This window comes from Brevundimonas sp. GW821-FHT10E09, assembly GCF_058809375.1.
Genome location: NZ_JBXASO010000014.1, coordinates 1 through 56498, shown reverse-complemented (window position 1 = coordinate 56498; position 56498 = coordinate 1). Strand labels below are relative to the sequence as shown.

The 56498-nt window shown below is 66.9% G+C and carries 50 protein-coding genes (1 of these 50 running past the window's edge); 33 read left to right on the top strand and 17 right to left on the bottom strand.

Annotated elements, in window-relative coordinates:
• On the top strand, positions 1 to 136 hold the 3' portion of the coding sequence (locus AC1RSI_RS13650) for a DMT family transporter (RefSeq protein WP_154725773.1). 824 nt of this gene lie to the left of the window's left edge; 136 of the gene's 960 nt are visible here — the last part of the coding sequence; its start codon lies off the left edge, out of view; its stop codon occupies positions 134 to 136.
• A 19-nt stretch (positions 137 to 155) separates the two neighbouring features.
• Here the strand turns inward: AC1RSI_RS13650 and AC1RSI_RS13645 are convergent, their stop codons facing one another.
• Together AC1RSI_RS13645 and AC1RSI_RS13640 are read right to left on the bottom strand one after the other, a co-directional pair.
• Positions 156 to 1442 carry an NAD(P)/FAD-dependent oxidoreductase gene (locus AC1RSI_RS13645; protein ID WP_154725774.1) on the bottom strand — a complete coding sequence of 429 codons (1287 nt, stop codon included), beginning with the start codon at positions 1440 to 1442 and terminating at the stop codon, positions 156 to 158.
• Positions 1443 to 1474: 32 nt separating this feature from the next.
• Positions 1475 to 2125, bottom strand: coding sequence for an alpha/beta hydrolase (locus tag AC1RSI_RS13640; protein ID WP_008262115.1), 651 nt, complete (start codon positions 2123 to 2125; stop codon positions 1475 to 1477).
• A gap of 158 nt (positions 2126 to 2283) precedes the next feature.
• Here AC1RSI_RS13640 and AC1RSI_RS13635 point away from each other — a divergent pair, with 158 nt between their 5' ends.
• The 12 genes from AC1RSI_RS13635 (at position 2284) to AC1RSI_RS13580 (ending at position 10290) form a co-directional block, all read left to right on the top strand.
• Positions 2284 to 2766, top strand: coding sequence for an Rrf2 family transcriptional regulator (locus AC1RSI_RS13635; RefSeq protein ID WP_008264270.1), 483 nt, complete (start codon positions 2284 to 2286; stop codon positions 2764 to 2766).
• Complete coding sequence (locus tag AC1RSI_RS13630) at positions 2763 to 3902, top strand: cysteine desulfurase family protein (RefSeq protein ID WP_154725775.1); 1140 nt, start codon at positions 2763 to 2765, stop codon at positions 3900 to 3902. The genes AC1RSI_RS13635 and AC1RSI_RS13630 overlap by 4 nt, the downstream gene beginning before the upstream one ends.
• On the top strand, positions 3902 to 5368 hold the full coding sequence (gene sufB, locus AC1RSI_RS13625; RefSeq protein ID WP_154725776.1) for a Fe-S cluster assembly protein SufB: 1467 nt from the start codon (positions 3902 to 3904) through the stop codon (positions 5366 to 5368). Before AC1RSI_RS13630 ends, sufB begins: the two co-directional genes overlap by 1 nt.
• Positions 5365 to 5526: a hypothetical protein gene (locus tag AC1RSI_RS13620; RefSeq protein ID WP_154725777.1), complete on the top strand. Its 162-nt coding sequence runs from the start codon at positions 5365 to 5367 to the stop codon at positions 5524 to 5526. The genes sufB and AC1RSI_RS13620 overlap by 4 nt, the downstream gene beginning before the upstream one ends.
• Positions 5526 to 5786, top strand: coding sequence for a hypothetical protein (locus tag AC1RSI_RS13615; protein ID WP_154725778.1), 261 nt, complete (start codon positions 5526 to 5528; stop codon positions 5784 to 5786). Before AC1RSI_RS13620 ends, AC1RSI_RS13615 begins: the two co-directional genes overlap by 1 nt.
• Positions 5783 to 6085, top strand: a complete 303-nt coding sequence (locus AC1RSI_RS13610; RefSeq protein WP_008260743.1) for a type II toxin-antitoxin system RelE/ParE family toxin — start codon at positions 5783 to 5785, stop codon at positions 6083 to 6085. The genes AC1RSI_RS13615 and AC1RSI_RS13610 overlap by 4 nt, the downstream gene beginning before the upstream one ends.
• 6 nt (positions 6086 to 6091) lie before the next feature.
• Positions 6092 to 6841, top strand: a complete 750-nt coding sequence (gene sufC, locus AC1RSI_RS13605; RefSeq protein ID WP_154725780.1) for a Fe-S cluster assembly ATPase SufC — start codon at positions 6092 to 6094, stop codon at positions 6839 to 6841.
• Complete coding sequence (gene sufD, locus AC1RSI_RS13600) at positions 6838 to 7860, top strand: Fe-S cluster assembly protein SufD (protein WP_447941464.1); 1023 nt, start codon at positions 6838 to 6840, stop codon at positions 7858 to 7860. Before sufC ends, sufD begins: the two co-directional genes overlap by 4 nt.
• A gap of 77 nt (positions 7861 to 7937) precedes the next feature.
• Positions 7938 to 9149 carry an aminotransferase class V-fold PLP-dependent enzyme gene (locus AC1RSI_RS13595; RefSeq protein WP_154725795.1) on the top strand — a complete coding sequence of 404 codons (1212 nt, stop codon included), beginning with the start codon at positions 7938 to 7940 and terminating at the stop codon, positions 9147 to 9149.
• 4 nt (positions 9150 to 9153) lie between these two features.
• On the top strand, positions 9154 to 9543 hold the full coding sequence (locus AC1RSI_RS13590; protein ID WP_154725782.1) for an SUF system Fe-S cluster assembly protein: 390 nt from the start codon (positions 9154 to 9156) through the stop codon (positions 9541 to 9543).
• On the top strand, positions 9543 to 9932 hold the full coding sequence (locus tag AC1RSI_RS13585; protein WP_154725783.1) for a HesB/IscA family protein: 390 nt from the start codon (positions 9543 to 9545) through the stop codon (positions 9930 to 9932). The genes AC1RSI_RS13590 and AC1RSI_RS13585 overlap by 1 nt, the downstream gene beginning before the upstream one ends.
• 1 nt (position 9933) lies before the next feature.
• The gene (locus tag AC1RSI_RS13580) at positions 9934 to 10290 is read left to right on the top strand and encodes a TfoX/Sxy family protein (RefSeq protein WP_154725784.1); all 357 of its coding nucleotides are present in this window, start codon (positions 9934 to 9936) and stop codon (positions 10288 to 10290) included.
• Here the strand turns inward: AC1RSI_RS13580 and AC1RSI_RS13575 are convergent.
• The 5 genes from AC1RSI_RS13575 to AC1RSI_RS13555 all read right to left on the bottom strand — a co-directional run bounded on the left by AC1RSI_RS13575 (position 10283) and on the right by AC1RSI_RS13555 (position 15443).
• Positions 10283 to 11032, bottom strand: a complete 750-nt coding sequence (locus tag AC1RSI_RS13575; protein ID WP_154725785.1) for a lysophospholipid acyltransferase family protein — start codon at positions 11030 to 11032, stop codon at positions 10283 to 10285. The genes AC1RSI_RS13580 and AC1RSI_RS13575 overlap by 8 nt on opposite strands.
• A 38-nt stretch (positions 11033 to 11070) precedes the next feature.
• Positions 11071 to 12120, bottom strand: a complete 1050-nt coding sequence (locus AC1RSI_RS13570; RefSeq protein WP_154725786.1) for a GGDEF domain-containing protein — start codon at positions 12118 to 12120, stop codon at positions 11071 to 11073.
• Positions 12121 to 12201: 81 nt separating this feature from the next.
• Positions 12202 to 13863 (bottom strand): DEAD/DEAH box helicase, encoded by a 1662-nt coding sequence (locus tag AC1RSI_RS13565; protein ID WP_154725787.1) that lies wholly within the window; start codon positions 13861 to 13863, stop codon positions 12202 to 12204.
• Between the two features lie 219 nt (positions 13864 to 14082).
• A complete protein-coding gene (locus tag AC1RSI_RS13560) occupies positions 14083 to 15252 on the bottom strand; it encodes an MFS transporter (RefSeq protein ID WP_154725788.1) in 1170 nt (389 codons plus the stop codon).
• Between the two features lie 23 nt (positions 15253 to 15275).
• Positions 15276 to 15443, bottom strand: a complete 168-nt coding sequence (locus tag AC1RSI_RS13555; protein ID WP_154725789.1) for a hypothetical protein — start codon at positions 15441 to 15443, stop codon at positions 15276 to 15278.
• A 97-nt stretch (positions 15444 to 15540) separates the two neighbouring features.
• Between AC1RSI_RS13555 and AC1RSI_RS13550 the strand changes: the two genes are divergently transcribed.
• Positions 15541 to 16437 (top strand): LysR family transcriptional regulator, encoded by an 897-nt coding sequence (locus AC1RSI_RS13550; RefSeq protein ID WP_196066346.1) that lies wholly within the window; start codon positions 15541 to 15543, stop codon positions 16435 to 16437.
• A 61-nt stretch (positions 16438 to 16498) separates the two neighbouring features.
• Here AC1RSI_RS13550 and AC1RSI_RS13545 read toward each other — a convergent pair whose 3' ends face one another.
• Positions 16499 to 17119 (bottom strand): hypothetical protein, encoded by a 621-nt coding sequence (locus AC1RSI_RS13545; RefSeq protein ID WP_154725790.1) that lies wholly within the window; start codon positions 17117 to 17119, stop codon positions 16499 to 16501.
• A gap of 97 nt (positions 17120 to 17216) precedes the next feature.
• On the opposite strand from AC1RSI_RS13545, the gene AC1RSI_RS13540 reads away from it, so the two are divergent.
• The 4 genes from AC1RSI_RS13540 to AC1RSI_RS13525 are packed head-to-tail and all read left to right on the top strand — an operon-like array spanning position 17217 to position 20982.
• Positions 17217 to 18083: a 50S ribosomal protein L11 methyltransferase gene (locus AC1RSI_RS13540; protein WP_035310799.1), complete on the top strand. Its 867-nt coding sequence runs from the start codon at positions 17217 to 17219 to the stop codon at positions 18081 to 18083.
• Positions 18084 to 18101: 18 nt separating this feature from the next.
• Positions 18102 to 19907: an aminopeptidase P family protein gene (locus AC1RSI_RS13535; RefSeq protein WP_154725791.1), complete on the top strand. Its 1806-nt coding sequence runs from the start codon at positions 18102 to 18104 to the stop codon at positions 19905 to 19907.
• 2 nt (positions 19908 to 19909) lie between these two features.
• Positions 19910 to 20293: a CidA/LrgA family protein gene (locus AC1RSI_RS13530; protein ID WP_035310803.1), complete on the top strand. Its 384-nt coding sequence runs from the start codon at positions 19910 to 19912 to the stop codon at positions 20291 to 20293.
• The gene (locus tag AC1RSI_RS13525; RefSeq protein WP_008258778.1) at positions 20290 to 20982 is read left to right on the top strand and encodes an LrgB family protein; all 693 of its coding nucleotides are present in this window, start codon (positions 20290 to 20292) and stop codon (positions 20980 to 20982) included. The genes AC1RSI_RS13530 and AC1RSI_RS13525 overlap by 4 nt, the downstream gene beginning before the upstream one ends.
• Here AC1RSI_RS13525 and AC1RSI_RS13520 read toward each other — a convergent pair.
• The 3 genes from AC1RSI_RS13520 to AC1RSI_RS13510 form a co-directional block, all read right to left on the bottom strand.
• The gene (locus tag AC1RSI_RS13520) at positions 20948 to 22711 is read right to left on the bottom strand and encodes a patatin-like phospholipase family protein (protein ID WP_154725792.1); all 1764 of its coding nucleotides are present in this window, start codon (positions 22709 to 22711) and stop codon (positions 20948 to 20950) included. The genes AC1RSI_RS13525 and AC1RSI_RS13520 overlap by 35 nt on opposite strands.
• Before the next feature lie 15 nt (positions 22712 to 22726).
• Positions 22727 to 23281: an FKBP-type peptidyl-prolyl cis-trans isomerase gene (locus AC1RSI_RS13515; RefSeq protein ID WP_008259539.1), complete on the bottom strand. Its 555-nt coding sequence runs from the start codon at positions 23279 to 23281 to the stop codon at positions 22727 to 22729.
• 194 nt (positions 23282 to 23475) lie between these two features.
• Positions 23476 to 24312, bottom strand: a complete 837-nt coding sequence (locus AC1RSI_RS13510; RefSeq protein ID WP_008261104.1) for an alpha/beta hydrolase — start codon at positions 24310 to 24312, stop codon at positions 23476 to 23478.
• 383 nt (positions 24313 to 24695) lie between these two features.
• On the opposite strand from AC1RSI_RS13510, the gene rpoB reads away from it, so the two are divergent.
• Positions 24696 to 28811, top strand: a complete 4116-nt coding sequence (gene rpoB, locus AC1RSI_RS13505; protein ID WP_008260904.1) for a DNA-directed RNA polymerase subunit beta — start codon at positions 24696 to 24698, stop codon at positions 28809 to 28811.
• Between the two features lie 117 nt (positions 28812 to 28928).
• Positions 28929 to 33125 (top strand): DNA-directed RNA polymerase subunit beta', encoded by a 4197-nt coding sequence (gene rpoC / locus AC1RSI_RS13500; RefSeq protein WP_008263311.1) that lies wholly within the window; start codon positions 28929 to 28931, stop codon positions 33123 to 33125.
• Positions 33126 to 33187: 62 nt separating this feature from the next.
• Here the strand turns inward: rpoC and AC1RSI_RS13495 are convergent, their stop codons facing one another.
• Together AC1RSI_RS13495 and AC1RSI_RS13490 are read right to left on the bottom strand one after the other, a co-directional pair.
• The gene (locus tag AC1RSI_RS13495) at positions 33188 to 34015 is read right to left on the bottom strand and encodes a hypothetical protein (protein WP_008263034.1); all 828 of its coding nucleotides are present in this window, start codon (positions 34013 to 34015) and stop codon (positions 33188 to 33190) included.
• Positions 34012 to 34632 (bottom strand): hypothetical protein, encoded by a 621-nt coding sequence (locus tag AC1RSI_RS13490; RefSeq protein WP_008263485.1) that lies wholly within the window; start codon positions 34630 to 34632, stop codon positions 34012 to 34014. Before AC1RSI_RS13490 ends, AC1RSI_RS13495 begins: the two co-directional genes overlap by 4 nt.
• Positions 34633 to 35103: 471 nt before the next feature.
• On the opposite strand from AC1RSI_RS13490, the gene rpsL reads away from it, so the two are divergent.
• The 4 genes from rpsL (at position 35104) to tuf (ending at position 39575) form a co-directional block, all read left to right on the top strand.
• On the top strand, positions 35104 to 35478 hold the full coding sequence (gene rpsL / locus AC1RSI_RS13485) for a 30S ribosomal protein S12 (RefSeq protein ID WP_008260482.1): 375 nt from the start codon (positions 35104 to 35106) through the stop codon (positions 35476 to 35478).
• A gap of 81 nt (positions 35479 to 35559) precedes the next feature.
• A complete protein-coding gene (gene rpsG / locus AC1RSI_RS13480) occupies positions 35560 to 36033 on the top strand; it encodes a 30S ribosomal protein S7 (RefSeq protein ID WP_008260172.1) in 474 nt (157 codons plus the stop codon).
• A gap of 166 nt (positions 36034 to 36199) precedes the next feature.
• Positions 36200 to 38278 carry an elongation factor G gene (gene fusA, locus AC1RSI_RS13475; RefSeq protein WP_008258868.1) on the top strand — a complete coding sequence of 693 codons (2079 nt, stop codon included), beginning with the start codon at positions 36200 to 36202 and terminating at the stop codon, positions 38276 to 38278.
• Between the two features lie 106 nt (positions 38279 to 38384).
• Positions 38385 to 39575, top strand: coding sequence for an elongation factor Tu (tuf, locus tag AC1RSI_RS13470; protein ID WP_040349698.1), 1191 nt, complete (start codon positions 38385 to 38387; stop codon positions 39573 to 39575).
• A gap of 136 nt (positions 39576 to 39711) precedes the next feature.
• On the opposite strand, the gene AC1RSI_RS13465 is transcribed toward tuf, so the two are convergent.
• Genes AC1RSI_RS13465 through AC1RSI_RS13455 form a run of 3 tightly spaced genes read right to left on the bottom strand, consistent with a single transcriptional unit; the run spans position 39712 to position 44785 of the window.
• On the bottom strand, positions 39712 to 40500 hold the full coding sequence (locus AC1RSI_RS13465; protein ID WP_447941465.1) for a DsbA family protein: 789 nt from the start codon (positions 40498 to 40500) through the stop codon (positions 39712 to 39714).
• 33 nt (positions 40501 to 40533) lie between these two features.
• The gene (locus tag AC1RSI_RS13460) at positions 40534 to 41934 is read right to left on the bottom strand and encodes a M48 family metalloprotease (protein WP_035311293.1); all 1401 of its coding nucleotides are present in this window, start codon (positions 41932 to 41934) and stop codon (positions 40534 to 40536) included.
• A 58-nt stretch (positions 41935 to 41992) separates the two neighbouring features.
• The gene (locus AC1RSI_RS13455; RefSeq protein ID WP_196066378.1) at positions 41993 to 44785 is read right to left on the bottom strand and encodes an Rne/Rng family ribonuclease; all 2793 of its coding nucleotides are present in this window, start codon (positions 44783 to 44785) and stop codon (positions 41993 to 41995) included.
• A 517-nt stretch (positions 44786 to 45302) separates the two neighbouring features.
• On the opposite strand from AC1RSI_RS13455, the gene AC1RSI_RS13450 reads away from it, so the two are divergent.
• Together AC1RSI_RS13450 and AC1RSI_RS13445 are read left to right on the top strand one after the other, a co-directional pair.
• Positions 45303 to 46472, top strand: coding sequence for an N-acetylmuramoyl-L-alanine amidase family protein (locus AC1RSI_RS13450; protein ID WP_008258855.1), 1170 nt, complete (start codon positions 45303 to 45305; stop codon positions 46470 to 46472).
• A gap of 42 nt (positions 46473 to 46514) precedes the next feature.
• Positions 46515 to 47195 (top strand): SDR family oxidoreductase, encoded by a 681-nt coding sequence (locus tag AC1RSI_RS13445; RefSeq protein WP_035306188.1) that lies wholly within the window; start codon positions 46515 to 46517, stop codon positions 47193 to 47195.
• 23 nt (positions 47196 to 47218) lie between these two features.
• Here AC1RSI_RS13445 and AC1RSI_RS13440 read toward each other — a convergent pair whose 3' ends face one another.
• Positions 47219 to 47887 (bottom strand): J domain-containing protein, encoded by a 669-nt coding sequence (locus AC1RSI_RS13440; protein WP_008261316.1) that lies wholly within the window; start codon positions 47885 to 47887, stop codon positions 47219 to 47221.
• Positions 47888 to 47932: 45 nt separating this feature from the next.
• On the opposite strand from AC1RSI_RS13440, the gene AC1RSI_RS13435 reads away from it, so the two are divergent.
• From AC1RSI_RS13435 to AC1RSI_RS13405, 7 genes are all read left to right on the top strand, one after another.
• Positions 47933 to 48238: a BolA family protein gene (locus AC1RSI_RS13435; protein WP_035306246.1), complete on the top strand. Its 306-nt coding sequence runs from the start codon at positions 47933 to 47935 to the stop codon at positions 48236 to 48238.
• A gap of 85 nt (positions 48239 to 48323) precedes the next feature.
• The gene (locus AC1RSI_RS13430; protein WP_008263581.1) at positions 48324 to 50141 is read left to right on the top strand and encodes a response regulator; all 1818 of its coding nucleotides are present in this window, start codon (positions 48324 to 48326) and stop codon (positions 50139 to 50141) included.
• A 121-nt stretch (positions 50142 to 50262) separates the two neighbouring features.
• Entirely contained in the window at positions 50263 to 50775 is a 513-nt protein-coding gene (locus AC1RSI_RS13425) for an RcnB family protein (RefSeq protein WP_008262246.1), read from the top strand.
• Between the two features lie 97 nt (positions 50776 to 50872).
• A complete protein-coding gene (locus AC1RSI_RS13420; RefSeq protein WP_447941466.1) occupies positions 50873 to 52561 on the top strand; it encodes a cisplatin damage response ATP-dependent DNA ligase in 1689 nt (562 codons plus the stop codon).
• A 322-nt stretch (positions 52562 to 52883) separates the two neighbouring features.
• The gene (locus AC1RSI_RS13415) at positions 52884 to 53228 is read left to right on the top strand and encodes a hypothetical protein (protein WP_230307641.1); all 345 of its coding nucleotides are present in this window, start codon (positions 52884 to 52886) and stop codon (positions 53226 to 53228) included.
• A 49-nt stretch (positions 53229 to 53277) separates the two neighbouring features.
• A complete protein-coding gene (locus AC1RSI_RS13410; protein WP_035306196.1) occupies positions 53278 to 53925 on the top strand; it encodes a hypothetical protein in 648 nt (215 codons plus the stop codon).
• Positions 53926 to 54358: 433 nt separating this feature from the next.
• On the top strand, positions 54359 to 55870 hold the full coding sequence (locus AC1RSI_RS13405) for an integrase arm-type DNA-binding domain-containing protein (protein ID WP_196066377.1): 1512 nt from the start codon (positions 54359 to 54361) through the stop codon (positions 55868 to 55870).
• The last annotated feature ends 628 nt before the right edge of the window (positions 55871 to 56498 follow it).

Genomic DNA, 56498 nt, shown 5'->3' with positions numbered 1-56498 from the left:
CGTCTACGGCTACATCTGGGAGGGACGGGGACCGGCTGTGATCGAGATCCTGGCCATACTGATGATGATCGTCAGCGTGGTCTGGTGCGTGCGCGCCCACGGTCCGGCCCCAATCGCCGAGGAACCGCTGCACTGAGCCACGGGCCGCGCGCGCCTCAGTGCAGCTTCAGCCGTCCGGAGACACGGCGGTGCAGCAGGCGCGACAAGGCCAGGATGGCGGTGCGGCGGACGCCCAGGATGGCGCGGTGATGGTCCAGGTGCAGGGCCATATAGGCCCATTTGGCGATCAGGCCCTCGATCAGGAAGTTCGGGCCGCCCAGATTGCCCATCAGGGAGCCGACGCCCCGGTCGCCGCCCAGGGACACCAGCGAACCCTTGTCATGATAGACGTAGGGGCCGGGTTCGCGCGACGGGTCGGATCGAGCCATGGCCAGGGCCTTGGCCAGATAGGCGGCCTGCTGGGCCGCCGCCTGGGCGCGGGCGGGGACCGGACGCCCCTCGGGCCCCGGCGCCTCGGCGCAGTCCCCCATGGCGTAGATGTCAGGGGCCGAGGTGCGCAGGTGGTCGTCCACCACGAACTGATTGAGGCGGCCGGTGGTCAGGCCCAGGTCGCGGTTGGTCTCGGCCGCCTTCACCCCGGCCGCCCAGACGATCAGGTCGGCGGGCACCTCGCCCCTGGAGGTGTCCAGCCGGCCGGCGTGGACGGCCTTGACCTTGGCGTCGGTCAGCAGGCGCACGCCCTTTTCTTCCAGGGCATGGGCGGCCTTGGCCGAGACCCGTTCGGGCAGGCCGCCCAGGATGCGGGGCGCGGCCTCGACGAGGGTGACCGCGAGGTCGAACTTCTGACCCTCGGTCAGGCCGGCCGACAGTTCGTCATGCCCCTCGATCAGTTCGGTGGACAGTTCGACCCCGGTGGCGCCGGCCCCGACGATGGCGATGTTCATCGTCTGCCCGTCGGAATAGGCGGTCGCCAGGAAGGCGGCGGTCAGCCGTTTGTTGAACGCCTCGGCGTCCGCCACGTCTTCCAGCAGATGGGCGTGTTCGGCGGCGCCGGGCGTGCCGAACAGGTTCGAGCCGCTGCCGATGGCCAGGACGAGGGTGCGGAACTTCACCGTGCGGGGGCGAACCAGGACGGCGTCGTCCTGATCCCGGATTTCGCCCAGGGTCAGGGTCTTGTTCGTCGGATCGAGGCCGGTCAGATCGCCGAAGGCGAAGCTGAAATGATTGCGCCGCGCCAGCACCGGGTAGGACAGACCCTCCTGGTGGCTGTCCAGAGACCCCGCAGCGACCTCGTGCAGGCTGGGCTTCCACAGGTGGAAGATGGAGTGATCGATCAGCAGGACGCGACGGCGGCCCTCGCGCGGGCCGAACCGACGGCCCAGGCGGGCGGCGAGCTCAAGCCCGCCCGCGCCGCCGCCGATAATGACGATGTCATGTTCCATTCGGGTCTCCAACGCGCGACCCGAGGATCGGATCAGGCCGGCTTTTCTTCCAGTCGCTTGTCCAGATAGGCGCCGACACGGCGTTCGACGGCGCTGATGTGGTCCTGCCAGAAGTGGCTGGCGCCCTCTTCCAGCTCATAGTCGATGATGATGCCCTTCTGGGTGCGCAGCTTGTTGACCACGCGCTCCACCTCGGCCGGGGGCACGACGGTGTCCGCGGTGCCGTGCAGGAACAGGCCCGAGGCCGGGCAGGGGGCCAGGAAGCTGAAATCGTACATGTTGGACGGGGGCGAGACCGAGATGAAGCCGTCCGTCTCGGGGCGGCGCATCAGAAGCTGCATGCCGATATAGGCGCCGAACTGATAGCCGCCGACCCAGGTCTGGCTGGCGCCGGGGTTGTTCGATTGGAGCCAGTCCAGGGCCGTGGCCGCATCGGCCAGTTCGCCGATGCCCGAATCGAATTCCCCCTGCGACTTGCCGACGCCGCGCGAATTATAGCGCAGGGTGGCGAAGCCGCGCTGCTGGAACAGCTGGTGCAGGGTGACGGTCACCGGGTTGTTCATATGTCCGCCCGCCTTGGGGTGCGGATGCAGAATCAACGCGATGGGGGCGTTCGGGCGCTTGCCCGGGGAATAGCGGCCTTCGATGCGACCGGAGGCGCCGGGCAGGATGACTTCAGGCATAGGGGCTCTGGAATCCGTTCAACTGTCGTTTCGCGTGTGCGTAATACTTGACCGCTGAGGTGGGACTTTCTAAGTCCCTCCGCAAGCGAGGCGCCTTTGCGAAGGCGCGGGTTCTAGCACAAGAGCCCCGAAAAGCGCGCAATTTTTGAGGCTGCAATATGCGTCTGTCGACCAAGGGACGATACGCCGTGATGGCGATGGCCGATCTGGCGAAGAACGGACGCGGCGAAAGCGGCGAGATCCGGGCGGTTTCGCTGGCTGAAATCGCCGCGCGCCAGGAGATTTCGCTGAGCTATCTGGAGCAGTTGTTCGCCCGTCTGCGCAAGAGCGATTTGGTCAAGAGCGTGCGCGGACCCGGCGGCGGCTATCGGCTGGCCAAGGGGGCGCATGAGACGGTGGTGGCCGAGATCGTGCTGGCGGTGGACGAACCGATCCGGGCGACGCGCTGCGTGGCTCACGGCTCGCCCAAGGGCTGCATGATGGCCGGCGAACGCTGCATCACCCACGATCTGTGGGAAGACCTGGGCGACGAGATCCATCGCTATCTGGCCGGGGTGTCGCTGGAAGACGTGGTGATGAACCGCACAGGCCAGCGTCGGCGCAATGTCGAACCGCCCCAAGCTGTGGGGGTGGCGGCATGAGCGCGATCTATCTGGATTACAACGCTTCGGGCCTGGTGCGGCCCGAGGTCCTCGAGATCATGACGCGGGCCCTGGCCGACAACGGTAATCCGTCGGCGGTCCATGCGGCCGGACGGCGGGCGAGGGCGCGGGTCGAGACGGCGCGGGCCCAGGTCGGCGAACTGGTCGGCGCAGATCCGACGGCCGTGGTGTTCAACAGCGGCGGGACCGAGGCGAATGCCCAAGCCATCGCCAGCGCGCTGGCGGCCGGATGCGAGCGGCTGATCGTTTCGGCGACGGAACATCCGTGCGTGGCCGAGGCGGCCGCGAACGCCGGTGCGCCTGTCGAGGTGCTGCCGGTGGATGCGAACGGCGTCGTCGATCTGGACTGGTTGGCGCAGGCCTTGGCGCGTCCGGGCCGGGCCGTGGTCGCCATCCATCATGCGAACAACGAGAGCGGCGTGATCCAGCCGGTGGTCGAAGCCGCAGCCTTGGTGCGCGCGGCCGGGGGGTGGCTGCACGTCGATGCGATCCAGTCGGCGGGCAAGATCCCGGTCGATATGCGGGTTCTGGACGCGGACAGCCTGACCCTGTCGGCGCACAAGCTGGGCGGGCCGCAGGGCGTCGGGGCCTTGATCCTGAAGGAAGGCGTGGCGGGCGTTCGCATCCTGCACGGGGCCGGGCAGGAGCGGGGTCTGCGCGCCGGGACCGAGAATGTGCCGGGCATCGCCGGGTTCGGCGTGGCCGCCGACTGTGCGGCGCGGGATCTGGAGACGATGGCCTCGCATGTGGGCTGGCGCGACGCCGCCGAGGCGAAGGTGAAGGCCGTCGGGGCGACCGTGATCGGCGCTGACGTGGCGCGCCTGCCCAACACCCTGTTCATGGCGGTCGAGGGTTGGGACAGTCCTCAACAACTTATCATTCTTGATATGGCCGGCGTCATGGTGTCGGCGGGCTCGGCCTGTTCGTCCGGCAAGGTGAAGCCGTCCAAGACCATCAGCGCCATGGGATTGAACGCTCTGGCGACCGGGGGCGTGCGCGTTTCCGGCGGCTGGGCCACGACCGAGAGCGACTGGGTGCGGTTCGCCGACGCCTGGATCGCCGCCTACGACAAGCACAAGACACGCGCCGCCGCGCGCGTGAGAGAGGTCGCCTGATGGCCGCCGTCAAGGAAACCATCGACGCCGTCGCCGCGCTGGAGAAATACGCGCACGGCTTTACGTCGGACATCGAGCAGGAGTTTGCACCGCGTGGGCTGAACGCCGACATCGTGCGCTTCATCTCCGAGAAGAAGGGCGAGCCGGAATGGATGCTGGAATGGCGTCTGGCCGCCTATGAGCGCTGGCTGGCGATGGAGGAGCCGACCTGGGCGGCGGTGAAGTATGAGCCGGTCGACTATCAGGACCTGTTCTACTATGCCGCGCCCAAGCAGAAGGAGGGGCCGAAGTCTCTGGACGAGGTCGATCCCGAAATTCTGGAAATCTACAAGAAGCTGGGCATCCCGCTGAAGGAGCAGGAGGTGCTGGCGGGGGTGCAGGGCGCGCCGCGCGTGGCCGTGGACGCCGTGTTCGACAGCGTCTCGGTGGTCACGACCTTCAAGGAGGAACTGGCCAAGGTCGGCGTGATCTTCATGCCCATTTCCGAGGCCTTGCGCGAATATCCTGAGCTGGTGCGGCAATATCTGGGGTCGGTGGTGCCGGTCTCCGACAACTATTTCGCGGCCCTGAACAGCGCGGTCTTTTCGGACGGGTCGTTCGTCTACATTCCGCCGGGCGTGCGCTGCCCGATGGAGCTGTCGACCTATTTCCGCATCAATGCGTCCCAGACGGGGCAGTTCGAACGCACCCTGATCATCGCCGATAAGGGCAGCTATTGCTCCTATCTGGAAGGCTGCACCGCGCCGATGCGCGACGAGAACCAGCTGCACGCGGCCGTGGTCGAGATCGTGGCCCTGGACGACGCCGAGGTGAAATATTCGACCGTCCAGAACTGGTATCCGGGCGACGCCGAGGGCAAAGGCGGCATCTACAACTTCGTCACCAAGCGTGCGGATTGCCGGGGCGACCGGTCCAAGGTGTCGTGGACCCAGGTCGAGACCGGGTCGGCCGTGACCTGGAAATATCCGTCCTGCATCCTGAAGGGCGACGACAGCTCGGGCGAGTTCTATTCCATCGCCATCACCAACGGACATCAACAGGCCGACACCGGCACCAAGATGATCCACCTGGGCAAGAACACCAAGTCGCGGATCATCGCCAAGGCGGTGTCGGCGGGGAAATCGGACTCGACCTATCGCGGCCTGGTCTCGGTGCATCCGAAGGCGACGGGGGTGCGCAACTTCACCCAGTGCGACAGCCTGCTGATCGGCAAGGAATGCGGCTCGCACACCATCCCCTATATCGAGGCCCGCAACGGCTCGGCCCAGCTGGAGCACGAGGCGACGACGACGCGGTTGAGCGACGACCAGATGTTCTACGCCCAGCAGCGCGGGCTGTCGCAGGAGGAGGCGGTGGCCCTGCTGGTCAACGGCTTCGTCCGCGACGTCATGCAGAAGCTGCCGATGGAGTTCGCCGTCGAGGCGCAGAAGCTGGTGGCGATCAGCCTGGAAGGGAGTGTGGGGTGAGCATCGCCATCGACAATCTCCACGTCTCCGTCGGTGAAAAGCCGATTCTAAATGGCCTGACGCTCGATGTTCTGGCGGCCGGGGCGGCCGCCATCTTGGGGCTGGATCGTGGTATCATCGACAAATCTGGTCTGATCCGAACGTTGAGGACATTATGATGGAAACGATTGCCGTTCCTTTCCGAGAAGATGCCGCTGACCGCCTGAAGCGTGCGGCGGCCGAGATCGGGATGCCGGTCGACGAATTTATCGCCTCGGCGGCCGAAGGTTTCATCATGGACAATGAGGCTCATCGTGGCTCGCCGTTGTCGGCGGACCAGATCGCGCAGATCGAAGCGGGACTGGCCGCGGAGCGTGAGGGGCGGATTATTTCGAACGAGGAAGCGGAGGCCCGGCTTGCGGCGCGGCGTACGCGGTGAAGGATTTCGAATGGTCTGAGCCCGCGCTGACGGCGTTCTCCGACTTTCTGGATCACCTTGACGCGCACAGTCTTGCAACTGCGGACAAGGCGGAAACGGAGATCAAAGCCACGCTCTGGCGTCTGGCCGAGCATCCTCATCAAGGTCATCTGTCCCGCTGGCCTGGGCTTCTCGAATGGAGCGCAGCCGACTGGAAGAAGATCATCGTCTATCGCGAACGCCCGGACGGCATTCGTGTCATCGCCTTCTACGACGCTCGACAGGATTTGAGCGTCGTTCATCCCACTCCGAACGACTGATTGAACATGCTCTCCATCTCCAACCTCCACGTCTCCGTCGGCGACAAGCCGATCCTCAAGGGCCTGACGCTCGACGTTCCCGCCGGCGAGGTGCACGCCATCATGGGGCCGAACGGGGCCGGGAAGTCGACCTTGGGTTACGCCCTGTCGGGCCGGCCGGGCTATGAGGCGACGGAAGGATCGGTCGAATGGGCGGGCGAGGACCTGCTGGCGCTGGACCCGGCCGAACGGGCGGCCAGGGGCGTTTTCCTGTCCTTCCAGTATCCGATCGAAATCCCCGGCGTCCCGGCCCTGACCTTCGTGCGGACGGCGCTGAACGCCCAGAAGCGCGCGCGGGGCGAGGAGGAGGTGGCGGCGCCGGCCTTCCTGAAGCTGGTCCGCGAGGCGTCCAAGGCGCTGAAGATGGACTTCGACATGCTGAAGCGGCCGCTGAACGTCGGCTTCTCCGGCGGCGAGAAGAAGCGGATGGAGATTCTGCAGATGGCCCTGCTGGAGCCGTCGCTGCTGATTCTGGACGAGACGGATTCGGGCCTGGACATCGACGCCTTGCGGATCGTGTCGGAAGGGGTGAACGCCCTGCGTCGCCCGGACCGGGCCATGCTGGTCATCACCCACTATCAGCGCCTGCTGGACTACATCAAACCGGACCGCGTCCATGTGCTGGCCGGCGGCCGGATCGTGGCCTCGGGCGGGCCGGAGCTGGCGCATCAGCTGGAGGCGGAAGGATATGACAAATATCTTCCGGAACCCGCATGAGCGCGACCTTCGCCATCGACCTGACCGACGCGGCCACCTTCCCGTCGCGGCGGGATGAGGCGTGGAAGTACAGCGACCTGAAGCGTCATCTGCGCGAGGCGCCGACGCCGTCGGGCACGGCCGCCGTGGGCGCGCCGGGGCCGTTCTACGCCCTGGGTGGAGAGGCCATCGTCTTCGCCAATGGGCGGCCGGTGGGCGTGACCGACTTCATCGCCTCGGGCGAGCAGACGCTGCGGCTGCGCTATATCTCGAACGCCGTCGGGACGGGGCATACGGCCAGGGCGCGGGTCGCCGTGCGGGCGGGCGCCAAGCTGCTGCTGCTGGAGACGCACGAGGGCGCCGGCTCGGCCTATGTGGCCCACAATACGCTGGAGCTGGATGTGGCGGCCGGGGCCGAGGTGACGCGCGTCGTCCTGGTCGAGGAGCCGGAGGACGCCATTTCCATCGCCGAAGCCCATGTGAAGGTCGAGGCGGGCGGCGTCTATCGCCAGACTATCATCGCCACCGGCGCCAAGCTGCAGCGGATCGAGACCCGCATCGCTCACTTCGCCCAGGAGGCGCAGGTTCAGGCCGACGGCCTGTATTTGTTGAATGGATCGCGGCAGGCCGACCTGACCAGCGTGGTGCGGCACATGGAGCGCGACGGCGCGACGTCGCAATTGATCAAGGGCGTGGCGCGCGATACGGCGCGGGGCGTCTTCCAGGGCAAGATCGTGGTCGAGCGCGGGGCCGACGGCACCGATGCGCGCATGGGGCACCACGCCCTGATCGCCTCCGAGCGGGCCGAGATCGACGCCAAGCCCGAACTGATCATCTATGCCGACGATGTGCAGTGCGCGCACGGAAATACGGTGGGGGCGCTGGACGAGAGCGCCCTGTTCTACATGCAGCAGCGCGGCATTCCGGCCGAGGAGGCCCGCGCCCTGTTGACCCAGGCCTTCCTGATCGAGGTCATCGACCGGATCGAACATGAGGGCGCGAGAGAGGTGGCGCGGGAATGGCTGACGGCTCGGTTGTGACTGATCTTGCCCCCTCCGTCGCGGCGCAGGAGCGTCCCGCCACCTCCCCCAGGGGGAGAGGCTTTGATCCCTATGCTGTGCGGGCGCAGTTCCCGATCCTGTCGCGACAGGTGAACGGCAAGCCGCTGGTCTATCTGGACAATGCGGCCTCGGCCCAGAAGCCGCGCGCGGTGATCGACGCCCTGGTGGCGACGATGGAGGGCGGATACGCCAACGTCCATCGCGGGCTGCACACCCTGTCGAACGAGGCGACCGAGGCCTTCGAGAAGGCCCGCGAGATCGTGGCTCGCTTCCTGAACGCCGAGAGCGCCGAACAGGTGGTCTGGACCAAGGGCGGGACCGAGGCGATCAATCTGGTGGCCAATGGGCTGGGCCTGTCCATCCAGCCGGGCGACGAGATCCTGGTCTCGGAGATGGAGCACCATTCCAACATCGTACCCTGGCATTTCCTGCGGGAGCGGCGCGGCGCGGTGCTGAAATGGATCCCGGTGCTGGACGACGGTTCGCTGGACATGGCGGCCTATGCGGACCTGCTGTCGCCGAAGACGCGGATGGTCGCGGTCACCCATATGTCGAACGTGCTGGGGACCATCAATCCGGTCGCCGAGATCACGCGACTGGCGCATGCGGCCGGCGCCCCCGACTCCCGGATCAAGGTGCTGATCGACGGGTGCCAGGGGGCGGTCCATGCGACGCCGGACGTCCAGGCCATCGGTTGCGACTTCTATGTCCTGACCGGTCACAAGCTGTTCGGGCCGACCGGCATCGGCGCCCTGTACGGCAAGGCCGAGGCGCTGGAGGCCCTGCCGCCCTATCAGGGCGGCGGCGAAATGATCGAGACGGTCGAGATGGATCGCGTGACATACGCCAGGCCGCCCCATCGGTTCGAGGCGGGAACGCCGCCGATCCTGGAGGCCATCGGCCTGGGCGTGGCGCTGGAGTGGCTGGCGCAATACGATCGGGCGTCGGTTCAGACGCATGAGCATTCGCTTTACCAGCACGCTGTCGATCGGCTGCAGGGGCAGAACTGGCTGCGGATTCTGGGGCAGGCGGAGGGGAAGGGCGCGATCCTGACCTTCGCCGTCGAGGGCGCCCACGCCCATGACGTGGCCCAGATCATGGATCGTTACGGCGTGGCCGTGCGGGCCGGACAGCACTGCGCCGAGCCGCTGGCGAAAAGAATGGGCGTGACGTCGAGCACACGCGCCTCCTTCGCCCTATATAACACCATGGAGGATGCCGACGCCTTCGTGGACGCGCTGATCAAGGCGCGGAACTTCTTCGTGTAAGCCCATGACAGACGACACCATTCAAGACACCGACGCCTTCAAGAACGCCTGGGACGAACCCCAGAAGAGCGCCTTGTCCCAGGTCGAGCTGGACAAGCTGACCGAGGAGCTGATCGCGGCGCTGAAGTCGGTCTATGACCCGGAAATCCCGGTCGACATCTATGAACTGGGCCTGATCTACCGGGTCGATGTGTCGGACGACCGTGACGTGGTGGTCGACATGACCCTGACGGCGCCCGGCTGCCCGGTGGCGGGCGAGATGCCGGGCTGGGTCGAGACGGCGGTCGAGAAGGTGCCGGGCGTGCGCAGCGCCAAGGCCAATCTGGTGTTCGATCCGCCGTGGGATTCCTCCAAGATGAGCGACGAGGCCAAGCTGGCCCTGAACATGTTCTGATGACCGAACTTCAAGCCACATCCCGTCCGCGCCGCCCGCGTCCGAAGGCCGTGACCCTGACGGACGCCGCCGCCGAACGCGTGCGCGAGATCCTGGACAATGCGGAGAACGACCACATCGGTCTGCGGATCGGGGTCAAAAACGGCGGTTGCGCCGGGCAGGAGTACACCTTCGCCTATGCCGACGAGATCGGCCCGCTGGACGAGGTGGTCGAGGACAAGGGCGTCACCATCCTGATCGAACCCAAGGCCGTGCTGTTCCTGATCGGCACCGAGATCGATTACGAGACGACCCGGCTGTCGTCCAAGTTCGTGTTCAACAATCCGAACCAGACCGACGCCTGCGGCTGCGGCGAGAGCGTCACCATCGTCCCGGCCGCCGCCGTCTGAGATGGCCTACGACGCGGACTTCGGCGAATGGGTGCGCGAGCATTTCGCGGGCCTGGGGCGGCTGGAGATCAAGCGGATGTTCGGCGGGGCCGGGGTTTACGCCTCGGGCGTGATGTTCGCCTTGCTGGATGACGGCTTGGTCTGGCTGAAGGGTGACGAGGCGCTGGGCGAGGCCTTCGTCGAGGCCGGGTGTAGGCAATTCAGATATCCGACCAAGGACGGGCGGACGATGTCCATGGGATACTGGACCCTGCCGGAGACGGCGCTGGACGACCCCGACGAGGCCGTCGTCTGGGCGCGTCGGTCGCTGGAGGTGGCGGTGCGCAAGGCGTCCGGGAAGAAACCGAAGCCTATTTAGGCGTATCCATCAGAACCGCTGGCGTCACCGGCTGGCCCGTGGCCTCGGCGATCAGTTCGGCCGTGCGGGTCTCGACCACCGCCTCCAGGCGCGCCAGGAATTCGTCCTTGGGCAGGCCCACGGGGATGGGGTCCAGGAACTCCAGCGTCGCTGTGCCCGCGTGCTTCTCGTACTTCTCCTCGGGCCAGAACAGGCCGAGGTTGGTGGCCAGGGGCACGACCGGCATGTCGAAGTCGCGGTACATGTGCCAGACGCCCGAACGGTAGCGGAACTTCTGACCGACCGGCGCCAGATGACCCTCGGGGTATATCAGGATCTTGCGGTTCTCGGCCTTGGCCTCGGCGGCGCGGGTGGCCAGGGCCTGGCGGGCTTCGTGGCCGCCGCAGCTGTTGACGACGATGGCGCCCAGCTTCTTCAACACCCCGCCCAGCAGGGGAAACTTCTCCAGGTGATCGCCGGTGACGAAGGCCAGGTCGTCGAACTGGTCGTAGGTGGCGAAGCCGTCGCCCCAGCTTTGGTGCTTGGAGGCGATGATGAAGGCGCCGTCGGGCAGACGATCCTTGCCGCGCACGTCCAACCTGATCCCGGCGAAGACGGCCATGGCCTGGACCATGCGTCGGACATAGGCGCGGATGACCCGACTGGTCGGCCCGCGACCGGGCGCGAGGGCGGCGAAGGCCGCGGTCAGGCCGTAGCCGATCGACAGGATCCAGTAGGCGATATTGAAGGCGAGGCTGCGCATAGCCCGACTATGGCAGAATGCTTGACCTTGTCAGGTGTTTAGGCGGCGGTCTCGAGCGCAATCGCGCTGGTGACGCGATTGCGGCCGGCATGCTTGGAGGCATAGAGGGCCGCGTCGGCGCGTTCCAGCAGGCTGGAGGCGGTCTCGCCCGAAAGATGTTCGGCGAAGCCTGCGGAAAGCGTCACGGCGCCCAGGTCGTCGTTGGTCGAGCGGCGACGCAGCGAACGTGAGGAAACCTCTTCGAGGATGGTTTCCAGCGCCATGGTGACGGCGCCGGCGCTCTCTCCGGGGAAGATGATCGCGAACTCTTCACCGCCGAACCGCGCGACGAAGCGATTGCCGCTGCAGACCCGCGACAGGATCGTGGAGACATAGCGCAGCACCTGATCGCCGGTCTGGTGCCCCCAAGTGTCGTTGAAGCGTTTGAAATGGTCGATATCGAGGATGGCCAGGGTCAGGGGGGCGTGGTCGTCGCCGTCGCAGACCCTTTCCAGTCGTTCGTCGAAGGCCTTGCGGTTGGCCAGATTGGTCAGGGCGTCCGTCATGGCGTCGCGGCGGACCTGTTCCAGGTGTTCGCGCAGCCGGGCTACCTCCTTGTTGGAGCTCTCCAGACGTTTCTCCAGAATGGCGGTCTCGCGCCGGACGCGTTTCGTCGCGATGGTCAGGCCGCCGACCAGGGTCTTCAGCGGCGCGCCGTCTTCGGCCGCCTCCATGGTCTGGGATGCGGCCACCAGGGTTTCGCCGTAGTCGGCTTGAGTCTTGTGGGCCTTGGCGATGGCGCCGGCCACATTGGCCAGTTCACGATCCAGCACGGCGCCGGCGTCGCGGATGTCTTCCGACAGGCGGCTGCGCGGCAGGAATTCGGCAGCCAGCAGTTCCGCAGTCTCGTCGTTGATCACGACCTTCTCGGCCAGGAGGCGTTTGATCTCGCGGCCCAGGGGGGCGTCAGGATCGCCCATATAGTGAAGCCAGAGTTCGAAATTCAGAGGCGTCGGCCAGACGCCGACCTTCTCCATGTCGGTGATGACGTCCCGCGCAAGAGAATAGGCTTCCGGTCCCCGAACCGCCATTTCGATCTGCGCCGTCATTCATCTCTCCCAAAGCTCCGTTCTGGAGCTCGGGGAAAAGATTACAGGCCTATCCGTAATAGCGAGTAAACGCGCCGGGGCTTAGGCGCGGATGACGACCGGACGGCGCAGGAAGGCCGGGATGTCGTCGCCGAAGCCCTTGACGCCGGAACGTTCACGCTCTTCCGGACGACGTTCGCCACGACGATCCGACTGACGCAGATGGGGCTCGCGGTCGGTGCGGGCGGCGCGGGTCTCTTCGACGGGCGCGGCCTCGGCCTCGACCTTGGCCTCGGCCTCGGTCCGAGGTTCGATCTTCGCTTCGATCTTCGGTTCTGACCGGGGCTCGGACTTGGTGCGGTTGCGGCCGCGACCGGCAGGCTTGTCAACGACGGGGGCGATTTCGATTTCGGTCGCGGTTACGGCCGAAACCTCGGGCTTGGCCTTGCGGCGGCTGCGTGACCGGGTCGTCGCTTCGACGGCGTCGGTTTCGGCCACGGCGGTCGCCGGGACGGCGGCTGAAGCCTGAGCCGGCTCGGCGGCGCGTGAACGGCCGCGACCGCCCGAGCGAGACTCGCTCGAACGGGGCGAGCGCTTGTCGTCCCGTCCACCGTCCTTGATCGCGTCGAAATCGACGTCGTCGAGAACCAGCTCCTTCGGGTCCATCTTGATCAGCTTCAGCACCTTATCCAGCGACTTGTCGTCGCCGGGGGTCACGATCATGAAGGCCTGACCCAGCTTGCCGGCGCGGCCGGTGCGGCCGATGCGGTGGACGTAGTCGTCGGCATGGTGCGAGACGTCGTAGTTGAAGACGTGGCTGACATCCGGGATGTCCAGGCCGCGTGCGGCGACATCGGAGGCCACCAGGATCTTCAGCGCGCCGGATCGGAAGTCCGCCAGGGTCTTCATCCGGTGCGACTGGTCCAGGTCGCCATGGATCGGCGCCGCGTCGAAGCCGTGGGTCTTCAGCGACTTGGCGACGATGTCGACTTCTGACTTGCGGTTGCAGAAGACGATGCCGTTGCGCACGTCGGTGCGGCTCATCAGGGCGCGCAGGGCGGCGCGCTTGGCCTTGGGGTCCGAGGTCGGGATGCGGACGATGTACTGGGTGATGGTATCGGCGGTCATCGCCGGACGCGAGGCCTCGATCCGGGTCGGATCCTTGAGGAAGGCGGTCGTCAGGCGGGTGATCTCGGGCGGCATGGTGGCCGAGAAGAACAGGGTCTGGCGACGCGGCGGCGTCAGTTTGAAGATGCGCTCGATGTCGGGAATGAAGCCCATGTCGAGCATGCGGTCGGCCTCGTCGACGACCATGATCTCGACGCCCGTCAGCAGCATCTTGCCGCGTTCGAACAGGTCAAGCAGGCGGCCCGGGGTGGCGATCAGGACATCGACGCCCTTGTTCAGCGCGGCGACCTGGTCGCCCATGGAGACGCCGCCGATCAGCAGCACCCAGGTCAGTTTGGTGCCCTTGGCGTATTTGGCGAAGCTCTCGGCGACCTGGTCGGCCAGTTCGCGGGTCGGGGCCAGGACGATGGCGCGCGGCATGCGGGCGCGGGCTCGGCCCGACGCCAGGCGTTCGACCAAGGGCAGGGTGAAGGCGGCGGTCTTGCCGGTGCCGGTCTGGGCGATGCCCAGGACGTCGCGGCCGGCCAGGGCCACAGGGATCGCCTGTTCCTGAATCGGAGTGGCGGTCGTGTAGCCGGTGTCGGCGACGGCCTGCAGGGTCGTGGGCGAGAGGCCCAGTTGGGAAAATTCGGTCATGAATCCTTGGGAGAGAAAGCGTCTGCGTGCGTAACAGCAACGGAACCGCCCCTCTTTGGGCGAGCGGGCGGCGCGTATCGCAGACCTGTCCCGAGGCTGGACGCGATATAGAAGTCCCCTCGCAAAAGTCAACTATTATCGATATTCCGCCGTCGCCACGCGATGGAGGATGCGACCCCGGCGTCGGCCGAGGTCGCGTCTTTTCCAGTGCCTGAGCCGTCAGCCGATGGCCGGAGCCGTGGCGGGGGCGCGCTTGCGGGTCAGAAAGAGGACCAGAACCAGACCCAGGGCCGCAGAGGCGGCGCCGGCCAGGGCGACCGCCGGATAGCCCAGCCCCCCGGCGATCACCGCCCCGCCCACGGCCGCGCCGACGGCGTTGCCCAGATTGAACGCGCCGATATTGACCGACGAGGCCAGGTTGGGCGCATCCGAGGCGGCGGCCATCACCCGCACCTGCAGCGGCGGCACCAGGGCGAAGCTGGCCACGCCCCAGATGAAGATCACGAACGGGGCGGGAACGGCGAACGGCATGGTGAAGGCGAACATAACCAGGATGGCCGCCAGAGACGCCAGGGTGATGATCAGGGTGCGATCCACCGACCGGTCGGCGAACTTGCCGCCCAGCCAGTTCCCGACCGTCAGGCCCAGGCCGTAGACGACCAGCATGGCGGTGACGAAGCCGATGGAGGCGTGGGCCTCTTCATGCAGGATCGGGGCGATATAGGTGAAGACGGTGAACATGGCGCTGGAGCCGATCACGGTCAGGGCCAGGGCCGACAGAACGGGGCCGCGACCCAGGACGCGCACCTCCGCCAGGGCGTCGCCGCCGACCGGCGCCGGCAGTTTGGGCAGGGTCAGGCGCAGGGCGGCCATGACGATCAGGCCGATGCCGGCGATGGCCCAGAAGGAGGCGCGCCAGCCCAGGACGTCGCCCGCCCAGGCCGCCAGCGGCACGCCGACGACGGTGGCGATGGTCAGGCCCATGAACATGGCCGCGACCGCGCCGGCCTGTCGGTTGGGCGGCACCAGGCTGGCGGCCACGATGGAGCCGACGCCGAAGAAGGCCCCGTGGTTCAGCGAGGTGACGACCCGCGCGACCAGCAGCATGGCGTAGTCGGTCGAGACGGCCGCCATCAGATTGCCCAGGGTGAAGACGGCGGCCAGGCCGATCAGCAGGGCGCGGCGCGGCACGCGACCCGTGGTCAGGGTCATCAGGGGCGCGCCCAGCATGACGCCCAGGGCATAGGCGCTGATCAACAGACCGGCCGTGGGAATGGAGACGCCCAGGTCCGTGGCGATGACCGGCAGCAGGCCCATCGGGGCGAACTCGGTCACGCCGATGCCGAAGGCTCCGGCCGCGAGGGCGAGGAGGGGAGGATTGAGTTTCATGGGGGAGGAGACCTTTGGGAGGTTCAGACCAGCGGCGGGTTCAGGCGCGCGAACCCTTCCTGCTGGCGATAGGGGCTGTGGGGATAGGACGGCAGGACGGCGCTGGCGGCGTCGAGCGCCGCGAATGCGCCCGTGCCGAAGCTGAGGACGGGAACCCGCAGGCCCGATGATCCAACTTGCCGATAGTCCATGACTGTCCCTCGTCTGTGTTCGGACGCACAGATGGACGCCGCGCCGCAGCGGCGGTAGGCAGGCGGGAGGCCAAGGATTTTTGATCTGGACGCAAAGATGCAGATGAATGGGGCGGACCGGGCGCGGGAGATGGAGATCTTCGTCGCCGTGGCGAAAAGCGGCAGTTTCTCCGCCGCCGGTCGGATCCTGGGACTGACCCCGTCGGCGGTCAGCCGGACCGTCGACCGGATCGAGGCGCGGCTGGGGGTGCGGCTGATGCTGCGCACGACGCGCGTGCTGACCCTGACGGCCGAGGGCCAGACCTATCTGGGCGCGGCGCGTCGCATCCTCGCCGACCTGGACGACGCCGAACAGGGCATCGCCGATCAGGGGGCGCCGCGCGGGCGGGTGCGGGTCAGCGCCTCACTGGCCCATGGCCGCCAGCATGTGGTGCCTCTGCTCGGGGATTTCGTGCGTCGCTATCCGCATATCCTGATCGACATCAACCTGACCGATGTCGTGGTCGATGTGGCGGCGGGACAGGCGGATGTGGCGATCCGGTTCGGGCCGCTGGCCGACAGTCCGCTGACGGCGCGGCGTCTGGGCGACACGGGGCGGACCATCGTCGCCTCGCCCGACTATCTGGCCCGCCGCGGGACGCCGACGGTTCCGGAAGACCTGCACGACCATGATTGCCTGAACTTCAACTTCCGCCGCGCCGAGCCCGTCTGGCCGTTTCGCCGGGACGGCCGCGACTACGCCCTGACGGTGCGGGGGCCGATCGAGGCGAACAACGGCGAGACCCTGACTCAGCTGGCGGTGGCCGGGGTCGGGGTGACGCGGGTCGGGAATTTCAGCGTGGCCGACGCCATCGACGCGGGGCGGCTGGTTCCCTTGCTGGAGGACTTCAATCCGGGCGACCGGGAGCCGATCCATGCGGTCTTCGTCGGCGGCGCCAATATGCCGGCGCGCGTGCGGGTGTTCGTGGATTTTCTGGCGGAACGGCTGCGCTGAAACGAAAATCGCCGGACGGGGCGAACCGTCCGGCGACTTCAGTCTGGTCTGTGAGCCGTGATCAGCGCTTGCCGAAGATCATGTCGCCGAGCTTGGCGAAGAAGCCCTTTTCCTCAGCCTTGGGCGCCGGCGCGGCGGCCGGCGCGGGCTTGGGCGTTTCGACCGGCTTGGGCGTCGGCGCGGGAGCCGGTGCAGCGGCGGCGGGCTTGGGAGCCGGAGCGGCGACGGGTTCAGCCGGCTTGGACGCAGCGGCCGGAGCCTTGGGCGTCGGCGCCTTGGCTGCGACAGGCTTGGCGGTGGCGGGCTTGGGCGCAGACGTCTTCGGCGCGGCCTTGGCGGCGGTCTTCGTCGTCGCCTTGGGCGCGGCGGCCTTCACGGGGGCAGACTTGGAAGCGGCGGGTGCGGCCGACTTGGCGGTCGGCTTGGCGGCCGGGGCGGCCTTGGGCTTGGCCGGCGACGTCTTGGCGACAGCGGCCTTGGGCGCGGTCGTCTTGGCGGGTGTTTTTGCAGCGGCCGGTTTGGCGGCGGCGGTCTTCACGGCGGCGGGCTTGGCGGCCTTGGGCGTGACGGTTTTCTCGGCGACGGCCTTCGCGGCGCTCGACTTCGGCGCAGCTTTAGGCTTGGAAGCGGCGGTCGCCGGCTTGGGCGACGCAGTTTTAGACGTAGACGGTGACTTGGCCATGTATTCCCCGACCCCTCGGTTCGTTAAAAAGCCCGGCGGCGTCGGGAAGACGAAGCGCCGGATCGCATTGATTCGTCATCTTAGCGGTGTTTGAAAAATGTCCGAGTCTGCAGTTCAGATAATCGCACGGGGGCCGCGCGAAAACGCAGAGGCCGCCGCCGCCGCCATCGACGCCGATCCCACGCTGGAGGGCGCGACCTATTCCATCCTGGAGGAGGACGAGGATCGCAACATCTGGCGCATCGACGCCTTCCCGACCACGGCCGAGGAGGTCGAGGGGCTGAAGGCGACCCTGGCCGACTATCCGGTCACTGTCACGGTCGAGAAGCTGGCCGACGCCGACTGGCTGGCCATGTCCTTGTCGGGCTTGCCGCCGGTGCGGGCCGGGCGCTTCTTCGTCTACGGGGCCCATGACGAGGGGCGGGTGCCGCCCAACGCCGTCAATCTGAAGATCGACGCCGGCGCCGCCTTCGGCACCGGCCACCACGGCACGACGGTCGGCTGTCTGGAGGCCTTCGACGATCTGCTGAAGCGCGAACGGTTCGAGCGGGTTCTGGATGTCGGCTGCGGCACGGGCGTCCTGGCCATCGCGGCGGCGCGGACCGGCAGCCGGATCGCGGTCGGCACCGACATCGACGCCCCCTCGGTGCGGATCGCCAACGAGAACGCCGCCCTGAACCAGGCCCACGCCAGCTTCGTCCACGCCTCGGGCCTGAACGATCAGCGGGTGCGCCGCCACGGGCCCTATGATCTGGTCTTCGCCAATATCCTGGCCCCGCCGCTGGTGGCCCTGTCGCAGGACATCAAGATGGCCTTGAGCCTGGGTGGGGTCGCCATCCTGTCGGGCCTGTTGCGGACGCAGGAGCGCCGGGTGACGGCGGCCTATACGTCGCGCGGATTCCGGCTGGAGAAGCGCATCCATCACGACGCCTGGAGCGCCCTGGTGCTGCGGCGGATGGGCTGAGGAACGAGAGACGAGACGATGCGCCAGACCTTCGATGAGACCACCGATCCGTCCTTTGGGGCCAAACACCTGCCGCTGCTGCGCGCCCGTATGGCCGAGCAGGGGCTGGACGGCTTCCTGATCCCGCACGAGGACGAACATCAGAACGAATACCTGCCGGACGCCAACGAGCGGCTGGCCTGGGCTACCGGCTTCACCGGCTCGGCCGGGGCGGCGGTGGTGTTTCAGGATCGGGCCAGCATGTTCACCGACGGCCGCTATACGGTCCAGGTCAAGGCCCAGACCGATCCGGCCCTGTTCGAACGGCGCGACCTGAACGACGTCGCCGCCTATCTGGAGACGGCGAAGCCCGGCCAGGTGATCGGCTATGATCCGAAGCTGCACAGCCCGGACGCCCTGGTCGCCCTGAAACGGGCGGCGCAGAAGGCGGGCGCCGAGCTGAAGCCGGTCGAGGTCAATCCGCTGGACCAAGCCTGGGGCGCGGATCGTCCGGCCCAGCCGACCGCGCCGGTCACGCCGCACGAGGACGTCTATTCCGGCGAGGCCCATGCGGCGAAGCGGGCGCGGATCGGTCAGGCCGTTGCGGACGCCGGCGGCGACGCCGTGGTTCTGACCGCGCCCATGTCCATCGCCTGGCTGTTCAATGTACGCGGCGGCGACGTGATCCGTTCGCCCCTGCCCATCGGCCAGGCCGTGCTGGAGGCTGACGGCAAGGCGCGGCTGTTCATGGACGGGGCCAAGGTGACGAATGAACTGCCGGCCTGGCTGGGCGACGACGTCCAGCTGGAGGCGCCCGAACGGCTGGCCGAGGCGCTGGACGGTCTGGCGGGTCGGAAGGTGATGATCGATCCGGCCCTGTCGTCCGCCTGGTATTTCGACCGGCTGGAGCAGGCGGGGGCGACGGTGGTGCGGGCGGCCGACCCCTGCGCCCTGCCTCGTGCGACCAAGAATGCGGTCGAGATCGAGGGCAGCCGCCGGGCCCATATCCGCGACGGCGCGGCCCTGGCCAACTTCCTGCACTGGGTCGATACGACGGCGCAGCAGACTCTGCCGGACGAGCGCGAGGTGGTTGAGACGCTGGAGCGGTTCCGCGAGGCGACGGGGGCGCTGAAGGACCTGAGTTTCGACACCATCGCCGGGGCCGGGCCGAACGGCGCCCTGCCGCATTACAAGCCGGTCGGCGCCACGATCCGCCGGATCGAGAACGGCTCCCTGCTGCTGGTGGACGGCGGCGGCCAGTATCTGGACGGGACGACCGACGTGACCCGCACCATGGCGGTGGGCGAGCCGACGGCGGATCAGCGTCACAAGTTCACCCTGGTGCTGAAGGCCCATATCGCCATGGCGACCATCCGCTTCCCGGCGGGGACCAGCGGCATGGCCCTGGACGCCATCGCCCGGGCGCCGATGTGGGCGGCGGGGCTGGATTACGACCATGGGACGGGTCATGGCGTCGGTTCGTATCTGGGCGTCCACGAGGGGCCGCAACGGATCGCCAAATGGGGCACGGCCCAGCCGCTGCTGGAGGGGATGATCCTGTCCAACGAGCCCGGCTATTACCGCGAGGGCCATTGGGGCATCCGGATCGAGACCCTGCAGGTGGTGACGCCGGCCGTGGTTCCCGAGGGCGGCGAGCGGCCGATGCACGGGTTCGAACAGCTGACCTTCGCGCCGATCGACCGCAGACTGATCGCGGTTGACCTGCTGACCCCGGCCGAACGGGCTTACGTCGACGCCTATCACGCCGAGACCCTGGCCAAGGTCGGGCCTCTGGTCGAGAGCGAGGTGCGGGCCTGGCTGGAGCAGGCCTGCGCGCCGCTGTGACCATGCTCGCCGCCATAGCCCTTCTGATGACCTGCCAGTTGATGGGCGAGGTGATCCACAGGGTGACGGGTCTGCCGCTTCCGGGGTCCGTTATCGGTCTGGTTCTGCTGCTGGGCTGGTTGGCGCTGGTCCCGCGCGAGCGGCCCACTCTGAAGGCGGTGACGGCGTGGCTGACGGCGCACCTGTCGATCATGTTCGTGCCAGCGGCGGTCGGACTGATTGACGAGGGCGAGCCCTTGTCCCGCTACGGGATCGGTATTCTGGCGGCCACTGCGGTTTCGACGCTTCTGACGATGGTGGTGACCGCGCTGGTGTTCCGGTGGGCGGTCACGCGGTTTGGGCCTGGAGACGCAGGGGACAAAGAGGGCGGGGAGGCGATGTCGTGAACGCCTTGATGACGACGCCGCTGTTCTGGCTGGCGGTTACGCTGGTGGTGTTCGAGGGCGCCGACCAGTTGTCGCGTCGCAGCGAAAGGCATCCGCTCTGCCATCCGGTTCTACTGGCGACGCCGGTTCTGATCGGTCTGTTGCTGATCACCCGCACCGGCTACGCCACCTACAGGAGCGCGACTGAGGCGCTGAGCTTCCTGCTGGGACCGGCGGTCGTGGGCCTGGCGGTTCCGGTTTGGGCGCAGCGGGCGCTGATCCGGCGACTGGCTGTTCCGATCAGCCTGGCGCTGGCGGCGGGGGCGACGACGGCGGTGGTCAGCGCGGTGGGTGTTCTGACCTTGTTCGGCGCGCCGCGTGAAATCCTGGCGTCGATCGCGCCGCGGGCGACGACGACCCCGGTGGCGATGGCCGTCGCCCAGCAACTGGGCGGGGTTCCGGCCTTGGCGGCGGTCATTGTGCTGATCGCCGGGGTGATCGGAGCCATGACCGCGACCCCCTTGTTCAATGCTCTGAAAATCCGGGATTTCCGCGCACGCGGTCTGGCGATCGGGGTGTCTGCCCACGGATTTGGCGCGGCGCGCGCGTTTCAGGTCGATGCGACGGCGGGCGCGTTCGCCAGCCTGGGCATGGCCTTGAACGCCGTGGCGACAGCTACGCTCCTGTCGGTTCTGGCCCTGCTGCTATAGCCCCTGAGCCGGGGCGATTGCGGATGCGCCCCACCGGACAGGGCAGGTCCGCCAGCGCCGCCTTGGTCGCCTCGTATCCCGCAGCGACCGGTTCGTCATAGGCTTTCCAGTCGCGGATGTCGGTTCCTCCGATCTTGGGCAGGATCAGGACGTCGGCGGCGGCGCGCGACTGGTCCATCTCCGCGTCGGTGGTGATGGTCGCCGAGCGCATCAGGATGGAGACGATGGGCGGCCCGGCCTTCCAGGCGCCCGACAGCACCCATTTCCACCAGGAGGGCGGATTTTCCAGCGCGGCCGGATCGACGCCGCGGGTCTGGGACATGTCCACGCCGATGATGGGGCCGCTGTTCAGCTGGCGCATCACGCTGGTGGGGAAGTTCTTCAGCACCGCCCCGTCGACCAGCACCTGGCCGTCCATGACCACGGGCGGCAGGACGCCGGGAATGGCGATGGAGGCGCGCATGGCCCGGCGCATCAGGCCGGTGCGATGGACCTCAATGCGACCCGAGGTCAGGTTGGACGAAACGGCGAAGAAGGGCAGGGCCAGATCGGCCAGATCTATGTCGCCATAGGCCCGCTCCAGCAGGCCCGCCACCTTGCGGGCGCGGGACATGGCGATGATGGGAAAGGCCAGGTCGGACAGGGGATCGGACTCGACGAAGGCGCGGCGGATCTCGTAGTCCAGCCGTTCGAACGACCAGCCCAGGGCGGGGCCGGCGGCCACGACCGCCCCCATGGAGGCGCCGCCCACGAAGTCGATGGGCACCCTGGCCTCTTCCAGCGCCTTGATCGCCCCCATGTGGCAATAGGCCCGTGCGCCGCCCCCTGAAAGAACCAGACCCACGGCCGTGCCGGTGATGACGCGGGCCATCCGCTCGGTGTCGGCCGCCACGCCCGAGACGCAGTGGAACCAGCGGTCGGGCTGGAGCACGTTCAGCCAGACCCGGGTGTTGGCCGGCTGGTTCATGCGTGGATCGCGCAGCAGGATCAGGTCGGTAAGACGCCGGCCGTCGCCGAAGCCCATCCGGCGGGGCAGGTCGGCGGGCGGCGCCAGGAGGCCGCTGCCGACGATGAACAGCCGGTCCACCTGGCGGGCGCACAGTTCGGCCCAGGCCGGCTGGCCCTGTTCGGCGACATAGAGGACATAGTCGTGGCCGTCCTCGACCCGGCTGAACCATTCGGCGGCCGAGGTCAGGGCCGACTGGTCGATGACCCGGCAGGTGAAGCCCATGGCCTGGATCGCGGCGGCGATCCGTTCGACGAAGGCGCGGATCGGACGAGGGCGGGCCGAGACGAAGCCGAAGACGCTGGGTTCGGCCGCGCCGCCCGCCCGCTCGCGGGCGCGGTGGATCATCAGCCGCGACAGTTCGACCATCAGGTCCGGCTCGGTCCGGGCGGCCTCGAAGAAGGCTTCGCGCGGCAGGGCCAGGATTTCGGTGTCGCGCAGGGCCACGACGTCGGCGGTGTGCGGCGTCCCCGCCAGCATGGCCATTTCACCGACCGGATCGCCGGGACGCACGACGCCGAGCAGATGGACGGGCTGATCCGGTTCGCTGTGGAAGACGCCCAGACGGCCCGAACGGACCAGATACAGGGTGTCTGACGGATCCCCCGCCGTGAACAGCCGCTCGCCCCCGGTCAGGGCGAACCAACTGGCCCGATCGATCATCGGCCCCTCGAAGATGCGCGACAGGGCCGAGGCGAGGGTGTCGGAACGAAGCGGAGCCATGAGGGGATTGTCCGATCAGGCCGCCGGCTTCACGTCCAGAAGTTCGACCGAGAAGCGCAGGGTCGAGTTGGGCGGCAGTTCGTCGCCGCCGACCCAGCGGCCGCCGTAGCCGAGCGAGGCGGGGATGACGAACTCATAGATCTCGCCCACGCGCATCAGGGCGACGCCCTCGGTCCAGCCCTTGATGACGCGGTTCAGCGGGAACTCGGCCGGCGCGTTGCGGGCGTAGGAGCTGTCGAACTCGCGTCCGTCGATGAAGGTGCCGCGATAGTGGACCTTGACCGTGTCGGTGGCCGACGGCTGGGCGCCCTCGGGATGAGCCTTGCCGACGCGACGGTACTGCAGGCCGCTTTCGGTCGTGGTCCAGCCGCGCCGGGCGCCGTTCCAGGCCAGATAGGCGGTGTTGCCCGCGTCCCAGGCCTGTTGCGGCGTCAGAGAGGCCTGACCCTCCACCTCGGCGGCGGCGCGGGCGGCGGCCGAGGCGGTCTCGGCGTAGGTGACGGGCTGGCCGCGCGAGGCGCAGGCGGCGAGCGAGAGAGCGGCGAGCAGGGGGAGGGCGATGCGAGTCATAAGGCGACGCTAGCAGGGTGTCACGCTGTGCGGCAGAGGGATTTTCCCTTCTCCCGTTGGGAGAAGGTGGCCCGAAGGGCCGGATGAGGGAGCGCCGGTGGGCCAACTCGCACCATCTTGCCCCTCACCCTTTCGCGCTAAGGACGATCGCTGACGCTCTCGTGCGCTCAAGCCCTCTCCCGGCGGGAGAGGGTTCACAGGCCTAGCGCCGCCGCGACCCTGGTCTGGAAGTCGGGCTGTTCGCCGACGTCGTTGTGGCCGGCCTGAGGGAAGCTGAGGTGCTCGACCTTGACGCCTTCGGCCTCAAGTTCTCGGGCCAGGCGGCGACTGAGCGACGCCGGCAGGGTGTCGTCGCGGCCCGCCTCCAGCACCACCACCTTGCCGGAGTAGCCCTGAAGCGCGGCCGGGATGTCGATGCCGTTCAGATTGGGGGCGATGTGGATCCGTACGAAGGGGCGCGCCCAGCCGACCATGGTGTCCACGGCGGCGCGGGTGCTGGGGGTCGTCGTCTCCAGCACCAGGGCGTCGGCGTGCATATATTGAGCGGCCTGGGCGCAGACGGGGCCGCCCAGGGAATGGCCCCAGGCGATCAGCTTGCGGCCCTCGGCGTCGGCCTGGGCGCGGGCGGCGTCGGCGACGGCCGTGCCGGCGGCCATAAAGCTCGCGTAGTCCGCCTGGCCCGCCGTGCCGCCATAGCCGGGATAGTCGAACATCAGGGCGTCGCCGAACGGCGCCAGCTTGGCGGCGGTCCTGCCCGCGCCGGCGCTGCGCCGGAAGAGATTGCCGCCGCAGAACAGGATCAGGGGCGCGTCGGCGCGACCGGTCCGAACGCGGGTGACGCCCACGGTTCCGCCCGAATAGGGAAGGCTGAGGACGTCGGCCTCAAAACCCATGGGGATGTCGGCGGGCAGGGTGATCTTCTCGGCGGCCAGCCGGGTGTCGGGATAGAAGAAGGCGTCCTCCGGGACGTTCATCGACAGACAGCCGGACAGCAGAACGGCGGCGGCCAGGATCGTAAGGCGTAGGTGCATGTTTCGCGCTCCCCTGGAACGATCATGCGGAGGTCGCCGGGGTTGTCAATCGGGTGCGTAGGCGCCGGTTTCTCCATGCCGTCGTCTGGTTCCCGAAAAACTGCGACCCAGGTCTTTATTTCGCCGTGGAAGCGAGTATATGTCCGCGTTCCGCAACACTCCTAAAGAGTCTGCGCGCAAGCGCCGAGGCCCGGTCCGTCGCCCTCCGACCGGAGCGAAGGCGCGGCTCCTTCCCCAGGGAGCCGGTACATTTCAGGCGTCCTGGCCCGGCAGCGGGCCGAGGGTGGACGCCGAAAACCTGGCTGCGGACGCTTAAAACGCGCGCCGTGGCTGCTGCATTTCACGCGCGATTTCCCCGGATTGCGCGCCATGGGAAACACTGAATGACTGACGTCGCCCACGATCTCGCCATCAACGGTCAGATCGCTTCCGCCACTTCGTTCACCGGCAAGAAGCGCATCCGCAAATCCTTCGGGCGCATCCCCGAAGCGGTCGCGATGCCGAACCTGATCGAGGTCCAGCGCGCTTCCTACGAACAGTTCCTGCAACGCGAGGTCCGTCCGGGCCAGCGCAAGGAGCAGGGCATCGAGGCGGTCTTCAAGTCGGTGTTCCCGATCAAGGACTTCAACGAACGCGCCATCCTGGAATACGTCTCGTACGAGTTCGAGGATCCGAAGTACGACGTTGAAGAATGCATCCAGCGCGACATGACCTATGCCGCGCCGCTGAAGGTCAAGCTGCGCCTGATCGTGTTCGAAACCGACGAGGAAACGGGAGCCCGTTCGGTCAAGGACATCAAGGAGCAGGACGTCTACATGGGCGACATCCCGCTCATGACGGACAAGGGCACCTTCATCGTCAACGGCACCGAGCGCGTGATCGTCTCGCAGATGCACCGTTCGCCGGGCGTCTTCTTCGACCACGACAAGGGCAAGACGCACAGCTCGGGCAAGCTGCTGTTCGCCGCCCGCGTGATCCCGTACCGCGGTTCGTGGCTCGACTTCGAGTTCGACGCCAAGGACGTGGTCTACGTCCGCATCGACCGCCGCCGCAAGCTGCCGGCCACGACCTTCCTGATGGGTCTGGGCATGGACGGCGAAGAAATCCTGAAGACCTTCTACGAGACCGTGCCCTACGAGAAGCGCGGCGAGGGCTGGGTCACGCCGTACAAGGCCGAGCGTTGGCGCGGTGTGAAGCCGGAGTTCGACCTGGTCGACGCCGACACCGGCGAAGTGATCGCCCAGGCCGGCCAGAAGATCAGCGCCCGCGCCGCCAAGAAGCTGGGCGACACCACGACCTCGCTGTCGCTGGCCGCCGACGCCCTGGTCACCAAGTATCTGGCCAATGACGCCGTCAACTTCGAGACCGGCGAGATCTTCGCCGAGGCCGGCGACGAGCTGGACGCCCCGACCATCGAAGTGCTGGAGCAAAACGGCTTCACCACCATCGAGGTGCTGGACATCGACCACGTCACGGTCGGCGCCTACATGCGCAACACCCTGCGTATCGACAAGAACGACACCCGCGAGGACGCCCTGTTCGACGTCTATCGCGTGATGCGTCCGGGCGAGCCGCCCACCCCGGAAGCCGCCGACAACATGTTCAACTCGCTGTTCTTCGACAGCGAACGCTATGACCTGTCGGCCGTCGGCCGGGTCAAGATGAACATGCGCCTGGAGACCCCCGAGGTTTCCGACGAGATCCGCGTCCTGCGCAAGGACGACGTGCTGAAGGTGCTGCAGATCCTGGTCGGCCTGAAGGACGGCCGCGGCGAGATCGACGACATCGACAACCTGGGCAACCGCCGGGTCCGTTCGGTCGGCGAACTGCTGGAAAACCAGTACCGCGTCGGCCTGCTGCGGATGGAGCGCGCCATCAAGGAGCGCATGTCCTCGGTCGATATCGACACGGTCATGCCGCACGACCTGATCAACGCCAAGCCGGCCGCCGCTGCGGTTCGCGAGTTCTTCGGTTCGTCGCAGCTGTCGCAGTTCATGGACCAGACGAACCCGCTGTCGGAAATCACCCACAAGCGTCGCCTTTCGGCGCTTGGCCCGGGCGGTCTGACGCGCGAGCGCGCGGGCTTCGAAGTCCGCGACGTTCACCCGACCCACTACGGCCGCATCTGCCCGATCGAAACGCCGGAAGGCCCGAACATCGGCCTGATCAACTCGCTGGCCACCCACGCGCGCGTCAACAAGTACGGCTTCATCGAGAGCCCGTACCGTCGCGTGAAGGACGGCGTGGCCCAGAACGAGGTGGTCTACATCTCGGCCATGGAAGAGTCGAAATACACGATCGCCCAGGCCAACATCGAACTGAAGAACGGCAGCATCGTCGAGGACCTGGTCCCCGGCCGGATCAACGGCGAATCCCAGTTGCTGAACCGCGACGCCGTGGACATGATGGACGTGTCGCCGAAGCAGGTCGTTTCGGTCGCCGCCGCCCTGATCCCCTTCCTGGAAAACGATGACGCCAACCGCGCACTGATGGGCGCGAACATGCAACGTCAGGCCGTGCCTCTGGTGCAGTCGGACGCGCCGCTGGTCGGCACCGGCATGGAAGCGGTCGTGGCCGTGGACTCCGGCGCCGTCGTGGTCGCCCGTCGTGAAGGCGTCGTCGAACAGATCGACGGCACCCGGATCGTCGTGCGCGCCACCGGCGACGTGGACGCCGCCCGTTCGGGCGTCGACATCTATCGCCTGTCGAAGTTCCAGCGTTCGAACCAGTCGACCTGCATCAACCAGCGCCCGATCGTGCGCGTGGGCGATCAGGTCAAGGCCGGCGACGTCATCGCCGACGGCCCCTCGACGGACCTGGGCGAACTGGCCCTGGGCCGCAACGCCCTCGTCGCCTTCATGCCCTGGAACGGCTACAACTTCGAAGACTCCATCCTGATCTCGGAGCGCATCGTGCGCGACGACGTCTTCACCTCCATCCACCTCGAGGAATTCGAAGTGATGGCGCGTGATACGAAGTTGGGCCCGGAGGAAATCACCCGCGACATCCCCAACGTCGGCGAGGAAGCCCTGCGCAACCTCGATGAAGCGGGCATCGTGGCCATCGGAGCCGAGGTCCAGCCGGGCGACATTCTGGTCGGCAAGGTGACGCCGAAGGGCGAAAGCCCGATGACCCCTGAAGAGAAGCTGCTGCGCGCCATCTTCGGGGAGAAGGCTTCGGACGTCCGTGACACCAGCCTGCGCCTGCCGCCCGGCGTCGCCGGCACGATCGTTGACGTTCGCGTCTTCAACCGTCACGGCGTCGACAAGGACGAGCGCGCCATGGCGATCGAACGCGCCGAGATCGAACGCCTGGGCAAGGACCGCGACGATGAGCTCAAGATCCTGGAGCGCAACGTCTATGGCCGCCTGAAGCCGCTGATCCTGGGCAAGAACGCCGTCTCCGGTCCCAAGGGCATCGGCCGCGGTGAACTGACCGAAGAGAAGCTGGCCGAGGTCAGCCGTGGTCTGTGGTGGCAGATCGCCCTGGACGACGAGAAGGCCATGGGCGAGCTGGAGGCGATGAAGCGCCAGTTCGAGGATGCGCGTAAGCAACTGGACCGTCGTTTCGAAGACAAGGTCGAGAAGCTGCAACGCGGCGACGAACTGCCCCCCGGCGTGATGAAGATGGTCAAGGTCTTCGTGGCCGTGAAGCGCAAGCTTCAGCCCGGCGACAAGATGGCCGGCCGTCACGGCAACAAGGGCGTCATCTCCAAGATCCTGCCGATCGAGGACATGCCGCACCTGGAAGACGGCACGCACGTTGACGTCGTTCTGAACCCGCTGGGCGTGCCTTCGCGCATGAACATCGGCCAGATCTTCGAAACCCACCTGGGTTGGGCCGCCGCCGGCCTGGGCAAGCAGATCTCCGGTCTGTTGGAAGCCTGGCAGCAGGGTGGTCAGAAGCAGGCGCTGATCGATCGTCTGACCCATATCTACGGCCCGGAAACCCCGTTGCCGCAGGATGAGGAAGAACTGATCGAACTGGCGAAGAACCTGTCCAAGGGCGTGCCCTTCGCGACCCCGGTCTTCGACGGTGCGCACATCGGCGACATCGAACGCCTGCTGGAAGAGGCGGGGCTGAACAAGTCGGCCCAGTCGATCCTGTACGACGGCCAGACCGGCGAGCAGTTCAAGCGTCCGGTCACGGTCGGCTACATCTACATGCTGAAGCTGCACCACCTGGTCGACGACAAGATCCACGCCCGCTCGATCGGCCCGTACTCGCTGGTCACCCAGCAGCCGCTGGGCGGTAAGGCGCAGTTCGGCGGTCAGCGCTTCGGGGAAATGGAGGTCTGGGCTCTGGAAGCCTACGGCGCCGCCTACACCCTGCAGGAGATGCTGACGGTGAAGTCCGACGACGTGGCCGGCCGGACCAAGGTCTACGAGGCCATCGTCCGCGGCGACGACAGCTTCGAGGCCGGCATTCCCGAGAGCTTCAACGTGCTCATCAAGGAAATGCGTTCGCTGGGTCTGAACGTGGAGCTGGAGAATTCGTGAGGCGTGACGCGTGAGTCGTGACTGGGCCGACGCCCGTCACGACTCACCAATCACCAATCACGGCGCTGTTCTCCCTCTGAATAATTTTCGCGGCTCTAGCCGCAGCAAGGAACCAAGATGAACCAGGAAGTCCTGAACATCTTCAACCCGGTCCCGGTCACCCCGACCTTCGACCAGATCAAGATCGCCCTGGCCTCGCCGGAGAAGATCCGCTCGTGGTCGTTCGGCGAGATCAAGAAGCCGGAAACCATCAACTACCGCACGTTCAAGCCCGAGCGTGACGGCCTGTTCTGCGCCCGTATCTTTGGCCCGACCAAGGACTACGAATGCCTGTGCGGCAAGTACAAGCGCATGAAGTACAAGGGCATCATCTGCGAGAAGTGCGGCGTCGAAGTCACCCTGGCCCGCGTTCGCCGCGAGCGCATGGGTCACATCGACCTGGCCGCCCCGGTCGCCCACATCTGGTTCCTGAAGTCGCTGCCGTCGCGCATCTCGCTGATGCTGGACATGGCGCTGAAGGACGTCGAGCGCGTCCTGTATTTTGAGAACTATATCGTCACCGAGCCGGGCCTGACCCCGCTGAAGCAGAACCAGCTGCTGACGGAAGACGAATTCTATCGCTATCAGGAAGAGTTCGGCGATGACGGCTTCACCGCCGAGATCGGCGCCGAGGCCGTCCGCAACCTGCTGATGGGCATCGACCTGCACGCCGAGGCTGAAAAGCACCGCGGCGAGCTGGCGGACAGCCCGTCGGAAATGAAGGCCAAGAAGGCGTCCAAGCGCCTGAAGCTGATCGAGGCCTTCCTGGAATCGGGCAACAAGCCCGAGTGGATGATCCTGACCATCGTGCCGGTCATCCCGCCGGAACTGCGTCCGCTGGTGCCGCTGGACGGCGGTCGTTTCGCGACCTCCGACCTGAACGACCTGTATCGCCGCGTCATCAACCGGAACAACCGCCTGAAGCGCCTGATGGAGCTGCGGGCGCCGGACATCATCATCCGCAACGAAAAGCGGATGCTGCAGGAATCCGTCGACGCCCTGTTCGACAACGGCCGTCGCGGCCGCGTGATCACGGGCGCCAACAAGCGTCCGCTGAAGTCTCTGGCCGACATGCTGAAGGGAAAGCAGGGCCGCTTCCGTCAGAACCTTCTGGGCAAGCGCGTCGACTATTCGGGCCGTTCGGTCATCACCGTGGGTCCGGAACTGAAGCTGCACGAGTGCGGCCTGCCCAAGAAGATGGCGCTGGAGCTGTTCAAGCCGTTCATCTACGCGCGCCTTGACGCCAAGGGCCTGTCGGGCACCGTCAAACAGTCCAAGCGCATGGTCGAGCGCGAACAGCCCGCCGTCTGGGACATCCTGGACGAGGTCATCCGCGAACACCCGGTTCTGCTGAACCGCGCGCCGACGCTTCACCGTCTGGGCATCCAGGCGTTCGAACCCAAGCTGATCGAGGGCAAGGCCATCCGCCTGCACCCGCTGGTCTGTACGGCGTTCAACGCCGACTTCGACGGCGACCAGATGGCCGTGCACGTCCCGCTGAGCCTCGAGGCCCAGCTGGAAGCGCGCGTCCTGATGATGTCGACCAACAACATCCTGTCGCCCGCCAACGGCAAGCCGATCATCGTGCCGTCGCAGGACATCGTCCTGGGTCTGTACTACCTGTCGCTGGTCAAGGACGGCGAGCCGGGTGAAGGCAAGCTGTTCGCCAATATGGGCGAGATCGACGCGGCGCTGGACGCCAAGGTCGTGACCCTGCACAGCCGCATCAAGGCGCGCTGGACGGAACAGGACGCCGAAGGCAAGGAGGTGACCAAGGTCATCGACACCACGCCGGGCCGGATGAAGCTGGGCGCCCTGCTGCCGCGCAACCCGAACGTCGGCTATCGCCTGCTCGAGAAGAACCTGACCAAGAAGGAAATCGGCAATCTGATCGACGTGGTCTATCGCCACTGCGGTCAGAAGGCGACGGTCATCTTCGCCGACCAGATGATGGGCCTGGGCTTCCGCGAAGCCGCCAAGGCCGGCATTTCGTTCGGCAAGGACGACATCGTGATCCCGGCGAAGAAGGCCGAACTGGTCGCCGAAACCCGCACCCAGGTCGAGGAGTACGAGCAACAGTACGCCGACGGCCTGATCACGCGCGGCGAGAAGTACAACAAGGTCGTCGACGCCTGGGCCAAGGCCACGGACCGGATCGCCGACGCCATGATGGGCGAGATCGCGCAGCCGCGCGTGCTGATCGAGGGTGAAAACCCCGACATCAACTCGGTCTTCATGATGGCCAACTCCGGCGCCCGGGGTTCGCAGGCGCAGATGAAGCAGCTGGGCGGCATGCGCGGCCTGATGGCCAAGCCCTCCGGCGAGATCATCGAGACGCCGATCACCTCGAACTTCAAGGAAGGCCTGACCGTCCTTGAGTACTTCAACTCCACCCACGGCGCCCGTAAGGGTCTGGCCGACACCGCGCTGAAGACCGCCAACTCGGGTTATCTGACCCGTCGTCTGGTGGACGTGGCGCAGGACTCGATCGTCACCGAGGACGACTGCGGCTCGACGCGCGGCATCACCCTGCGCGCAGTCATGGAAGGCGGCGACGTCCTGGTCTCGCTGGGCGCCCGCATCCTGGGTCGCTATGCGGCCGAGGACATCAAGGAGCCGGGCACGGACACGGTCCTGTTCCCCGCCGACACCTATCTGGTGGAAGAAGTGGTCGAGGCGGTCGACGCCGCCGGCGTTCAGTCGGTCAAGGTCCGTTCGGCCCTGACCTGCGAGGCGGAAGCCGGCATCTGCGCCCACTGCTACGGGCGTGACCTGGCGCGCGGCACCAATGTCAACATCGGCGAAGCGGTCGGCGTCATCGCCGCCCAGTCGATCGGCGAGCCGGGCACCCAGCTGACGATGCGGACCTTCCACATCGGCGGTACGGCCCAGGTGGCGGAAACCTCCTTCATGGAGGCGACCAACGCCGGCGTGGCCAAGATCACCGGCCCGACCGTCACCGCCGCCCACGGCGACCTGGTGGCGATGAGCCGCAACGTCATCGTGACCGTGGTCGTGGACGGCAAGGATCGCGAGACCCACAAGGCGCCTTACGGCGCCCGGATCCGGGTCAAGGAAGGCAGCGAGGTCAAGAAGAACCAACGTCTGGCCGAGTGGGACCCCTACACCACGCCGATCCTGACGGAAGTCGGCGGCCTGATCCGCTTCGAGGATCTGGTCGAAGGCCTGTCGGTCAAGGAAGAAACCGACGAAGCGACGGGCATCGCCCAGCGCGTCGTCAGCGACTGGCGCGCCAGCCCGCGTGGTTCGGACCTGCGTCCGGCCATGGGCGTCACCCTGGGCGACGCCTACGCCAAGCTGGCCTCGGGCTCTGACGCCCGTTACCTGCTGCCCGTGGGCGCGGTTCTGTCCGTGTCAAACGGCGACGAGGTCAAGCCGGGCGAGATCATCGCCCGCGTCCCGACCGAAGGCGCCAAGACCCGCGACATCACCGGCGGTCTGCCGCGCGTCGCCGAACTGTTCGAAGCCCGCCGTCCCAAGGACTGCGCGGTCATCGCCGAGATGGATGGTCGCGTCGAATTCGGTCGCGACTACAAGAACAAGCGTCGCATCAAGATCACGCCGGAAGTCAACGCCGACGGCGTGCAGGGCGAACCGGTCGAGTTCCTGATCCCTAAGGGCAAGCACATCTCCGTCCACGACGGCGATCTGATCCAGAAGGGCGACTACATCATCGACGGCAACCCGGATCCGCACGATCTGCTGCGCATCCAGGGCGTCGAGGCGCTGGCCGAGTATCTGGTGAACGAAGTGCAGGAAGTTTACCGACTGCAGGGCGTGCCGATCAACGACAAGCACATCGAAGTCATCGTGCGTCAGATGCTGCAGAAGGTCGAAGTCCTGGATTCGGGTGAAACCACCCTGATCCGCGGCGACACCGTCGAAGTGGCCGAAGCCGTTCTGGAAAACCTGAAGGTCGAGAAGCGCGGCGGCCGTCAGGCCACCACCCAGCCCGTCCTGCTCGGCATCACCAAGGCGTCGCTGCAGACCCGCAGCTTCATCTCGGCGGCGTCCTTCCAGGAGACCACCCGCGTCCTCACCGACGCCTCGGTCCACGGCAAGAAGGACATGCTGGAAGGCCTGAAGGAAAACGTCATCGTCGGCCGCCTGATCCCGGCCGGTACGGGCGCCTATCTGCGGGCCCTGCAGAAGATCGCCAACGATCGCGATGCAGAGCTGACGCAAGCCCGCGAAGACGCGATCGAGCCGCTGCCGGCCGATCTGCAACTGGAGCTGGAGAGCAGCGAAGGCTGATCTCCGGGTTCGGATGTGATGAAATGAAGAGGGCGGCGCCGGCGACGGCGCCGCCCTTTTTTCTATTCGTCCTTCCCGCCGATCTGCAGACCGCCGATGCTAGCCGAAAGGCCCTGAGGGCGGCGTTCGCCCCGGTTGATCGTCGTCTCTGCGCCCTGGCGCATGTCCACGCCCGGTACGTCGGGCAATTGCGCCCCGGCGCAGCCTGTACCGAAGTTGGATCCTGGGCAGTCCGCCGGGCCGACCACGCCGACGCCGCCGGACAGGGGGCGACGCTTGGCTTCCCATTCCGCCAGACGGCGAGCGCCCTCGCGGGCGAAGGCGGCGTCGCGCTGGGGATTGCCTGAGCCGGTGATCGGGGCGGCGTTCTCGCCGCGCCGGGCGAACGCGTCACGGCAATGGCGACGTTCGGCGTCGTTCAACAGGTCGGGCGAGGCGCAGCCGGGCAGGCCCTGGCGCAGCGACCGCGCCATGGCCCCGGACCGATTGGCGGGATCCACGCGCCAGACGTCGGCCGGCGGCGGCGCGCCGGGCGGCGCCGGGGCGGCGAGACGGGGACGCAGAGGCGCGGGCCGGGGCGCGGCCTCCGTCTCGGGCGTCCGCACCGACGGGGCGGGCGAGGCGTTCGAGGCAGAGGCGGCGACGGGGGCGACTTCCGGTCGGGTCACGGTCGGGACGCGCGGTCGCTCATCGGGCAGCAGGGGGCGGGGCTCGATGTCGAGATAGATCGGCGGCGGGGCGGCGACGATGTCGCCCCCCTCGATCCCCAGGGCCGTGAAGGACAGGGCGGCGATCAGGGCGGTGTTGATGGCGACAGCCGCCGTCGCCAGACCCGCCTTGCGCCAGTCGGGGCGTCGTCGATTCGGACGGGGCAGGGCGGACACGCTCATTCACGACGCTTTCGCAGATTGGGCAGGAGACCGTCCCGCGAAGAGAAGAGATCGACTTCGATATTGACGCCCTCGCACCCTGCGACCGGGTGGGGCGTCTCGCAAGCTGGATCGCCGCGCGGCGGTTCAGCGCGCTGCGCCTCCCATGCGGCCAATCTCCGCGCGCCGTGCCGGGCGAAGACAGCGTCGCGTTCGGCGTCGCCCGAGCCGGCGATGGGCCGCGCCGCGCCTGCGAATCGTCGCGCTCGATCTTCGCAGTAGCGACGCGCCTCGACCGACAGTCTGTTCGGTCCCTCGCAGGACAGGGGCAGGCCTCGCGTCGCCGCACCGGGGCCGACCCGCCAACGCGAATCGATGGCGTCGCCTAGGGTGGGGGCAGGAACGGCGGAAGGCTCAATGCGGCTGTCGTCGGGGCGCGGAACGCCGTCGGCGTCCTGCAGGATGCGGTGCGAGGCCGTGCGGGAAGCCGAGAAGGGCCTGACGGGCGCGCGCTCCTGGGCCAGGCGCGGGCGCGGCTCGATATAGAGATACAGGGGCGCGGCGGCCGGGGCGCCAAGATGGCCGGAGCGAGTGTCGCCGACGGACAGAAGCGCGATCAGGCCCGCATTCAGGCCCATGGAGACAACTACCAGCCCCGCCCTTCGCCCTCTCGACGGCCAGCCGCTCTCGGTCCGCATCCTGACCCCCCCCGTCACCCGAAAACGAGGCTCGGCTGCAAGCGTGGCCGCTTTCGGGCGCAGGTTGGGTTTGTTCGCGTCTTGGCTGTCGGCCAGCGCCAGGGGGCCGCCGCCGCACTTGACCAATCCCCCTATCGCGCGTAGAAGCCGCCCACTTTCGAGGCGTGGCCGGTTCGCCGGTCGCTGAGATCGTGACAATTGAACGGACGGGCTGTGCCCGCCGGAACGCCCAAAGCGCGCGTTCCGGCCCTTTGTGTTTTCCGGTGCGCCGGAGCGAACCAGGGACTGTTCGGGTCACGCGATCAGTCTCGATGACACCCGGGCGAGGGGATGGTCCCCCGTTCACAAGAAGGCGAGAGGCGCTTCGGTCGAAAGACACACGCCTCCATCAGAAGTCGAGATAAGTTTCGAATGCCTACGATCAACCAGCTGATCCGCAAGCCGCGCAAGCCCAAGCCCACCCGTAACAAGGTGCCGGCTCTGGAGGGTTCGCCCCAGCGTCGCGGCGTCTGCACCCGCGTTTACACCACGACCCCGAAGAAGCCGAACTCGGCTCTGCGTAAGGTCGCCAAGGTCCGTCTGGCCAAGAACGGCTACGAAGCCGTTTGCTACATCCCCGGTGAAGGCCACAACCTTCAGGAACACTCGGTTGTTCTGATCCGCGGCGGCCGCGTGAAGGACTTGCCCGGCGTTCGCTACCACATCCTGCGCGGCGTGCTCGACACGCAGGGCGTCAAGGACCGCAAGCAGCGTCGTTCGCACTACGGCGCCAAGCGTCCGAAGTAAGCCATTCGCGTCCGGGCCCCCGCGCCCGGAGGCCTTTTCGAGATCTTCCCGGCGAGCGCCGGGCACTGCAAGGAATACTCCATGTCGCGTCGTCACCGCGCCCAGAAGCGCGAAGTTCTGCCGGATCCCAAGTTCGGGGACCTGATCGTCACCAAGTTCATGAACTACGTCATGTACGAAGGTAAGAAGGCCGTCGCCGAGAACATCGTGTACGGCGCCTTCGACATCCTGGCCGACAAGAAGAAAGACCAGGAGCCGGTCGCCACCTTCCACGCCGCCCTGGACAATGTCGCCCCGTCGGTCGAAGTCCGCTCGCGTCGCGTCGGCGGCGCCACCTATCAGGTGCCGGTCGAGGTCCGTCCGGACCGTCGTCGCGCCCTGGCCATCCGCTGGCTGGTGAACGCCGCGCGCAAGCGTGGTGAAAACACCATGACCGAGAAGCTGGCCGCCGAACTGCTGGACGCCTCGAACAATCGCGGCACCGCGGTCAAAAAGCGCGAAGACACCCACAAGATGGCCGAGGCGAACCGCGCCTTCAGCCACTATCGCTGGTAAGCGTCTTAAAACCGTCTCCCTTTCAAAGGTAATGGGCGGTTCCTATCTAAGACTATCCGGCGCGGGCGGTTTGAGCTAAATCGCCCGCGCTCGCTTATCCGCTGCATCGACGATCATCCCGAGGGCGCCACCCGCGTCCTAGACCTACTTCTCAAGGCACGTTTTCATGGCTCGTACGCACAAGCTCGAGGACTACCGCAACTTCGGCATCATGGCCCACATCGACGCGGGCAAGACGACGACGACCGAGCGGATTCTCTATTACACCGGCAAGAACCACAAGATCGGCGAAGTGCACGACGGCGCTGCGACCATGGACTGGATGGACCAGGAGCAGGAACGCGGCATCACGATCACTTCGGCCGCGACGACCGCCTTCTGGCAGGGCAAGCGCCTGAACATAATCGACACCCCCGGACACGTGGACTTCACCATCGAAGTCGAGCGTTCGCTGCGCGTCCTCGACGGCGCCGTGACCGTGCTGGACGGCAACGCCGGTGTTGAGCCGCAGACCGAAACCGTCTGGCGCCAGGCCGACAAATATTCGGTGCCGCGCATCGTCTTCGTCAACAAGATGGACAAGATCGGCGCCGACTTCGACGCCTCGGTCCAGTCGATCCGCGACCGCCTGGGCGCCAAGGCCGTGCCGATCCAGTTCCCGATCGGTTCGGAAAACACCCTGTCCGGCCTGGTCGACATCGTCGAGATGCGCTCGGTCGTCTGGGACAACGACGCCCTGGGCGCCAACTTCACCGTCGGCGAGATCCCGGCGGACCTGGTCGACAAGGCCAATGAAGCCCGCCAGTACCTGATCGACAACGCCGTCGAACTCGACGACGAAGCCATGCAGGCCTATCTGGACGGCGTCGAGCCTTCGGTCGAAGTGCTGAAGAAGTGCATCCGCAAGGCCGTGCTGACCGGCGCCTTCTATCCGATCCTGTGCGGCTCGGCCTTCAAGAACAAGGGCGTGCAGACCCTGCTGGACGCCGTGGTCGACTATCTGCCGTCGCCGCTGGACATCCCGCCGACGCCGGGCATCGACTTCAAGACGGAAGAGCCGATCACCCGCAAGGCCTCGGACGACGAGCCCCTGTCGGTTCTGGCGTTCAAGATCATGGACGACCCCTTCGTCGGTTCGCTGACCTTCTGCCGCCTGTATTCCGGCAAGATGGAAACGGGCATGAGCCTGCTGAACTCCAGCCGCGACAAGAAAGAGCGCGTCGGCCGGATGCTGCAGATGCACTCGAACAACCGTGAAGACGTCAAGGAAGCCTTCGCCGGCGACATCGTCGCCCTGGCCGGCCTCAAGGAAACCCGCACCGGGGACACCCTGTGCGATCCGCTGAAGTCGCCCGTCATCCTCGAGAAGATGGAATTCCCGGCCCCGGTCATCGAGATCTCGGTCGAGCCCAAGACCAAGGCCGACCAGGAGAAGCTGGGCGTCGCCCTGGCCAAGCTGGCTTCGGAAGATCCGTCCTTCACCGTCTCGACCGACCACGAGTCGGGCCAGACCATCCTGAAGGGCATGGGCGAGCTTCACCTGGACATCAAGATCGACATCCTGAAGCGCACCTACAAGGTCGAGGCCACCATCGGCGCGCCGCAGGTCGCCTATCGTGAATCGCTCGGCCGCAAGGTCGACATCGACTACACCCACAAGAAGCAGACCGGCGGTACGGGCCAGTTCGCCCGCGTCATGATCACCTTCGAACCGGGCGAGCCGGGTTCGGGCTTCGTGTTCGAGAACTCGATCGTCGGCGGCGCGGTGCCCAAGGAATATATCCCGGGCGTCGAAAAGGGTCTGAACTCCATCAAGGATTCGGGTCTGCTGGCCGGCTTCCCGCTGATCGACTTCAAGGCGACCCTGACGGACGGCAAGTACCACGACGTCGACTCCAGCGTGCTGGCGTTCGAAATCGCGGCCCGCGCCGCCTTCCGCGAACTGAAGGAAAAGGGCGCGCCGAAGCTGCTCGAGCCGATCATGGCGGTCGAGGTCGTGACCCCCGAGGAATACCTCGGTTCGGTCATCGGCGACCTGAACGGCCGTCGCGGCATGATCCAGGGTCAGGACATGCGCGGCAACGCCACCGTCGTGAACGCCTTCGTGCCCCTGGCCAACATGTTCGGCTATGTGAACACGCTGCGCGGCATGTCGCAGGGCCGCGCCCAGTTCACGATGCAATACGACCACTACGAGCCGGTGCCGCAGCACGTCGCCGACGAAGTGATCAAGAAGTACGCCTAAGCTTTTCCTTTCGGAGAAGCGGACCTAAAAGCGCCCGGCCCGAAAGCCGGGCGCCCTTAACCCCCAGACTGCAGGAACCCCGGTTCGGGGACCTAGGAGCTAGAAAATGGCCAAGGAAAAGTTCGAACGCACGAAGCCGCACTGCAACATCGGCACGATCGGCCACGTTGACCACGGCAAGACGACGCTGACGGCGGCGATCACGATGACGCTGGCCAAGGCCGGCGGCGCCAAGGCGATGGCCTATGCGGACATCGACGCTGCGCCGGAAGAAAAGGCGCGCGGCATCACGATCAACACCGCGCACGTGGAATATGAGACGGCCAACCGTCACTACGCCCACGTCGACTGCCCCGGCCACGCCGACTATGTGAAGAACATGATCACCGGCGCGGCGCAGATGGACGGCGCGATCCTGGTGGTTTCGGCCGCTGACGGCCCGATGCCGCAGACCCGCGAGCACATCCTGCTGGCCCGTCAGGTCGGCGTGCCGGCCCTGGTGGTCTTCATGAACAAGGTCGACCTGGTCGACGACGAAGAACTGCTGGAACTGGTCGAGATGGAAGTGCGCGAGCTGCTGAGCTCGTACCAGTTCCCGGGCGACGATATTCCGATCACCAAGGGTTCGGCCAAGGCCGCGACCGACGGCGTGAACCCGGAAATCGGCGAACAGCGCGTTCTGGCCCTGATGGAAACCGTCGACAGCTACATCCCGCAGCCGGAACGTCCGGTCGACCTGCCCTTCCTGATGCCGGTCGAAGACGTCTTCTCGATCTCGGGCCGCGGCACCGTGGTCACGGGCCGCGTCGAAAAGGGCATCGTCAAGGTCGGTGAAGAAGTCGAGATCGTCGGCATCCGCCCGGTCCAGAAGACGACCTGCACCGGCGTCGAAATGTTCCGCAAGCTGCTGGACCAGGGTCAAGCGGGCGACAACGTCGGCGTTCTGCTGCGCGGCACCAAGCGTGAAGACGTCGAGCGCGGTCAGGTTCTGTGCAAGCCGGGTTCGATCACCCCGCACACCAAGTTCCTGGCTGAAGCCTACATCCTGACCAAGGAAGAGGGCGGCCGTCACACCCCGTTCTTCACCAACTATCGCCCGCAGTTCTACTTCCGCACGACCGACGTGACCGGCATCGTGCAGCTGAAGGAAGGCGTCGAAATGATCATGCCCGGCGACAACGCCGAGCTGAACGTCGAACTGATCACCCCGATCGCCATGGACCAGGGCCTGCGCTTCGCCATCCGTGAAGGCGGCCGCACCGTCGGCGCCGGCGTCGTCGCCAAGATCATCGAGTAATCGAGGATCGAAATCGGCCTCAAGTCGCGAGCCTCCGCGAGGCGAGCATAGGCCGAGAGACAGAGTCGCCTAACAGAACGACCCCCGGAGCGATCCGGGGGCCGTTTTGCTGTGTGGACTGCCTTGCGGCTTCAGATCAGCGCTTGGCGGCCTCGATCATCCGGGCGATCTCGGCGGGGTCGATGCTGGCGGCGGCCTTGCCGTTGACGAAGAAGGTGGGGGTGCCCTGCAGCTTCAGCGCCGCCGCCGCCGTGTGGATGTCGGCGATGTGGCGGGTGGTTTCCGGCGCGACCAGGGTCTGTTTGGCGCGCGCCATGTCCACGCCGTGTTGGGCCAGGATGCGGTCGGTGGATTCGGGCGTCAGGGCGCGCTCGGACATCAGGGCGTCGTAGACTTCCAGATACTTGCCTTGTTGGTGCGCGGCCAGCGCGGCGCGGGCGGCGTACTGGGACGCGACGTCCTCGCCCCGGTCCAGGATGGGCCAATCCTTGAAGACGAAGCGGACGTCAGGGTGGGCCGCCATCAGGGCGCGGAACTGGGGCGCCACGGCCTTGCAGCCGGGGCAGCGGAAGTCGAAGAACTCGATCACCGTCACCTTGGCGTCGGCCGGGCCGAACGCGGGGTCGCGGGCGTCGGGGGCCAGCAGGGTGGCATTGGCGGCCGCCGCTGTATTGGTGTCGTCGACGCGGGCCTGGCCCTCCTTGGCCTGAAGCGCCAGGCTGGCCTCCTGCAGCACCTCGGGGTGGGTCAGCAGATAGGTGCGGACGTCGTCGCCCGAACCGCCGCCGAAATAGGGGGCGGCGGCCAGGCCCAAGGCCACGACCGAGACGCCCAGCGCGACATAGCCGGCGACCGCGCCCGTGAGGCGGCTGCTTTTGGCGGGCGGCGGGGTGTGGGGCTCAGGCGCGGGGGCGTCGTCGGTCATGAAGGCTCGCAGTCAGTAGGGGGGGGCAGGGCGTCAGTTCAGCGTGGTCGGCTTGCGCGCGGCGTCGCGACGATCCAGGTCCAGCAGATCGTCGGGCGTGGCTCCTGACGCAAGGACGATGTCCACCGCCCGGCGCCATTCGATGGAATTGGGGTCCAGCATGCTGCGGGCCCGCAGGGCGAACTGGGTGGCTTCGCGCTCCTGGCCGGCGGCGAAATAATACTCGGCCGTCGCCAGACGGGCCTCGCCCTCCTTGCCCTGGGCGGCGTAGGCCTGGCCCAGCAGGCGCCAGGCCATGGTGTTCTCCCGCTCGGCGACGGTGGCGTGTTTCAGCTGGTCGATGGCCTCGTCCAGGTTCTTGGGATCGTCCGTGCCGATCAGGGCGTGGGCCAGGTTGATGCGCAGCAGGGGGGCGTCGGGCTTGAGCCGCACGGCCTCGCGGTGGGCGGCGACGGCCTCGACCGGACGGCCTTCCTCGAAATAGATCTGGCCCTTCAGTTCGGCGAAATAGGGGTTCTGCGGATCCTCGGCGATCAGGGCGTCCACCGCCGACAGGGCCTTGTCGGTCTGGCCGTCGCGATACCAGGCGATGGCGCGGGCGTAGCGGGCGGGCAGGGCCGTGTTGGTCGAGGGATAGGCGCGCAGGGTGGTGTTCGGCGGATCCATGAAGGCGTGGATCTTGGCCAGGATCAGGGCGTGCTGGGCCATCCGCTCGGGGCTGTCGCGATGATCGTAATGGGGCTGGTCCTGGACGAAGCGGCGCATGGATTCGATGCGCTGCGACGACAGGGGGTGGCTGCGGAAATAGGGATAGCGGCGGGCGTCGGAGAAGACTTCCTGGGCGCGGAAATTCTCGAAGAAGGAGACCAGGCCCGCGCCGGATTCGCCGGCGCCCTCCAGGGCGCGGGCGCCGGTCAGGTCGGCTTCGCCCTCCTGGCCCTGCATATACTGAAGCGCGCCGATCGTGCCGAAATACTGGCTGGAGCCCAGCAGGGCGAGGCCCGCGTCCGGCGCGCCGGCGGCAATGGCCAGGGCCCCGAGGGCCATGGTCATGAACATCGGCTGTTTGGCGGCGTTCTGGGCCCCGTCGCGCAGGGTGTGGCGGTTCTTGATATGGCCTGCCTCGTGCGCCATCACCCCCAGCAGTTCGTTGGGGTTCTTGGTCCGCAGGATCAGGCCGGTGTTGACGCCCATGATCCGCCCACGCGTGGCGAAGGCGTTCAGCTCGTTGTCATTGACCAGGAGAACTTCGACGTCGGTCGGGTTCAACCCCATGGAGACGAAGACCGGATCGACCCATTCGCGGATGATGCCCTCGATCTCGGTGTCGCGGATCAGGCTCTGGGCCGAGGCCTGGCCGGCGGCGACGAGGGCTGCGAAGCCCACCGCCGCCGCGGCCAGAACACGAGATGCGGAACGGGGAAGCCACGTCATGGCGTACTCCAGTAGCGGCCGACCCCCGTCTGCATCCTGACAGTCTAATCGTGACCGATCAGCGGCGCCACCACCCACGTTTGGGCTTTTCGGGCGGGGCCGAGATCTGGTTCGGGTCTTCGGCGATGATCGCCTCGACGTCGATCTCGGGCGTCGGGGCGACGAACGGTTCCGGCAGAGCCGCCGGTTGGGGTTCGACAGCGACCGGCGGGACAGGCCGTTCGACCGGCGAGACCATGACCGGCTCGGCGGCCAGGGCCTCTTGCGGCGTCACGTCCAGTTCGACCGGCGCGCCTTCGAGCGCCGCCTCGTTCGGCTCGATGGCCGTGTCGGGGTGCGGCTCGACGTGCGGCTCGGCGGCGGTCTCGATCGGTTCCAGCGCGGCTTCGGTTTCCCGTGCCGGCTGGACCACGGCGTCGGCGCTGGCCGACTTGCGGCGAACGCGACGACGCTGGGGTTCGGGCGCGACGGCGGGGGCCTCCGTCTCCGGCGTCTGGGCCTGGACGGCGTCGGCCCCGGCTCCATCGGCTACGGCCATCGGCGTCAGGGGCGAACCGTCGGGCGGCATGCCCTCATTGGTGGCGCGGTTCTCGACCTTGATCTCCTGGCCGATGGCGTCGCCGCCCCGACCCCGGCCACGACGACGACGGCGACGCGAACGGCCGCCTTCCTCGCCCGAGCCCTCTGACGCCACGGCGTCCAGACCTTCGACCTCGGCCTGTGCGGCCTGGGGACGCTCGGCGCGATCCGGACGTTCGGCGCGCGCCTCGGGACGGCCAGGGTTCAGCGGGTCGAACCAGACATAAGGATCGTCCAGCGACGGGGTGCGGCCGCGGACCCAGGTGTAGACGTCACGCTCGCCGTCCTCGCGGACGCGGCGGCCGCCACGGCGACCCCGGCGACGGCGACGGCCGTTCTCGTCCTCTTCGTCGTCCGAGGCGTCGTCGATGTTCAGCGTATCAGCGGCTTCTGAGGTGTCGGAGACCTCGGCGGTCTCTTCGTCCCGACGACCGCCGCGACGGCGGCGGTTGCGGCCCCGACCCCGGTCACGACCGCCGGACTCGGCGCGTTCAGCGCGTTCGCGCGGCTCGTCGTCGTCGCTGTCCTCGCGGTCCAGCGCCTCGACGTCTTCCTCGTCCTCGTCGTCGCCGACGATTTCCTCGTCGTCGTCCTCATCCTCGTCTTCGTACAGCGAGGCGTCGAAGTCGTCGTCGAGGTTGGGCATCTCGATCTCGGGCGCGACGAAGTCCTCGTTCGTCTCGGTCCGTTCGATATTGTGCTCGCCCTGGCCCAGGCTGTCGTCGATCTGGACGATGACGTTCAGGCCGCGCCGCTCCAGCAGCGACTGCAGATAGGCGCGCTTGTGGTTCAGGATGTACAGGCCGACGGCGGTGCAGACCTTCAGCACCACGACGCCCGCGCCGTTCTTGCCGGCCTCGATATCGACCGCGCGCAGCGTCATCAGGGCTGCGGATTCGGCGGAGCGGATGCGGCCGGTGCCCTGGCAGTGCGGGCAGGCCTCTGTCGCGCCCTCGATCACGCCCAGGCGACGGCGCTGGCGGCTGATCTCCATCAGGCCGAAGGGCGAGATGCGGCCCATCTGGATGCGGGCGCGGTCGGACGACAGGGCGTCCTTCAGCACGCGCTCGACCGTGCGGTTGTTCTTGCCCTCATCCATGTCGATGAAGTCGATCACGACCAGGCCGGCGAGGTCGCGCAGGCGCAGCTGGCGGGCCGCTTCTTCCGCCGCTTCCATATTGGTCTTGAACGCCGTCTGTTCGACGTTGCGTTCCTTGGTGGCGCGGCCCGAGTTGACGTCAATGGCCACCAGGGCCTCGGTCTGGTTGATGACCAGATAGCCGCCGGACTTCAGCGGCACGACCGGCTGGTGGATCTGGGTCAGCAGTTCTTCGATGCCGTTGGCCGCGAACAGGGGGCGCGAGCCGCGATACAGGTGAACCTTCTTGGCCTGCGACGGCATCAGCACGCGCATGAAGTCGCGCGCCTCCTTGAAGCCCTCGACGCCCTCCACCTGGATGCCGTCGAAATCCTTGTCGAACATGTCGCGCACGGCGCGGCGGACCAGGTTTTCTTCCTCGTAGATGACCGAGGGGGCGTGGGAGGCGAGGGTGGTCTCGCGGATCGTCTCCCACAGCCGCAGCAGATATTGATAATCGCGCTTGATTTCGGCCTTGGTGCGCTTGGCGCCGGCCGTGCGGATGATCAGGCCCATGCCCTTGGGCACTTCCAGGGCCGAGACGGCGCTCTTCAGGCGGCGACGGTCGGAGGTGTTGGTGATCTTGCGGCTGATGCCGCCGCCCTTGCCCGTATTGGGCATCAGGACGCAGTAGCGGCCGGCCAGCGACAGCCAGGTGGTCAGGGCCGCGCCCTTGGCGCCACGCTCGTCCTTGACGACCTGGACCAGCAGGATCTGGCGGCGCTTGATGACGTCCTGGATCTTGTAGCGGCGCATCAGGCGGCGCTTCAGCCGCTCCTCGTCGGCCAGGGCGGCTTCGGGATCGGCGTCGTCGTCGGATTCGCGGCCCAGATCGTCGTCATCGTCGTCGTCATGCGCTTCGGCCATGATGGCTTCGCGGTCGGCGACCGGAATCTGGTAGTAGTCCGGGTGGATTTCGTTGAAGGCCAGGAAGCCGTGGCGGTTGCCGCCGTATTCAATGAACGCAGCCTGCAGGCTGGGCTCTACGCGGGTGACCTTGGCCAGGTAGATGTTGCCGCGAAGCTGGCGCTTCGCACGGGATTCGAAATCGAATTCCTCAATCTGGCGTCCGTCCACGATGGCGACCCGGGTTTCCTCCGGGTGGGCCGCGTCGATCAGCATTGTCTTTGACATGGAAAGTCTCTCTCTGGCGCGCACGGGCCGGCCCTTCCAGAACTCTGGACAGGGTCACGGCGGCTCGCCGAATGGGGGGAGGGGCCGGGGCGCGCGAAATCCCCTCGCCGAAAACGGCGAAGCGGGCTTGGTCAAGCCGTAGGGGGACGCAGGCGGAAAGGCCCATGGAGGTCGTCGGTCCTGAACCGTGCGCGCCAATCCGTTGGAACGGGTAAGGCCGCGACACTGGTCCGCTCTTCGAACCACCGGCGACGCCGGCGCGGTTCTCGGATTGGTGAAAAGTCAGCGCCGCGAGGAGGGCGCGCCGGGTTCCGCTGAGGCGAAGAAGGCGCGATCGGTTCGCGAGCAGTCACATCATAGTCACGCCGGACGCGAATTAAAAGGTGTTCGGCCTTAACCCCCTGAATACGAGCATCTGGCATCATGGCGACCAGGTTCCAGTAGGATTGGGTTCGACGTCGTTATGGGCGGTCGTGTTTTGACAGGTGTAGAGCGCTGGGGCGCGAGGGAATGGGCGATGACCGCCTTGGCCTTCGTCGTCATCTGCACGGTCGCCCTGTTTTCGACGCGGGGTTTCGCCTGGGGCGCCCAGGGGGATGTCCTGGGCGTGCGCTTCGGTGCGGACGGCGACCGGACCCGCGTGGTCATCGATCTGGACAAGTCGACACAGGGGCGCGTCATCGATACAGGCGCCGCGGGCCGGGTCACCCTGGCCCTGAACGGCGTCGCGCCCGGCCGCGGCCTGAACGGCGGCGGTTCGGGCCTGGTCCGCTCCTATCAGGTCAGCGCCTCGGGCGGGGCGTCACGGATTGAGCTGGAGCTGGCGCGCGGCAGCGAGATCGAGCGCCGCTTTCTGCTGCCCCCCGGCGACGGGGTGGCCCATTATCGCTATGTCGTCGATCTGAAGGCTGTCGGTGGAGCTATAGCCGCGTCACGACCCGCGCCGCGGACGACGCCGGCGCCGCGTCGCGCCGAACGCCCGCTGATCGTCATCGACGCGGGGCACGGCGGCAAGGACCCGGGCGCCAGCGGAGCCCTGACCCGTGAGAAACAGGTCACCCTGGCCGCCGCCCTGGTTCTAAAGACCGAGCTGGAGCGCACCGGCCGCTATCGGGTTCGCCTGACGCGGGCCGATGACACCTATGTCGATCTGTATCGCCGCGTTTCCATCGCCCGCCAGTCGGACGCCGATCTGTTCATCTCGCTGCACGCCGACGCCGGGTCCGATCCGGCCCTGCGCGGCGCCAGCGTCTATACCCTGTCGGAACAGGGCGCCGGACGGGCCGTGCGCGAGTTCACGCGGACCGACAATTGGCACCGCGAACTGCACCTGCCGGGGCGGGACCCGTCGGTGGACCGTATCCTGCTGGACATGACCCAGCGCGCCACCCAGAACCGTTCGGCCCAGTTCGCCCGCGTCCTGCTGACCCATCTGGAAGGCTCCGACCATCCGCTGCTGCGCCGCAGCCACCGTGACGCCGGCCTGGCCGTGCTGCTGGCGCCCGATGTGCCGGCCGTGCTGCTGGAGATGGGCTTCATCACCAATCCCGAGGACGAGCGTCTGCTGACCGACGAACGCGCGCGTCGCCGTTTGATGAAGTCGGTCGCGGACGGCATCGACCGCTATTTCCGGGAGCCGACGGCCCCGTTGATGACGGCGTCGACTGATGGAGCCGGGCAGCCCTGACTTCGGCTGCAACCAGGCTTCGGCTCAGCGGTTTGCGTGACTATGAAAAAGAGAGCGATCATCACCGGGGGCGCAGGCCTGATCGGCGCCGGACTTTGTCAGGCCCTGACGGATCGGGGCTGGGAGGTCGCCGCCTTTGACCTCAAGCCCGCCTCGTCCGGCGCGCGGTCGGTTCTCTGCGACGTCGGCGACGAAGCCTCGGTCGCGGCGGCCTTTGTCGAACTGGGATGGTCGGAGCTGGATCTTCTGGTCAGCAACGCCGGCGTCGCTGATCCGACCAACGGCCCCCTGGCCGACCTGTCGCTGGAGGCCTGGCGCCGGACGGTGGACAGCCACCTGACGGGCGCCTTCCTGATGTCTCGCGCCGCCATCCCGATGCTGCGGGAAGGGGCCAGCATCATTCACATGACCTCGACCCGGGCGATCATGTCTGAGCCCCAGACCGAGGCCTATGCTGCGGCCAAGGGCGCGCTGTCCGCCCTGACCCATGCGATGGCGATCAGTCTGGGGCCGAAGATCAGGGTCAATGCGATCGCGCCGGGCTGGATCGCCGCGCCGGAAGGTCTGAGTGAAAGCGATCACGCCCAGCATCCCGTGGGGCGTGTCGGACGCGCCGAGGACATCGCCGAGGCCGTCCTCTATCTCGTCGAGGCCGGATTCGTCACCGGACAGGTGCTGACGGTGGACGGCGGCATGACCCGCAAGATGATCTACGCCGACTGAAGGCGCGGATCCGCCAGCCTGGTTTAGGCCAAGCCCGCCTTTTTCAGTGTCTTCCAGGCCTTGATGACGCGTTGCAGCTTGGCCTCGGCGCCGCGGTCGCCGCCGTTGGTGTCCGGATGGAAGCGTTTCAGAAGGTCGTGGTACTGAGACTTGATCTTGGCCTTCTCGGCGCCGGGATCGAGATCGAGATCGGCCAGGGCGGCGCGTTCCAGCTTGCCGATTCGGCGGTCCTCGGTCGGGGACTGCGGGGCCTGGTCGCCGCGACGGCCGAACAGGCCGAAACTGTCACGCCAGGAGCCGGCGCCGGTGTTGTTCGCTGTGCCCATCTTGGCGGAGAAGGCGGCGGCCTCGCGCGTGAACTTGCCGGCCTTCATCTCCCAGGTCGGACGACCGCCGGTCATGGCCTCGTTCTCCTGGACGGCGCGGACCTGGCCTTCGCTCATTCCGGCGTAGAAGTTCCAGCCCTTGTTGTATTCGCCCGCATGCCCCTGGCAGAACTCGTAGAAGTCGTTCAGCCGCTCGCGCGACTTGGGCGCCCTGGCGGTCGCGGCCTTGCGGCAGTCGGGCCATTGGCACGGTTTTTCGCCCGGCTTCAGGTGCAGGACGTCCGCCTTGGCGGCTTCCTCCTCGGGCTTCGGCGGCTTGACCCGAATGTCGGTGAAGCGCGGCTTGTATTGAAAGGAAGCGGACATCGCCCGAAGTGTAGTGTGGAATTGGACCTCTTCAAGGAAACGATCATGTCAGACGGCCCTGTGGCGACGATTATCCGTGAAAAACTGAACGCCGCGCTTTCGCCGCAACGGCTGGAGATCGAAGACGACAGCGGACGGCACGCCGGCCACCACCACGAAGGCGGCATGGACGCAAAGCCCGGCGGCGAAAGCCACTTCAATCTGGTGGTCGTTTCTGCGGCGTTCGAAGGACAGTCGCGGCTGGAGCGGCAGAGGACGGTCAACGGGGTGCTGAAACAGGAGCTGTCGGGCCCGATTCACGCCCTGTCGATCCGGGCTCTCACCCCCGTCGAAGATTCCCACAGCGCCTGATTGCGAAGAAAACCAGCGTTCACTCCGTCTTAGAACCTTCGTCCTAGCGTCACGCGACCAAACAGAACGTGGGGACGGCTGGAACATGGTGGAATCTGACGGCGTCGCGAAGGCCTTTGCGGGCGACCGGCGCGCGGGCGATCCTGCTCAGGCCCTGACGGCCATCCTGCAGACCCAATATCTGCGGTACCTGATCATCGCCAGCTGGGCCCTGGGTCTGCTGGGCACGGTGGCTTGGTGGCAGGCCATGATATGGTTCGTGGTCACTTTGGCGGCCGGTTCCATCCGCGGCGTCGTCGAACACAAGCTCAGCCACCGCGTCGATGTCGGTTGGGGCATGGTTTTCCCCGCCGTGGCGACCGTCACCACCGCCGCATGGGCCGCTGCGCCGCTGATGGCCTGGTTCTCGAATTCGGCGTTCGGTCAGACCCTGGCCGTCGCCCTGATCATTTCGGGCTATGTGCTGGTCTTCGCCCAGTTGCGCAATTCGCCGCGGCAGGCCGTCATCATCTCTTCGCCCTATGGCGTCGCCGCCTGTATTATCCTGTTCAGCCTGTGGGGGACGCCGCAGTTCTGGTCGATGTTGGCCGTCCTGCCGTTCACCATGGCCTGTCTGTTCGTCCTGGTCACCATGACCATGCTGCGCGAGCGTCGGATCGACGCCTTCCAGGCGCATCAGGCCCATCTGATCGAGGAGCTGGAGGCTGCACGCGACAAGGCGGACGCCGCCAACGACGCCAAGTCGAACTTCCTGGGCGTCATCTCGCACGAGCTTCGCACGCCGATGAACGGCGTCCTCGGGGCGGCCCAGCTGCTCAGTGCGACGCGACTTGAAGGGGCCCAGCGCGAATATCTGTCGATCATCCGCAATTCCGGGGACAATCTTCTGTCCCTGCTGAACGACATCCTCGACATGACCAAGATCGAGGCGGGAAAGATGACCTTCGAAGTCGTCGATGTCGTCGTCGATGACCTGCAGCGCCGGATTTCCGGACCCTTCGAGGCCCAGGCCGAGGCCAAGGGGCTGACCTTCGTGTCCGAACTGGAAGGGGACATTCCGGCCGTGGTGCGCGGGGATCCGCTACGGGTCTGCCAGGTCGTGCAGAACCTGCTCTCGAACGCGGTCAAGTTCACCGACGTCGGCGAAATCCGCTATGTCGTGCGCGGCCGACGTATTTCCGACCGCAGGGTCGGGTTCGAGTTCTGCGTCACCGACAGCGGAGCCGGCATTTCTCCGACCGATCTCGAGCGGTTGTTCCAGCCCTTCACCCAGGTGGACGCCTCCTCGACGCGCCGGTTCGGCGGCACGGGCCTGGGGCTGACCATCGCGCGACGCATGGCCAACATCATGGGCGGCGACATCAGCGTCGATTCCTCCGTGGGCCGCGGGTCGAGCTTCACCCTGACCGTCGAAGCCGAGGTGGTGGAATGGAGCCGCCGTGTCTCGATCGAACGGGTCGAGACCGAGATAGAATGCTGTGAAAGCCTGCGGGTGCTGGTGGTCGAGGACCATCCGGTGAACCGCATGATTCTGGAGGCCTGGATGAGCACGGCCTCGCATGTCACCGCCACGGCCGAGAACGGGCAACTGTCCCTGGAGGCGGCGAGCGAGCAGCAGTTCGACCTGATCATCATGGACGTCAACATGCCGGTGATGGACGGCCTGACCGCCACCCGCAGGATCCGCGAAGGCCAGGGGCTCAACGCCGACACGCCCATCGTCGTGCTGTCCGCCTCGGCGCGCAGCGAAGACCATCAGGCCGGCCTGGACGCGGGCGCGGACGCCTATCTGACCAAACCCATCGATTTCGGGGCCCTGGCCGAGATGATGAGCCGTGTTCCGGGCGGACGCGAGGCCGTGGGCCGCGCCATGTCGCCTGCGGAACAGTCGGTCGCCGCCTGATTGAGGCTGAAAGGCGGTCCTGGTCTGAACGGCAGGCGACCGCGCCGGTTCAGACCCGCCTCAGCCGCCGGTCTCCATAGTGTGGGCAGTCGAATGGTTCGGCCGCAGATGGAGACATCCCATGAAGAAGATTCTCACCGCCACGATGGCCGCGGTCCTGGCCGCCACCGCCGTGGGCGCCGCCGGAGCCGCCTCGGCCCAGTCTCGTGACGACCGCCGCTACGAACAGCGCCAGGACAACCGCCAGCACAATCGCCATGACGGGCGTGACGAAAGACGCGATGACCGCCACGACCGCCGGGATGATCGCCGCGACTTCCGTCGGGACCAGCGTCAGGATCGCCAGGAGTATCGCCAGGATCAACGGCAGTACGGCCGCTGGCAGCAGGCCCAGCGTCGCTATCATGCGCCGCGCTATGTCGCCCCGCGCGGCTATGCGGTTCGCACCTGGAGCTATGGCCAGCGCATGCCGTCCTATTACCGCAGCAACGGTTATGTGGTGAACGACTACGGCCGCTACGGCCTGCGCGCGCCGCCGCGCGGCTATCAGTATGTCCGGAGCGGCAATGACGTGGTGCTGGCGGCGGTCGCGGGCGGTCTGATCACCGCCGTCATCGCCGGACTGTTCAACTGATCATCGCGTGATCCGATCTGCGCCCCGGAGGGAAACCTCCGGGGCGTTTTTCGTTCTGGGCTGACGGCGACGTCTCGAGCGCCCCATATGGATGCCCATGCGCGCCTTCGCCGAACTTCTGGACCGCCTGTCGCTGACCGCCTCGCGGAACGCCAAGCTGGTGCTGGTGCGGGACTATCTGAAGACGACGCCCGATCCGGATCGGGGCTGGGCCCTGGCGGCCCTGACCGGCGACCTGACCTTCGATGCGGCCAAGCCCGCCATGATCCGCAAGGCGGTCGAGGCGCGGGTGGACGGGGTGCTGTTCGGCTGGTCCTATGACTATGTCGGCGACCTGGCCGAGACGGTCGCCCTGATCTGGCCGGCGCCGTCCGACCGCCGGCCCAATCGCGAGCCCGAACTGGGCGAGGTGATCGAGGGGTTGCGGACCGCGACCCGCGCCGAGGTCAAGGGCCTGCTGGAGGGCTGGCTGGACGCCCTGGAGCCCAAGGGACGCTGGGCCTTGTTGAAGCTGATGACCGGCGGGTTGCGGGTTGGGCTGTCGGGCCGGCTGGCCAAGACGGCGGCGGCGATGATGCGGCCCGAGACGCGTCTGACGCCTCCTTCACCGGACGGGGCGGAGACGATTACGCCGCTTGAGCCGGTGGACGTCTCGGCCATCGAGGAGGTCTGGCACGCGGTCCCGCCCCCCTATGGCGATCTGTTCGCCTGGCTGGAGGGACGGGCCGAACGGCCCAGCCCGGATGCGCCAGGGCGGTTCCGCCCGGTGATGCTAGCTGTCGCTGTCGACGAGGCGGTCGATTTTCCCAAGATGGACCCGGCCGACTACGCCGCCGAATGGAAGTGGGACGGCATCCGGGTTCAGGCGGTGGTCGAGGGCGCGGTCCGCAAACTGTGGTCCCGCACCGGGGACGAGATTTCGGGCGCCTTCCCCGATGTGATGGAGGCCCTGGCGTTCGAGGGCGCGCTGGACGGCGAACTGGTGGTCTGGCGCGACGGCGCCATCGCCCCCTTCGGCGACCTGCAACAAAGGCTGAACCGCAAGACGGTGGACGCCAGGACCATGGCGGCCTTTCCGGCGGCGGTGGTCGCCTATGACCTGCTGGCGGACGGCGCGACGGATTTGCGAAGCCTGTCCCTGCGTGAGCGGCGGGCGCGACTGGAGACCCTGGTCCAGGGCCATGGGGGCGGGCGGCTGCATCTGTCGCCCCTGGTCGAATATGCGGACTGGGACAGCCTGGCCCGGCTGCGGGCCGATCCGCCGGTCGGGGCGGCGGCCGAGGGGCTGATGCTCAAGCGGTGGGACAGCCCCTATGTGGCGGGCCGCCCCAAGGGGCCGTGGTTCAAGTGGAAGCGGGATCCTCACGTCATCGACGCCGTCCTGATGTACGCCCAGCGCGGGCACGGCAAACGGTCCAGCTTCTATTCCGACTATACCTTCGGGGTCTGGACGGAGGAGGGGGCGCTGACCCCCGTGGGCAAGGCCTATTTCGGCTTCACCGACGAAGAACTGAAACAGCTCGACAAGTTCGTGCGCGACCACACGGTGGGCCGGTTCGGGCCGGTGCGGTCGGTGCGGGCCGAGCGGGATTTCGGCCTGGTGCTGGAGATCGCCTTCGAGGGGCTTCAGCGTTCGACCCGGCACAAGTCGGGCGTGGCGATGCGTTTTCCCCGCGTCAGCCGCATCCGCTGGGACAAGCCCGCACGCGAGGCGGACACCCTCGACGCCGTCATGGACTTGCTGGATGCGATAGAGACCGGAGGGGGGCGCATCGCCAAGGTCTAGCGCCTTGCCGCGGGTGAGACCGCGACGCGGCTTTGACCGGGTCGGGGCAAGCCCTCGCCGAACGGGGCCTTCCGGCGTAAAGACTTCGGCCTGGAAATAGGTCGAGTGCGTCTGGCTTCAGTAGCGTTGAACCAGATGATTTACTCATATCTGCCGAGCGATCAGCCAATTGCAAAGCGTTGCAGTAAAGGCCGCCGCCGTTGTCGTAGTGCAGGCGGTCGTTACGACTCTATTGCGCGGATGATGGCCCTAATTGGCGTTTCTTTCGGAACGATTTGAGGCGGAGGCCACTTCAAATCTGTATCTCGAAAGGACACGCATCATGATCAAGCCCATCTTCGCGCTCGTCGCCGCCGGCGCTCTGCTGGCCGCTTGCGGCGACAATGCCGAGTCGACCGGACCGGTCGAAGGTCCGGCGGTCTCGACGTCGGAAACGCCCCGCAATCCTGCGGTGGATACGGACGACACCACCCAGACCACGGCGCTGACGCCCGGCGCCAATTCCTTCACCGAAGGCCAGGCCCGGGAAGCGATCGAGAAGCAAGGCTACACGGACGTCGGACCGCTGATGCAAAACGAGAACGGCGTCTGGTCCGCCACGGCCATGAAGGACGGCGCTCAAGCCACCGTCTCGGTCGACTACAAGGGCGTCGTCACCGCGCAATAGGCGCGCGCGTCTTCCCAGATTTTCAAACCATCAGATTCAGGAGCGCCCAATGGCGACCGTCACCCGTCTCTTCGACAGCCACACCCAGGCCCTGCAGGCCGTGTCAGACCTGGAAGCCGCCGGCTTCAAGCCTGACGACATCAGCATCGTGTCCAACAACGCCGACAACTGGCACGCCGGCCATTCGCATCCCCACAAGGACGGCGCGGGCCCGCTCGGCGACCGCAACGGCGACGGAGAGAATGATGTCGCCGACGGAGCCGGCACGGGCGCGGCGACCGGCGGCCTGGCCGGGGCCGGGGCCGGTCTCCTGGCCGGTCTGGGAATGTTGGCCATCCCCGGGCTTGGGCCGGTCGTGGCGGCAGGCTGGCTCGCCTCGACGGCGGTCGGCGCCGCCATAGGCGCGGCGGCCGGGGGCGCTACAGGCGGCCTGCTCGGCGCCCTGAAGGAGGCCGGCCACTCGGACGAAGACGCCAATGTCTACGCCGAAGGGGTCCGGCGCGGCGGAACCCTGGTCAGCGTCAAGTCAGACGGTGACGATGAAAGCCGGGTCGAGGCCATCCTGAACGGCCGCCAGGGCTTCGACGCCGTGTCGCGCGGCGAAGCCTATCGCGCCTCCGGTTGGAGCCGGTTCGACAGCGATGCTCAACCCTACAGCAGTGAAGACATCTCGCGAGAGCGGGCCCTCTACCGCTAGGGGCAGGCCGGATGCGACGCCCGCCAGCCAAGACGCTGGCGGGCGAAGATGGTTGAGGGCGAGATGCGAGTTGCTGACTCTCAGCCCCGCGACGCCGCGAACCGTGATTTCGCAGTCGGTTCGACAGCCGTCTCGTTCCGGAGAGCGGCTGAATTTTCTGATTTATAAAGGGAAAGACGATGGTGGGTGATGTAGGGTTCGAACCTACGACCCGCTGATTAAGAGATGCCGATGTACGGCGCTCCGAACACCGCGAAATCAGCGAAAGTGTGCGATCCAGATTATTGATATAATTGAGTATTTTCGCGATACGGCGTGGGCTATCGTAGATTTACGGGTTGAAACCATGCTGCCTCCGGGCGTCAATTTCACCGTTTTTCTCACCGTTTTTCTGGCCCCGATCTCACCGTTTTTCACGCGAAAAAGTCAGCAAATGTCGAACCTGCGTTTGACCCTCACAGACAAGAATCTGATCGGCCTGCCCCTGGCCCGCGATCGCCCCTATATCGCCCGCGACACCGACCTCGGCGGCTTCTTCGTGGTCGTGGGCAAGACCTCCAAGACCTTCACGATCCAGGCCGATCTTCATGGTGAGGACGGCGCGCGGACCACCATCCGGATGGCGGTCGGCGAGGTGGGGTCCATCAACTCGCGCGAGGCGCGCAGTCGGGCCAAGGCGCTCATCGGCCGGATTGGGAAGGGCGAGGATCCTCGACCGCCCAAGGTCAAGAAGGTCAAGCCGCTCCCGGCCGAGATCGACGGAGCGCCGATCACCTCGCCCGATGGCGTGCCGACCCTCGGCGAGGCCTGGCGTCGGTTCAGGGCCTCGCATCTGCTGCGCAAGAAACGCGCGGAAGGCACGCTGCGAGGCTATACGGATCACATGGAGCGGCTCTTCGCCGACTGGCTCGACCGGCCGCTGTCGGAGTTCGGCGACGCGCCCCTCCTAGTCACCGATCGGCACGACCTCATCACCCAGAACAACGGCCCGGCGATCGCCAACGGGGCGATGCGCAGTTTCCGATCCGTCTACAATCACGCCCGCAAGACCTGTCGAAAACTCCCGGCGGAGAATCCGGTGAGCGCGGTGGACTGGAATCCCGAGCATCGCAAGGATACCGCCATGGGGGTCGCCGACTTGCCCGCCTGGTTCGAACAGCTCGCCAAGATCCAGAACCCGATCCGCAGGGAGTTTCACCTCTTTCTGCTGCTCTCCGGATCGCGACCCGAGGTGATGAAAAATGTCCGCATCGCCGACCTCGATCTGCGCGAACGCGTCTTGCGCCTGACCAAGCCCAAGGGCGGAGAGGCCAAGGCCTTCGATATTCCCCTGTCTCGCACCATGATGGAATGCGTCTTCCGCCTGCGCCGCATCGGGCCGATTATCTATCCGAACAGCGGACGGACTTGGCTCTTTCCGAGCGACGCGCCGAGCGGTCATCTTCAGGAGCATAAGGAAAAGCGCGGGGTCCTCAGCCACTGGGGAAACGATCTGCGCCAGACCTATCGTACCCTGGGTCAGGCTGCGGAGGTGTCGGAGGTGGACATGCACCTCTTGATGAACCACTCGCTGCCCGGCGTGAACGCCGGCTACATCACGCGCTCCAAGCTGATGCGCGATCATCTGCGCGCCCAGCAGGAAAAACTGTCCCGGTTTATCCTGGGCGCCGCCGTCGGACGCGGCAGACGCCCCAGCGACGATCTCAGCCGTTGGCTCAACAGCACAAGCCGCGCCTTGCTCGAAGACTTGATGGCGGAGAACCCTGACGTAGCGCGGTTGAAGGGCGGATCGCGCGCCGCGTTGCGCAAGCTCGAGGTTCAGGCCGCCCGGCTTGCGGTTCACGCTCTGCCGTCAGTTCTGATCGACGCTCCCTCGCGGCGCAGTCGGGCCGGGCGAACGCGCCTGGGAAGAGCCGCGGCTGAGACCCAGCGCGTCACGAGATGAGGAGAACCCAGGGAGAGCAGGCTAGCCAGGGGGGCGGCGACATTCTCCTTCTCGCAAACCTGAGGCGCCGAGATGCGGCGTCCGAATGGGGGGGCGGGCCAGGAACTTCTGCGACGAAGCCCGGCGTTTCAGCACCGGCCGCCGCCGACGTCACAGACGTCCCCCGGCTCCCGGTCGGCCCCTATCGTTCCGGAGCCCGCCGTTGATCAGTCTAGCGGACTCAGGCGGCGCGCGTCACTCGGTCCGATAAAAGCCCGTCCCCAAATGCCTCAAGCTTTGCTAGTGTGGCGGTGTCAGGGCGCGCCGACCTCGTGCCTCGACCTGCGGCCCGGCGCGCTCATCCCCCTGAGGCCGGGCCGCACCCTTCGCGCCTTGTGGACCTGCGGGCGAGACCCGGGCCTTTTACGCATCAAAGAGGCAGGGCGCCGCCAAAACCGCAGCCGCCACGGACCCGAGATCTCGACGTTGTCCTTTGACGGATCGCTGTTCCCAGCCCTCCTGTCCCGTGCTTTGCTGAAGCGCTGCGGCGTCGCCCGACGCCTCGGCAGGCGGCTGTCAATCGGCGTCTAAAAGGGACCCCCTATCGGCGTGCAATAGGGACCCCCTTTTGAGGTTCGGGATGGACGTC

Excerpts from the sequence above, each read along its gene's own strand:
- rpsL (WP_008260482.1), top strand. The coding sequence starts at position 35,104 with ATGCCTACGATCAACCAGCTGATCCGCAAGCCGCGCAAGCCCAAGCCC.
- AC1RSI_RS13460 (WP_035311293.1), bottom strand. The coding sequence starts at position 41,934 with ATGACGTGGCTTCCCCGTTCCGCATCTCGTGTTCTGGCCGCGGCGGCG.
- rpsG (WP_008260172.1), top strand. The coding sequence starts at position 35,560 with ATGTCGCGTCGTCACCGCGCCCAGAAGCGCGAAGTTCTGCCGGATCCC.
- AC1RSI_RS13455 (WP_196066378.1), bottom strand. The coding sequence starts at position 44,785 with ATGTCAAAGACAATGCTGATCGACGCGGCCCACCCGGAGGAAACCCGG.
- AC1RSI_RS13450 (WP_008258855.1), top strand. The coding sequence starts at position 45,303 with ATGACCGCCTTGGCCTTCGTCGTCATCTGCACGGTCGCCCTGTTTTCG.
- AC1RSI_RS13635 (WP_008264270.1), top strand. The coding sequence starts at position 2,284 with ATGCGTCTGTCGACCAAGGGACGATACGCCGTGATGGCGATGGCCGAT.
- AC1RSI_RS13565 (WP_154725787.1), bottom strand. The coding sequence starts at position 13,863 with ATGACCGAATTTTCCCAACTGGGCCTCTCGCCCACGACCCTGCAGGCC.
- AC1RSI_RS13495 (WP_008263034.1), bottom strand. The coding sequence starts at position 34,015 with ATGAGCGTGTCCGCCCTGCCCCGTCCGAATCGACGACGCCCCGACTGG.
- AC1RSI_RS13640 (WP_008262115.1), bottom strand. The coding sequence starts at position 2,125 with ATGCCTGAAGTCATCCTGCCCGGCGCCTCCGGTCGCATCGAAGGCCGC.
- AC1RSI_RS13570 (WP_154725786.1), bottom strand. The coding sequence starts at position 12,120 with ATGACGGCGCAGATCGAAATGGCGGTTCGGGGACCGGAAGCCTATTCT.
- AC1RSI_RS13645 (WP_154725774.1), bottom strand. The coding sequence starts at position 1,442 with ATGGAACATGACATCGTCATTATCGGCGGCGGCGCGGGCGGGCTTGAG.
- AC1RSI_RS13555 (WP_154725789.1), bottom strand. The coding sequence starts at position 15,443 with ATGGACTATCGGCAAGTTGGATCATCGGGCCTGCGGGTTCCCGTCCTC.
- AC1RSI_RS13575 (WP_154725785.1), bottom strand. The coding sequence starts at position 11,032 with ATGCGCAGCCTCGCCTTCAATATCGCCTACTGGATCCTGTCGATCGGC.
- AC1RSI_RS13415 (WP_230307641.1), top strand. The coding sequence starts at position 52,884 with ATGATCAAGCCCATCTTCGCGCTCGTCGCCGCCGGCGCTCTGCTGGCC.
- tuf (WP_040349698.1), top strand. The coding sequence starts at position 38,385 with ATGGCCAAGGAAAAGTTCGAACGCACGAAGCCGCACTGCAACATCGGC.
- rpoB (WP_008260904.1), top strand. The coding sequence starts at position 24,696 with ATGACTGACGTCGCCCACGATCTCGCCATCAACGGTCAGATCGCTTCC.
- AC1RSI_RS13615 (WP_154725778.1), top strand. The coding sequence starts at position 5,526 with ATGGAAACGATTGCCGTTCCTTTCCGAGAAGATGCCGCTGACCGCCTG.
- AC1RSI_RS13410 (WP_035306196.1), top strand. The coding sequence starts at position 53,278 with ATGGCGACCGTCACCCGTCTCTTCGACAGCCACACCCAGGCCCTGCAG.
- AC1RSI_RS13520 (WP_154725792.1), bottom strand. The coding sequence starts at position 22,711 with ATGGCTCCGCTTCGTTCCGACACCCTCGCCTCGGCCCTGTCGCGCATC.
- AC1RSI_RS13420 (WP_447941466.1), top strand. The coding sequence starts at position 50,873 with ATGCGCGCCTTCGCCGAACTTCTGGACCGCCTGTCGCTGACCGCCTCG.
- sufC (WP_154725780.1), top strand. The coding sequence starts at position 6,092 with ATGCTCTCCATCTCCAACCTCCACGTCTCCGTCGGCGACAAGCCGATC.
- AC1RSI_RS13580 (WP_154725784.1), top strand. The coding sequence starts at position 9,934 with ATGGCCTACGACGCGGACTTCGGCGAATGGGTGCGCGAGCATTTCGCG.
- AC1RSI_RS13435 (WP_035306246.1), top strand. The coding sequence starts at position 47,933 with ATGTCAGACGGCCCTGTGGCGACGATTATCCGTGAAAAACTGAACGCC.
- AC1RSI_RS13560 (WP_154725788.1), bottom strand. The coding sequence starts at position 15,252 with ATGAAACTCAATCCTCCCCTCCTCGCCCTCGCGGCCGGAGCCTTCGGC.
- AC1RSI_RS13490 (WP_008263485.1), bottom strand. The coding sequence starts at position 34,632 with ATGGGCCTGAATGCGGGCCTGATCGCGCTTCTGTCCGTCGGCGACACT.
- fusA (WP_008258868.1), top strand. The coding sequence starts at position 36,200 with ATGGCTCGTACGCACAAGCTCGAGGACTACCGCAACTTCGGCATCATG.
- AC1RSI_RS13590 (WP_154725782.1), top strand. The coding sequence starts at position 9,154 with ATGACAGACGACACCATTCAAGACACCGACGCCTTCAAGAACGCCTGG.
- AC1RSI_RS13545 (WP_154725790.1), bottom strand. The coding sequence starts at position 17,119 with ATGGCCAAGTCACCGTCTACGTCTAAAACTGCGTCGCCCAAGCCGGCG.
- AC1RSI_RS13630 (WP_154725775.1), top strand. The coding sequence starts at position 2,763 with ATGAGCGCGATCTATCTGGATTACAACGCTTCGGGCCTGGTGCGGCCC.
- sufD (WP_447941464.1), top strand. The coding sequence starts at position 6,838 with ATGAGCGCGACCTTCGCCATCGACCTGACCGACGCGGCCACCTTCCCG.
- AC1RSI_RS13425 (WP_008262246.1), top strand. The coding sequence starts at position 50,263 with ATGAAGAAGATTCTCACCGCCACGATGGCCGCGGTCCTGGCCGCCACC.
- AC1RSI_RS13405 (WP_196066377.1), top strand. The coding sequence starts at position 54,359 with ATGTCGAACCTGCGTTTGACCCTCACAGACAAGAATCTGATCGGCCTG.
- AC1RSI_RS13530 (WP_035310803.1), top strand. The coding sequence starts at position 19,910 with ATGCTCGCCGCCATAGCCCTTCTGATGACCTGCCAGTTGATGGGCGAG.
- AC1RSI_RS13550 (WP_196066346.1), top strand. The coding sequence starts at position 15,541 with ATGCAGATGAATGGGGCGGACCGGGCGCGGGAGATGGAGATCTTCGTC.
- rpoC (WP_008263311.1), top strand. The coding sequence starts at position 28,929 with ATGAACCAGGAAGTCCTGAACATCTTCAACCCGGTCCCGGTCACCCCG.
- AC1RSI_RS13465 (WP_447941465.1), bottom strand. The coding sequence starts at position 40,500 with ATGACCGACGACGCCCCCGCGCCTGAGCCCCACACCCCGCCGCCCGCC.
- AC1RSI_RS13510 (WP_008261104.1), bottom strand. The coding sequence starts at position 24,312 with ATGCACCTACGCCTTACGATCCTGGCCGCCGCCGTTCTGCTGTCCGGC.
- AC1RSI_RS13445 (WP_035306188.1), top strand. The coding sequence starts at position 46,515 with ATGAAAAAGAGAGCGATCATCACCGGGGGCGCAGGCCTGATCGGCGCC.
- sufB (WP_154725776.1), top strand. The coding sequence starts at position 3,902 with ATGGCCGCCGTCAAGGAAACCATCGACGCCGTCGCCGCGCTGGAGAAA.
- AC1RSI_RS13515 (WP_008259539.1), bottom strand. The coding sequence starts at position 23,281 with ATGACTCGCATCGCCCTCCCCCTGCTCGCCGCTCTCTCGCTCGCCGCC.
- AC1RSI_RS13540 (WP_035310799.1), top strand. The coding sequence starts at position 17,217 with ATGTCCGAGTCTGCAGTTCAGATAATCGCACGGGGGCCGCGCGAAAAC.
- AC1RSI_RS13535 (WP_154725791.1), top strand. The coding sequence starts at position 18,102 with ATGCGCCAGACCTTCGATGAGACCACCGATCCGTCCTTTGGGGCCAAA.
- AC1RSI_RS13430 (WP_008263581.1), top strand. The coding sequence starts at position 48,324 with ATGGTGGAATCTGACGGCGTCGCGAAGGCCTTTGCGGGCGACCGGCGC.
- AC1RSI_RS13440 (WP_008261316.1), bottom strand. The coding sequence starts at position 47,887 with ATGTCCGCTTCCTTTCAATACAAGCCGCGCTTCACCGACATTCGGGTC.
- AC1RSI_RS13585 (WP_154725783.1), top strand. The coding sequence starts at position 9,543 with ATGACCGAACTTCAAGCCACATCCCGTCCGCGCCGCCCGCGTCCGAAG.